Source organism: Dehalococcoidales bacterium, from assembly GCA_028716225.1.
Taxonomy (GTDB): Bacteria; Chloroflexota; Dehalococcoidia; order Dehalococcoidales; family UBA5760; genus UBA5760.
Genome location: JAQUQE010000004.1, coordinates 115,343 through 171,212 on the forward strand (window position 1 = coordinate 115,343; position 55,870 = coordinate 171,212).

60 protein-coding genes and 1 tRNA gene (1 of these 61 only partly in view) are annotated in these 55,870 nt (G+C 53.2%); 35 read left to right on the forward strand and 26 right to left on the reverse strand.

From position 1 onward, the window contains the following. Together raiA and PHI12_04170 are read left to right on the forward strand one after the other, a co-directional pair. Positions 1–252: the final stretch of a ribosome-associated translation inhibitor RaiA gene (gene raiA / locus PHI12_04165; protein ID MDD5509986.1), read on the forward strand. Its footprint begins 294 nt before the window's first position; only the last 252 of its 546 coding nucleotides appear in the window; its start codon lies off the left edge, out of view; the stop codon is at positions 250–252. Between the two features lie 32 nt (positions 253–284). Then, a complete protein-coding gene (locus PHI12_04170) occupies positions 285–809 on the forward strand; it encodes a methylated-DNA--[protein]-cysteine S-methyltransferase (GenBank protein MDD5509987.1) in 525 nt (174 codons plus the stop codon). On the opposite strand, the gene radC is transcribed toward PHI12_04170, so the two are convergent. Continuing rightward, complete coding sequence (gene radC, locus PHI12_04175) at positions 806–1,513, reverse strand: DNA repair protein RadC (protein MDD5509988.1); 708 nt, start codon at positions 1,511–1,513, stop codon at positions 806–808. The two genes, PHI12_04170 and radC, sit on opposite strands and share 4 nt — an antisense overlap. 72 nt (positions 1,514–1,585) lie before the next feature. Then, the gene (locus PHI12_04180; GenBank protein ID MDD5509989.1) at positions 1,586–1,798 is read right to left on the reverse strand and encodes a hypothetical protein; all 213 of its coding nucleotides are present in this window, start codon (positions 1,796–1,798) and stop codon (positions 1,586–1,588) included. Between the two features lie 218 nt (positions 1,799–2,016). Here PHI12_04180 and PHI12_04185 point away from each other — a divergent pair, with 218 nt between their 5' ends. Beyond that, on the forward strand, positions 2,017–2,613 hold the full coding sequence (locus PHI12_04185; GenBank protein MDD5509990.1) for an SHOCT domain-containing protein: 597 nt from the start codon (positions 2,017–2,019) through the stop codon (positions 2,611–2,613). Between the two features lie 18 nt (positions 2,614–2,631). On the opposite strand, the gene PHI12_04190 is transcribed toward PHI12_04185, so the two are convergent. After that, a complete protein-coding gene (locus PHI12_04190; GenBank protein ID MDD5509991.1) occupies positions 2,632–6,123 on the reverse strand; it encodes a DNA polymerase III subunit alpha in 3,492 nt (1,163 codons plus the stop codon). Positions 6,124–6,265: 142 nt separating this feature from the next. Between PHI12_04190 and PHI12_04195 the strand changes: the two genes are divergently transcribed. Further along, on the forward strand, positions 6,266–6,961 hold the full coding sequence (locus PHI12_04195) for a TIGR01906 family membrane protein (protein MDD5509992.1): 696 nt from the start codon (positions 6,266–6,268) through the stop codon (positions 6,959–6,961). 73 nt (positions 6,962–7,034) lie between these two features. On the opposite strand, the gene PHI12_04200 is transcribed toward PHI12_04195, so the two are convergent. Next, entirely contained in the window at positions 7,035–7,265 is a 231-nt protein-coding gene (locus PHI12_04200) for a zinc ribbon domain-containing protein (GenBank protein ID MDD5509993.1), read from the reverse strand. Positions 7,266–7,399: 134 nt separating this feature from the next. Here PHI12_04200 and trxA point away from each other — a divergent pair, with 134 nt between their 5' ends. Beyond that, a complete protein-coding gene (gene trxA / locus PHI12_04205; protein ID MDD5509994.1) occupies positions 7,400–7,717 on the forward strand; it encodes a thioredoxin in 318 nt (105 codons plus the stop codon). Here trxA and PHI12_04210 read toward each other — a convergent pair. Beyond that, positions 7,714–8,334, reverse strand: coding sequence for a histidine phosphatase family protein (locus PHI12_04210; protein ID MDD5509995.1), 621 nt, complete (start codon positions 8,332–8,334; stop codon positions 7,714–7,716). The genes trxA and PHI12_04210 overlap by 4 nt on opposite strands. A 191-nt stretch (positions 8,335–8,525) precedes the next feature. On the opposite strand from PHI12_04210, the gene PHI12_04215 reads away from it, so the two are divergent. From PHI12_04215 to PHI12_04235, 5 genes are all read left to right on the forward strand, one after another. Next, on the forward strand, positions 8,526–9,509 hold the full coding sequence (locus tag PHI12_04215; GenBank protein ID MDD5509996.1) for a DNA recombination protein RmuC: 984 nt from the start codon (positions 8,526–8,528) through the stop codon (positions 9,507–9,509). Next, complete coding sequence (locus PHI12_04220) at positions 9,506–9,631, forward strand: hypothetical protein (protein ID MDD5509997.1); 126 nt, start codon at positions 9,506–9,508, stop codon at positions 9,629–9,631. The genes PHI12_04215 and PHI12_04220 overlap by 4 nt, the downstream gene beginning before the upstream one ends. Before the next feature lie 300 nt (positions 9,632–9,931). Beyond that, positions 9,932–10,765: an NAD(+)/NADH kinase gene (locus PHI12_04225; GenBank protein MDD5509998.1), complete on the forward strand. Its 834-nt coding sequence runs from the start codon at positions 9,932–9,934 to the stop codon at positions 10,763–10,765. A gap of 8 nt (positions 10,766–10,773) precedes the next feature. Further along, positions 10,774–11,244, forward strand: a complete 471-nt coding sequence (locus PHI12_04230) for an N-acetyltransferase (GenBank protein ID MDD5509999.1) — start codon at positions 10,774–10,776, stop codon at positions 11,242–11,244. Then, positions 11,237–11,776, forward strand: a complete 540-nt coding sequence (locus tag PHI12_04235; GenBank protein MDD5510000.1) for an NUDIX hydrolase — start codon at positions 11,237–11,239, stop codon at positions 11,774–11,776. The genes PHI12_04230 and PHI12_04235 overlap by 8 nt, the downstream gene beginning before the upstream one ends. Here PHI12_04235 and PHI12_04240 read toward each other — a convergent pair. Together PHI12_04240 and PHI12_04245 are read right to left on the reverse strand one after the other, a co-directional pair. Then, a complete protein-coding gene (locus tag PHI12_04240) occupies positions 11,773–12,132 on the reverse strand; it encodes a histidine triad nucleotide-binding protein (protein ID MDD5510001.1) in 360 nt (119 codons plus the stop codon). The two genes, PHI12_04235 and PHI12_04240, sit on opposite strands and share 4 nt — an antisense overlap. A gap of 127 nt (positions 12,133–12,259) precedes the next feature. Continuing rightward, entirely contained in the window at positions 12,260–13,645 is a 1,386-nt protein-coding gene (locus tag PHI12_04245; protein MDD5510002.1) for a pyruvate carboxylase subunit B, read from the reverse strand. Between the two features lie 199 nt (positions 13,646–13,844). On the opposite strand from PHI12_04245, the gene folK reads away from it, so the two are divergent. Beyond that, positions 13,845–14,342 carry a 2-amino-4-hydroxy-6-hydroxymethyldihydropteridine diphosphokinase gene (folK, locus tag PHI12_04250; GenBank protein MDD5510003.1) on the forward strand — a complete coding sequence of 166 codons (498 nt, stop codon included), beginning with the start codon at positions 13,845–13,847 and terminating at the stop codon, positions 14,340–14,342. Between the two features lie 9 nt (positions 14,343–14,351). Beyond that, positions 14,352–14,723 (forward strand): 6-carboxytetrahydropterin synthase QueD, encoded by a 372-nt coding sequence (gene queD / locus PHI12_04255; protein MDD5510004.1) that lies wholly within the window; start codon positions 14,352–14,354, stop codon positions 14,721–14,723. Here the strand turns inward: queD and PHI12_04260 are convergent. Both PHI12_04260 and PHI12_04265 read right to left on the reverse strand, forming a co-directional pair. Further along, positions 14,720–14,902: a methytransferase partner Trm112 gene (locus PHI12_04260; GenBank protein MDD5510005.1), complete on the reverse strand. Its 183-nt coding sequence runs from the start codon at positions 14,900–14,902 to the stop codon at positions 14,720–14,722. The two genes, queD and PHI12_04260, sit on opposite strands and share 4 nt — an antisense overlap. A gap of 99 nt (positions 14,903–15,001) precedes the next feature. After that, the gene (locus PHI12_04265; protein MDD5510006.1) at positions 15,002–15,184 is read right to left on the reverse strand and encodes a zinc ribbon domain-containing protein; all 183 of its coding nucleotides are present in this window, start codon (positions 15,182–15,184) and stop codon (positions 15,002–15,004) included. Between the two features lie 95 nt (positions 15,185–15,279). On the opposite strand from PHI12_04265, the gene PHI12_04270 reads away from it, so the two are divergent. The 4 genes from PHI12_04270 to PHI12_04285 all read left to right on the forward strand — a co-directional run bounded on the left by PHI12_04270 (position 15,280) and on the right by PHI12_04285 (position 17,668). Next, positions 15,280–16,083 carry an alpha/beta hydrolase gene (locus tag PHI12_04270; protein ID MDD5510007.1) on the forward strand — a complete coding sequence of 268 codons (804 nt, stop codon included), beginning with the start codon at positions 15,280–15,282 and terminating at the stop codon, positions 16,081–16,083. Positions 16,084–16,105: 22 nt separating this feature from the next. Continuing rightward, positions 16,106–16,588 (forward strand): tryptophan-rich sensory protein, encoded by a 483-nt coding sequence (locus PHI12_04275; GenBank protein ID MDD5510008.1) that lies wholly within the window; start codon positions 16,106–16,108, stop codon positions 16,586–16,588. A 92-nt stretch (positions 16,589–16,680) separates the two neighbouring features. Next, the gene (locus tag PHI12_04280; GenBank protein MDD5510009.1) at positions 16,681–17,250 is read left to right on the forward strand and encodes a nucleotidyltransferase domain-containing protein; all 570 of its coding nucleotides are present in this window, start codon (positions 16,681–16,683) and stop codon (positions 17,248–17,250) included. After that, positions 17,240–17,668 carry a HEPN domain-containing protein gene (locus PHI12_04285; protein MDD5510010.1) on the forward strand — a complete coding sequence of 143 codons (429 nt, stop codon included), beginning with the start codon at positions 17,240–17,242 and terminating at the stop codon, positions 17,666–17,668. The genes PHI12_04280 and PHI12_04285 overlap by 11 nt, the downstream gene beginning before the upstream one ends. A gap of 53 nt (positions 17,669–17,721) precedes the next feature. Here the strand turns inward: PHI12_04285 and PHI12_04290 are convergent. The 7 genes from PHI12_04290 to PHI12_04320 all read right to left on the reverse strand — a co-directional run bounded on the left by PHI12_04290 (position 17,722) and on the right by PHI12_04320 (position 27,085). Then, a tRNA-Met gene (locus PHI12_04290) sits at positions 17,722–17,796 on the reverse strand. A gap of 67 nt (positions 17,797–17,863) precedes the next feature. After that, positions 17,864–19,129, reverse strand: coding sequence for a transcription termination factor Rho (gene rho / locus PHI12_04295; GenBank protein ID MDD5510011.1), 1,266 nt, complete (start codon positions 19,127–19,129; stop codon positions 17,864–17,866). A gap of 221 nt (positions 19,130–19,350) precedes the next feature. Then, positions 19,351–19,998: a fructose-6-phosphate aldolase gene (gene fsa, locus PHI12_04300; GenBank protein ID MDD5510012.1), complete on the reverse strand. Its 648-nt coding sequence runs from the start codon at positions 19,996–19,998 to the stop codon at positions 19,351–19,353. Positions 19,999–20,027: 29 nt separating this feature from the next. After that, on the reverse strand, positions 20,028–21,662 hold the full coding sequence (locus tag PHI12_04305) for a CTP synthase (GenBank protein MDD5510013.1): 1,635 nt from the start codon (positions 21,660–21,662) through the stop codon (positions 20,028–20,030). A 204-nt stretch (positions 21,663–21,866) separates the two neighbouring features. Continuing rightward, a complete protein-coding gene (locus tag PHI12_04310; GenBank protein MDD5510014.1) occupies positions 21,867–24,743 on the reverse strand; it encodes a response regulator in 2,877 nt (958 codons plus the stop codon). Further along, positions 24,740–26,338: a GH3 auxin-responsive promoter family protein gene (locus PHI12_04315; protein ID MDD5510015.1), complete on the reverse strand. Its 1,599-nt coding sequence runs from the start codon at positions 26,336–26,338 to the stop codon at positions 24,740–24,742. Before PHI12_04315 ends, PHI12_04310 begins: the two co-directional genes overlap by 4 nt. Continuing rightward, entirely contained in the window at positions 26,339–27,085 is a 747-nt protein-coding gene (locus PHI12_04320; protein MDD5510016.1) for a class I SAM-dependent methyltransferase, read from the reverse strand. Positions 27,086–27,291: 206 nt separating this feature from the next. Here PHI12_04320 and ybeY point away from each other — a divergent pair, with 206 nt between their 5' ends. Both ybeY and PHI12_04330 read left to right on the forward strand, forming a co-directional pair. Next, positions 27,292–27,882: an rRNA maturation RNase YbeY gene (ybeY, locus tag PHI12_04325; GenBank protein MDD5510017.1), complete on the forward strand. Its 591-nt coding sequence runs from the start codon at positions 27,292–27,294 to the stop codon at positions 27,880–27,882. Positions 27,883–27,884: 2 nt separating this feature from the next. Beyond that, positions 27,885–28,457, forward strand: a complete 573-nt coding sequence (locus PHI12_04330) for a flavodoxin family protein (GenBank protein ID MDD5510018.1) — start codon at positions 27,885–27,887, stop codon at positions 28,455–28,457. Positions 28,458–28,463: 6 nt separating this feature from the next. Here PHI12_04330 and PHI12_04335 read toward each other — a convergent pair whose 3' ends face one another. Beyond that, complete coding sequence (locus PHI12_04335; GenBank protein ID MDD5510019.1) at positions 28,464–29,930, reverse strand: hypothetical protein; 1,467 nt, start codon at positions 29,928–29,930, stop codon at positions 28,464–28,466. A 76-nt stretch (positions 29,931–30,006) separates the two neighbouring features. Next, positions 30,007–32,412, reverse strand: a complete 2,406-nt coding sequence (locus PHI12_04340; GenBank protein ID MDD5510020.1) for a CARDB domain-containing protein — start codon at positions 32,410–32,412, stop codon at positions 30,007–30,009. Positions 32,413–32,608: 196 nt separating this feature from the next. Here PHI12_04340 and hisA point away from each other — a divergent pair, with 196 nt between their 5' ends. From hisA to PHI12_04355, 3 genes are all read left to right on the forward strand, one after another. Then, positions 32,609–33,340: a 1-(5-phosphoribosyl)-5-[(5-phosphoribosylamino)methylideneamino]imidazole-4-carboxamide isomerase gene (hisA, locus tag PHI12_04345; GenBank protein ID MDD5510021.1), complete on the forward strand. Its 732-nt coding sequence runs from the start codon at positions 32,609–32,611 to the stop codon at positions 33,338–33,340. 75 nt (positions 33,341–33,415) lie between these two features. After that, complete coding sequence (locus PHI12_04350) at positions 33,416–34,585, forward strand: NAD(P)/FAD-dependent oxidoreductase (protein ID MDD5510022.1); 1,170 nt, start codon at positions 33,416–33,418, stop codon at positions 34,583–34,585. A gap of 204 nt (positions 34,586–34,789) precedes the next feature. Further along, positions 34,790–35,596, forward strand: a complete 807-nt coding sequence (locus PHI12_04355) for a transcription elongation factor GreA (protein MDD5510023.1) — start codon at positions 34,790–34,792, stop codon at positions 35,594–35,596. 56 nt (positions 35,597–35,652) lie between these two features. On the opposite strand, the gene PHI12_04360 is transcribed toward PHI12_04355, so the two are convergent. The 3 genes from PHI12_04360 to coaE all read right to left on the reverse strand — a co-directional run bounded on the left by PHI12_04360 (position 35,653) and on the right by coaE (position 37,447). Then, positions 35,653–36,390: a DUF169 domain-containing protein gene (locus PHI12_04360; GenBank protein MDD5510024.1), complete on the reverse strand. Its 738-nt coding sequence runs from the start codon at positions 36,388–36,390 to the stop codon at positions 35,653–35,655. Positions 36,391–36,562: 172 nt separating this feature from the next. Continuing rightward, positions 36,563–36,703 (reverse strand): DUF5679 domain-containing protein, encoded by a 141-nt coding sequence (locus tag PHI12_04365; protein ID MDD5510025.1) that lies wholly within the window; start codon positions 36,701–36,703, stop codon positions 36,563–36,565. A gap of 114 nt (positions 36,704–36,817) precedes the next feature. Beyond that, positions 36,818–37,447 (reverse strand): dephospho-CoA kinase, encoded by a 630-nt coding sequence (gene coaE, locus PHI12_04370; protein MDD5510026.1) that lies wholly within the window; start codon positions 37,445–37,447, stop codon positions 36,818–36,820. A 148-nt stretch (positions 37,448–37,595) separates the two neighbouring features. On the opposite strand from coaE, the gene PHI12_04375 reads away from it, so the two are divergent. From PHI12_04375 to PHI12_04400, 6 genes are all read left to right on the forward strand, one after another. Then, positions 37,596–38,066: a hypothetical protein gene (locus tag PHI12_04375; GenBank protein ID MDD5510027.1), complete on the forward strand. Its 471-nt coding sequence runs from the start codon at positions 37,596–37,598 to the stop codon at positions 38,064–38,066. A 198-nt stretch (positions 38,067–38,264) separates the two neighbouring features. Then, positions 38,265–38,954, forward strand: coding sequence for a response regulator transcription factor (locus PHI12_04380; protein MDD5510028.1), 690 nt, complete (start codon positions 38,265–38,267; stop codon positions 38,952–38,954). After that, entirely contained in the window at positions 38,951–40,288 is a 1,338-nt protein-coding gene (locus tag PHI12_04385) for an ATP-binding protein (GenBank protein MDD5510029.1), read from the forward strand. Before PHI12_04380 ends, PHI12_04385 begins: the two co-directional genes overlap by 4 nt. Positions 40,289–40,714: 426 nt before the next feature. Next, a complete protein-coding gene (locus tag PHI12_04390; protein ID MDD5510030.1) occupies positions 40,715–42,199 on the forward strand; it encodes an HlyD family efflux transporter periplasmic adaptor subunit in 1,485 nt (494 codons plus the stop codon). After that, positions 42,196–42,864, forward strand: coding sequence for an ABC transporter ATP-binding protein (locus PHI12_04395; GenBank protein MDD5510031.1), 669 nt, complete (start codon positions 42,196–42,198; stop codon positions 42,862–42,864). The genes PHI12_04390 and PHI12_04395 overlap by 4 nt, the downstream gene beginning before the upstream one ends. Continuing rightward, positions 42,861–44,105 carry an ABC transporter permease gene (locus tag PHI12_04400; protein MDD5510032.1) on the forward strand — a complete coding sequence of 415 codons (1,245 nt, stop codon included), beginning with the start codon at positions 42,861–42,863 and terminating at the stop codon, positions 44,103–44,105. Before PHI12_04395 ends, PHI12_04400 begins: the two co-directional genes overlap by 4 nt. 72 nt (positions 44,106–44,177) lie before the next feature. Here PHI12_04400 and mce read toward each other — a convergent pair whose 3' ends face one another. From mce to meaB, 4 genes are all read right to left on the reverse strand, one after another. Next, entirely contained in the window at positions 44,178–44,579 is a 402-nt protein-coding gene (gene mce, locus PHI12_04405) for a methylmalonyl-CoA epimerase (GenBank protein ID MDD5510033.1), read from the reverse strand. After that, complete coding sequence (locus PHI12_04410; protein ID MDD5510034.1) at positions 44,563–44,982, reverse strand: cobalamin B12-binding domain-containing protein; 420 nt, start codon at positions 44,980–44,982, stop codon at positions 44,563–44,565. Before PHI12_04410 ends, mce begins: the two co-directional genes overlap by 17 nt. A gap of 14 nt (positions 44,983–44,996) precedes the next feature. Further along, positions 44,997–46,619, reverse strand: coding sequence for a methylmalonyl-CoA mutase family protein (locus tag PHI12_04415; GenBank protein ID MDD5510035.1), 1,623 nt, complete (start codon positions 46,617–46,619; stop codon positions 44,997–44,999). A gap of 68 nt (positions 46,620–46,687) precedes the next feature. Beyond that, the gene (gene meaB / locus PHI12_04420; GenBank protein MDD5510036.1) at positions 46,688–47,434 is read right to left on the reverse strand and encodes a methylmalonyl Co-A mutase-associated GTPase MeaB; all 747 of its coding nucleotides are present in this window, start codon (positions 47,432–47,434) and stop codon (positions 46,688–46,690) included. A 209-nt stretch (positions 47,435–47,643) separates the two neighbouring features. Between meaB and PHI12_04425 the strand changes: the two genes are divergently transcribed. The 8 genes from PHI12_04425 (at position 47,644) to PHI12_04460 (ending at position 54,965) form a co-directional block, all read left to right on the forward strand. Continuing rightward, a complete protein-coding gene (locus PHI12_04425) occupies positions 47,644–47,910 on the forward strand; it encodes a 4Fe-4S binding protein (GenBank protein ID MDD5510037.1) in 267 nt (88 codons plus the stop codon). Next, a complete protein-coding gene (locus PHI12_04430) occupies positions 47,907–49,058 on the forward strand; it encodes a 2-oxoacid:acceptor oxidoreductase subunit alpha (GenBank protein ID MDD5510038.1) in 1,152 nt (383 codons plus the stop codon). The genes PHI12_04425 and PHI12_04430 overlap by 4 nt, the downstream gene beginning before the upstream one ends. Then, positions 49,055–49,837 carry a thiamine pyrophosphate-dependent enzyme gene (locus PHI12_04435; protein MDD5510039.1) on the forward strand — a complete coding sequence of 261 codons (783 nt, stop codon included), beginning with the start codon at positions 49,055–49,057 and terminating at the stop codon, positions 49,835–49,837. The genes PHI12_04430 and PHI12_04435 overlap by 4 nt, the downstream gene beginning before the upstream one ends. Positions 49,838–49,883: 46 nt before the next feature. Then, a complete protein-coding gene (locus PHI12_04440) occupies positions 49,884–50,435 on the forward strand; it encodes a 2-oxoacid:acceptor oxidoreductase family protein (protein ID MDD5510040.1) in 552 nt (183 codons plus the stop codon). A gap of 188 nt (positions 50,436–50,623) precedes the next feature. After that, positions 50,624–51,667, forward strand: a complete 1,044-nt coding sequence (amrS, locus tag PHI12_04445; protein ID MDD5510041.1) for an AmmeMemoRadiSam system radical SAM enzyme — start codon at positions 50,624–50,626, stop codon at positions 51,665–51,667. Beyond that, positions 51,660–52,967 (forward strand): AmmeMemoRadiSam system protein B, encoded by a 1,308-nt coding sequence (gene amrB / locus PHI12_04450; GenBank protein MDD5510042.1) that lies wholly within the window; start codon positions 51,660–51,662, stop codon positions 52,965–52,967. The genes amrS and amrB overlap by 8 nt, the downstream gene beginning before the upstream one ends. Before the next feature lie 130 nt (positions 52,968–53,097). Continuing rightward, the gene (locus tag PHI12_04455; GenBank protein ID MDD5510043.1) at positions 53,098–54,456 is read left to right on the forward strand and encodes a replication-associated recombination protein A; all 1,359 of its coding nucleotides are present in this window, start codon (positions 53,098–53,100) and stop codon (positions 54,454–54,456) included. A 218-nt stretch (positions 54,457–54,674) separates the two neighbouring features. Next, positions 54,675–54,965, forward strand: a complete 291-nt coding sequence (locus PHI12_04460; protein ID MDD5510044.1) for a hypothetical protein — start codon at positions 54,675–54,677, stop codon at positions 54,963–54,965. Here the strand turns inward: PHI12_04460 and PHI12_04465 are convergent. Then, positions 54,962–55,753, reverse strand: coding sequence for a type II CAAX endopeptidase family protein (locus PHI12_04465; protein MDD5510045.1), 792 nt, complete (start codon positions 55,751–55,753; stop codon positions 54,962–54,964). The genes PHI12_04460 and PHI12_04465 overlap by 4 nt on opposite strands. Positions 55,754–55,870 lie beyond the last annotated feature (117 nt).

Sequence of the window (55,870 nt, forward strand, 5' to 3'; positions counted from 1 at the left end):
GACCGGCGTAAGGGCAGCCTACCGGGCCGGAATAAACCGGATGTTGAGGGAGAGACAGCACAGCCCACGGCCGGGGTAGTCAAGGTCAAACGTTTTGCTGTGGAAACGATGCCGGTTGAGGAAGCCATCTACCAGATGGAGGCTCTGGGACATGATTTCTTCCTCTTCCTCAATGATGGTACGGGGAAGATCAATCTGCTATACCGCCGTAAGGACAATAACTACGGAATCATAGAGCCCGAGGGGGTATAACCAAAGGCCAGTCCAGTTGCCGGGGTAGGTAAATGGCAGAAGGGATAAAAGGTATCATATTTAGTACCAGGATGGGTTGGATGGGGATAATGGGTTCGGCGCAGGGGGTACTAAGTATAATCCTGCCCCGGTCCTCCCGGCAACAAGCCCGGGAGCTATTGGGCAACCGGATAAGATATACTCCGGCCCCACCCCACCTTTTCGATGACCTGGTGGAACGCCTGAAGGATTATATTGACGGTAGACGGGTGGACTTTCCCGACCGGCTCGACCTCTCCGGAGCCACACCCTTCCAACATGCGGTATGGGAGACGACCAAGCTTATCCCTTATGGTGAGACCAGGACTTACGCCTGGGTGTCCAGACAGATTAACAAGCCAAGGGCAGCCAGGGCGGTAGGACAGGCTCTGGGTAACAATCCGTTACCTATCATTATTCCCTGCCACCGTGTCATTAGAGGTGATGGTTCTCCCGGCGGCTTCAGTAACGGCATCGAGATAAAAAAGCGCCTTCTTTCCCTAGAGAACCCGGCTTTCACGTTCCCGCCTCGTTCTTAGTTTCGGAAGGCAGCCTCGTATTCCTCAATCAACCCTTCTCCGGCAAAGCTGAAGTAGGTATTATCGCCGATTATGATATGGTCCAGTACCTTAATCTGCATAACACCCGCCGCATAGACCAGGTCCCGGGTCACTTCCCGGTCACTCTGGCTAGGTACCGGGTCTCCCGAAGGGTGGTTATGAGCAAAGATCAGTGAGACCGCGTTATGCTTTATGGCGCCTTCGATAACCTGCCGGGGAGATACAGCACTACTGTTCACCGTGCCCTGAAAAAGATCGGCGGTTTCAATAATCTGATTTCGGCTGTTCAAGTAGATAACCTTGAATACCTCCTTCTTAAGATCTCTCATTGAGTGGTAGAGGTAGTCAAAGATTTCCCGGGATGACTGATAGACCGGCCTATCAATAAGCCTCTCCTTGAGAAATTTCCTGGCTGTTTCCTGCACCAGCTTGATGCCGAGGACATTATGAGGCCCGATGCCGGCTATCTCCTCCAGTTCCTCCATAGAAGCCTCCAGAACGCCTCTTAGGGTCTTGAACCTCTCGATAGCTCCCTTAGCCTGCTGCTTGCAGTCCTTACGCGGTGAGCCCAGGGTTAACAGTAGCTCCACAATCTCGTAGTCCTGGAAACCGGTCAGGCCCCCCTGAAGAAACCTCTCCCGCAACCTTTTTCTGTGCCCCTGCGATGTATCTTTTGCCGGCATTTTTACTGTTTCCTCGTGCTACCGTGTTATCAAAGGCTTCCGAATGAGTCGGTTCTATCCGACCGGAGATCTTCACCGTCCACCCGATCCGTAGCTTGGCGACGGGAAGTGTTTACGGTACATTCTACATCTTTCGTTGGCGCAGGACCAGGCTACTATCCTGGTAAAGAAAACCATCCTCTTGGCTTTGATCGGGTACACCTCGGGGTGACCGCAGAAAGGACATAACGGCGTGCCTCTCGGCCCCCTGCCGTGTATACGGTATTCGTCTTCTCTCTTCGGCACCTTAGCCTCCATCGTCCCGGCAAGACCACTGCGTTTTCCCGTTAATCATTAATCGATGCCGCAAGCAGATAGCCCCCCTTTTGTTAGTAGTATACACCACGCACCTTCGTGCTTGCCAGACTGCCTTCTCATCATCAGAGTCCGGCGATATGATATAATATTATGATTATGACATAAGCTCGTTTGTACAGGCATGGTCAGCCTGTTAAGATGGAGTGATGAAGCATACCCCGGAAGAAAAACAAAGGTACGTTGACCAGTTAAGGGCTTCGATCGAGGAAGGGGAGCGGTTGGTGAAGGGCAGGGGGCAGTCAATGAGCCCCATCCTGATGGACGCCAGGGGCATTGACGGCCACCTGGTACTTCTGGAGAACGGCATCCGTATCAAGCGTAGCGACCCGATGGTCTTTCTGACTCAAGGGATCAAGGGGGACAAGGAAATACCTTTCTCCCAGATAGCATCAATACAGATCAGAAAGGCAGGGACCTTTGCCAACGGCTATATCCGGTTCTCTCTCATCGAGGGAGTGGCAACAGAGAGGCAAACAAACGATACCAGTCGGGAGGAGAATACGGTAACGTTCAAGGCTGCCCAGCAGTCAGCCTTCGAAGGCATCAAGACAGTAATCGAGGCGAAGGTGGCTGCTGCCAGAACGGCTGTTCCCAGAACGACTGCTCCCCACCTACTCCACGGGGCGGCGCCACAGACGTTTTCTTATATCGACGAGCTGGAGAAGCTGGCATCGCTTAAGGACAGGTGTATAATTAGCGAGGAAGAGTTCGCTGCCAAGAAGCGGCAGATACTGGGGATATAGAAAATATACGGCTATATTTTATTTAATCACCCTGATACTATCCTCACCGACCAGTTCTGACAGACTCGTAAGAAGCTCAGGGCAACAGTCGACCTTCAGGTTTGGCAGTTTAAGGGTCTTCACATTTTCCTCATTGGTAACATTAAGCCGGACCTCATCATTACCGGGAAACCCGCTCAGTGTGTCAACCAGTTCTTTTAAACGAGCGAGGTCCCCCGCTTTATCATCGGTTTGGGTAATACTGATTATCAGACGGCCCGTTACCGGTGCCGCCTGGGATAACGACGGCGCTTCCTCAGCCTCAGGAACATCCGACAGATCAACAGGGGCCGTCTCCGGCTGATAGTAGCGAACTGAATCACAGTTCAGACGTATCTGATCATCTTTTTGCCTTACCTTGCCTTCAACCAGCAGCATATTCCCCTCCTGCCACAGGTCCCTGGTATCGGCATACACTCTGGGCCAGACCATAACCTCGATTCTACCGTCAAGGTCTTCCAAGACCGCGCTGGCAAAGGGCTTGCCGTCTCTGGTGAGCAGATAGCGCACCGAGCCAACCATACCCGCCGCTACCACGTTTTGCCCTACCATACCGACATCAATCTGCCCGCATAGTGTGGCGTTGAACAAGGCCCCCTTCCTGATCAGTGCACTGAAGGGATGCTCAGAGAGATATACTCCCATAAGCTCCTTTTCCCAGGACAGCTTCTCCCTGACCGGGATGTCGTCGCCCTCCAGATCAAGGCCGGGCTTGGGAACCGGCATCGCTTCGCCCCACAAATCAAACATGGTGGACTGCCCCGTCGACCGCAGGCGCTGTTCCCGCTGTGCCAGAGAAAGGATGCCGTTGATATTCCCGAGCAGGCTGCCGCGACTGCCCAGACGGTCCAGAGCGCCGCTTTTGATCAGGCTCTCCAGTATCCGTTTATTGATGCCGCTCAAGTCGACACGGTGACAGAGGTCATCAATAGACCTGAAATCACCGCCCCGATCACGCTCGGCAATAATCGGCTCAACCGGTCCGAGCCCCACATTTTTGATGTCACTCAAGCCGAAGCGGATGGCTGAAGTACCATCGCCAATCTTCTCTATGGAGAAGCCCGCCCGGCTACGGTTTATATCAGGAGGCAGCACGGCAATACCCAGACGGCGGCATTCAGAGACGGCACTGGCCACCTTCTCGGACTGCCCGCTGTTGGCGATAAGGAAGGCGGTGATATACTCAGCCGGGTAATTCGCTTTGAGGTAGGCGGTTTGATAGGCAATCAGGGCGTAGCTGGTACTATGTGCCTTGTTGAAGGCATAGCCGGCGAAGGGTTCAATCAGCTTGAAGACTGTCTCGGCCAGTTCAGCAGAGAATCCTTTCTGCTCGGCCCGGGTAATGAAGTTGTGTCTCTCTTTTTTCATAACCTCAGGAATCTTCTTACCCATTGCCTTACGAAAAATATCAGCCTCGCCCAGGCTGTAGCCGGCGAATTCCCGTACGATGAAGAGCACCTGGTCCTGATAAACAATCACCCCGTAGGTCTCTTCAAGGATACTGGTCAGGGCGGGATGGGGATAGCGGATGGGTTCTATACCGTGTTTGGCTTTGATGAAGGTGGGAATATGCTCCATGGGCCCGGGGCGGTACAGTGCCACCATAGCGGAAATATCGCTGAAAGTAGTCGGCTTAAGCTCCCTGATGTAGCGACGCATGCCGCTGCCCTCCAGCTGGAAAACGCCGGCGGTCTCCCCGGAGGCGAGTAACTCAAAAGTCTTAGCGTCATCCATCGGGATATTACCCAGGTCGATATTCACGCCGCAGTTCTTACCGATAATATCCTTGGCAATACCCAGAATGGTAAGGTTGGCCAAGCCCAGAAAGTCCATTTTAAGCAGTCCGATATGGGCGATATCTCCCATACTGAACTGGGTCATCACCAGTTCCTGACCGTTACCCTTGCTTACCCGCTGTAGCGGGACGTACTTGGTGAGGGAATCCCTGGCGATTACGACGCCGGCGGCGTGAGTACTGGCATGGCGGGCGATACCCTCCACCCTGCTGGCTGAGTCAATCAGATTACGGACTACGGCATCCGCTTTGTAGGCGCTGCTAAGCTCGGCATTTTCCGCCATGGCCCGCGCCAGAGTCATACCCGGAGCGGGCGGCACCAGTCTGGCGACCCGATCAACATCACCGTAGGACATGGCCAGCGCCCGACCCACATCCCGGATGGCTGCCCTGGCGCCCAGCGTGCCGAAGGTGATAATCTGGGCCACGTGGTCCGTTCCGTATTTCTGCGAAACATAAGCAATAACCTCGTCACGGCGCCCATCCTCGAAGTCCAGGTCTATATCCGGCATCTCCTTACGCTCTACGTTAAGAAAGCGCTCGAAGACCAGCTTGTTCTCAATGGGGTCAATCCCGGTGATGCCCAGGCAGTAAAGAACAATACTAGCCGCCGCACTGCCTCTAACCCCGAACAGAATGCTCTGTTCTTTGGCAAAGGTGATGATATCCCAGACAACCAGGAAGTAGCTGGCGAACCGGGTCTTTTCGATTACCTCCAGCTCGTAGTCAAGCTGCTGCTTTACCTCTGCAGTCGGCCTGGGATAGCGCTCGGTGAAACCCTGCCGGCAGATATCGGCCAGAAACTGGTCGGCGGTCTGTCCCGGCGGCAGCCCTACCTCAGGAAGGTGCAGCCGGTCAAACTCAAGCTCCAGGTTGCACATCAGGGCGATAAGCCCGGTGTTTTCCACCGCCTCGGGGATGTCACGATAAAGCTCCGCCATCTCATCGGGACTCCTTAAGTAAAAGAAGTCGCCCGCCATCTTCATTCTCTTTTCATCATAGATGGAGGTGTTCCTGCCGATGCACATCAGAAGGTCATGGGTCGGCGCATCCTCACGGTTGATGTAATGGGTATCATTGGTGGCTACCAGCGGGATATCCAGCTCACGGCCCATTGCAATAAGGGACTGATTCACCCTCTCCAGTTCGATAATCGGGTGTCTCTGTATCTCCAGGTAGAAGTCGCCAAAGGTCTGCTTATACCACCTGGCAGCCTCTTTAGCTTTCTCAAGACAGCCTTCACTGACCAGGCGGGGAATCTCACCGGCCAGGCAAGCGGAGAGGGCGATCAGTCCCTGGTGATGCTGCTCAAGGAGTTTCTTGTCTACTCTGGGCCTGTAATAGAATCCCTCAAGGTGTGCCTTGGTGACGAGCTGTATCAGGTTCTGGTATCCCGTCCCGTCCTTAGCCAGCAGGACAAGGTGATAATAATCCTTATCCTGTACGCTGCGAGCAGAGCGTTCGCCGGGGGTTAGATAGACCTCACAGCCGATGATGGGCTTTATGCCGGCCGCTCTGGCGGTACGGTAGAACTCAATGGCACCGTACATAACCCCGTGGTCGGTTATCGCCAGGCTTGCCATTCCCAGCTCTTTAGCCCGCTGGACCAGCTGGGGAATACGGCACATACCGTCAAGCAGGCTGTATTCGGTATGGACATGGAGATGAGTAAACATGAGCACCCTTCTAGCTGTGGTACCTGTTTTCTGATAGAGTTTACCTGTAATTATAGCACAGGGGCTGGCTACCGGAGTATTCTTTGCTTTTGATTCTTAACCGTGTAAAATCTAGGTACCTGCGATTGGAGACAAAGGAAATTTGAGAGTTCTCGGTAATATCGCTAAGTGGCTGTTTATCTTCAGCCTACCCGCCTTGCTGATATCGGCGGCGGTTAATTTTGAATTCAACAGTCTCTGGCTGTATAGAAACGGCTTTGAGAAGTATAACGTAAGCAGAGCTACCGGCCTGGACAAAGCGGAGCTTGAGAAGGTAGCCAGCGGGCTGATTGGCTATTTTAACTCCGGTGACGAATATATCAGCCTGACCGTGGTCAAGAATGGGGAGCCCTTAGAGCTGTTCAACCAGCAGGAGGTGGTCCACCTTAAGGATGTCAAGGCACTGGTACAGATGAACCGCCGTCTCCTACTGGGGATGGCGGTCTATGTCGGGCTCTACGCCGGCATCTCTCTTTTCCGGCGCGGGAAGCAGTACCGACGCCGGCTGGCGCGGTCGGTGTTTATCGGCTCAATCATCACCCTGGGGATAATAATCGTCCTGGGAGCAGGTTCAATGCTGCTCGACTTCGACGAGTTATTCACCCGGTTCCACCTCGTTGCCTTCACCAACGATCTGTGGATGCTCGACCCGGCTACAGACTACCTGATAATGCTCTTCCCGGAGGGTTTCTGGTATGACTCGGCCGTGCTCCTGGGCCAGATAACCGCCGCTGCAGCAGGTACGCTATGCGTAATAAGCAGGCTGTATTTGAAAAGGGCAAAAAAGCAGCCGGATTAAGAGTGTTGTCTCAACCGGGTTAGCTCACCACTATCCGTAGGAGTTCAACAGGAGATGCCCTACCCCTTCACGATTAGTGATTACAGCTCTGACAGCTACTGGCATCACAGCCCGAACAGGAACTACCGCCAATAGAGGTGGTAACACCACCGGCATCTTTGGAGAAGGAGGCAAAGGCAGAGGGCACCCGCCCGGCACTATTCTGACAGCGAGGGCAGCAGGCCGTCTCGTCAGAATCGCTTACCTTACGGAGCAGTTCAAACTTCAACTTACAACCGGGGCAGAGATATTCATATAGCGGCATACACTTACTCACCCAGGATTAGTCTAATCTTTTTCTCTTTTGTCGTCAATGACTTTATGATGCGGTTTACTTGACGCTTCGGGAAGCAAAGCATTACCATAGATTGAATAGTTCTATGATAAGGAGGCGGTATAATGGTAATAGATATCTCCGACAAGAACTTTGAGAGCGAGGTGTTAAAATCAACTCTGCCGGTGCTGGTAGATCTATGGGCGCCCTGGTGCGGTCCCTGCCGTATGGTTAGCCCTGTTATTGATAAGCTAGCGGAAAAGTATGAAGGTAAGGTCAAGTTCTGCAAGTTGAACGTAGACGAAAACCAGCAGACGGCTGCCAAGTACAGCGTTATGTCCATCCCCACCCTGCTGTTCTTTAAGAATGGGGAGAGAGCGGATACGGTTGTCGGTGCGGTATCGGAGCAGGCCTTAAAGCCAAAGATTGACGCCCTTCTTTAGGCTGGCGGCAAGTGATCCAGGTGCGAGATACTGTTGAAGAGGTTCAGTATTGCCCCTCCGGGGCAGGTCTCCACTATGCTGAGAGAAGCCAGGCCAGGAATAAACTGGAACACGTGCCTCAACTCTATTCCCAGCAGCCGGCAGATGAGAGTGCGCAGCACTCCGCTATGAGTCACAACCAGTATGGCATCCTCTGCCTTATGCCTCTCCAGCCTCTCTATGAACTTTCCTACTCGCTTACCCAACTCGGCAAGCCCCTCGCCATCGGGAAACCTTAAGTCTGTATTTCTATCTTTCAAGTACCGGGAGCACTCAGGGTAAAGCTGGTCGATCTCTTCAAAAGTCAACCCCTCGACCTTACCGTAGTTAAACTCACGCAGTTCAGCACAGCTGGTGATATCCAGTTGATGCCTGGAGGCAATGGCCCGGGCGGTTACCAGCGCCCTCTTGAGGTCGCTGGAGTAGACAAAGTCAATCTTCTCCGGCGCCAGGCGATCACGCAGTCTCTCCGCCTGCTCCAGTCCCAGGGCACTCAGTTCGACATCGGTATGCCCCCAGAGCCGCAGGGAGCTCTTTAGCGCAGTCTCTCCGTGCCGAACCAGAAATAACGTGGACATAACTCCCCTTCCCTCAAGCTAATCGGATCCCGAACATAAACATTATAGCAATACTGGCTCATCGGAGCAAAGGAATAACGATTAGCCTATCTCTCAATCGGGCCTACCCGGGTTGTTTATGTCTATCCGCTTGCTCTTGGTGTATAATGAACCTGAGTATCAGGTAATAGACCCAGTCAGGTAAATGCGGTATGGAAATCATAGTAATTATTATTCTTTCGGTTGCCATTGCGGTTCTACTCGGGGTCTTTCTCCGCGACCGGTCCCGGGGACGGCAGGCACTGGAGGCACAGGGTGAGGCCCTGTCCAGGGTAGTGGACGAGAAACTGGAGGGTAACGTCAGAATCTTTGGCGATCTGCGGGAAAAATTAGGCGAACTGACACAGAGGACGAGAGACATCCAGGAGATTGGCCGGAACATCTCCAATCTACAGGAACTGTTACGAGCGCCGAAGTTCAGGGGCTGCTTTGGTGAGCTGCTGCTGGAGAGGTTATTAGCCGATGTTCTGCCCCAGGGTGCTTACTCTATCCAGCATAGATTTCTCGACGGGAGGACGGTGGATGCCGTGGTCAGGATCGGGCGCAATCTGATCCCGGTCGATTCGAAATTCCCCCTGGAAGATTTTGAGCGTATGGTCAGGGTGGAGACCGATGAAGAGAGAAAGGCCTTACGCCAGCAGTTCATCTACACCATCAGGAAACACGTCGATAACGTGAGCAAATATATACTTCCCGACGAAGGCACCTTCGACTTTGCCCTGATGTATATACCAGCCGAGAATGTCTATTATGAAGCGGTAATTCGCGGAACACAATCTGCTAAATGGAGCGACATATATTCATACTCTCTCAAGAAACGGGTGGTACCGGTATCGCCGAATAGTTTCTATGCCTACCTGCAGGTTATCGTCCTCGGGCTAAAGGGACTCCGCTTTGAGACGGCAGCACATGATATTCTGGGGTATATCGGCCGTCTGCAGAGTGACCTCAAGGACTTCGAGCAGGACTACGAGGTGATCGGGGGACATATCCACCACGCCGCCAGCAAGTACGATGCCGCCAGCAGAAAGCTGAACAGGTTCGAGGATAAGCTACGTCTAGCTGTGGAAAATCCGGCCGAAGAATTGCCCGGAGCATCCGTAGACAGGAGCGTTGATGAGGCAGGAGGACAATGAATCGGACAAAGGGCTTTGTTAATCTCAACAAATTCAAGTCGGGCCGGGCCATCAAAAAGTCCGACAAGACGTTATATAGTAAGAAGATGGGAACAGCTAAACAGAGGGGAGTGAAGGATTAATATGGATAAGGGACGTCGCCGTAACCTATTTATCTTGCTGGGGATTGCCATCGCGGCACTTAGCATTGGACTGGTCTTTTTCTTTACCAAACCAGGTTAAAACTGCCGGTATTATTGGCCCTGTAATTCGGTACACTCTTATCCATCGCCGGTCAACCCGGCTATTTTGTATGGTATGGCTGCTTGTTGCGCAGGTCAATCACGGCAGAGTCCCCGGGACGGAACCCAGTCTCATCTGTTGACGCCTCTTCCTGCCGATGTTACACTTTACTTGCTCTAAGTGAGGAGTAAGTAAATCCCGTGAAAAGAATCGGTATTCTCTGCCACCCGCTGAACAAAGCCGCCCGTCCCATGGCTGACGAACTGGAGAGTTTTCTCGGCGCCAGGGGCGTTTCTACGTGGGTATGTTCCGCCTGGGAAAGCGACGAGGCGAGAGCACAACTGGAGGATACCGATCTAATACTGACTGTCGGCGGCGACGGAACGATTCTACGGGCGGCCCAGGTGGTGATCTCAAACCCGATTCCGATTACCGGGGTGAACCTGGGTAAGCTTGGTTTTATGACTGAGCTCAGCGCTGCCGAGGCAAAAGATAAACTGGCGGCACTACTGGCGGGAGAGGGTTGGATAGACGAGCGGGCTATGCTTGAGGCAAAGCTGAAAACTCCCGACAGTAAGGGGGTCCAGGTGCTCTACGCCCTGAATGATATGGTAATGGCACGCGGCGAAGTAGCCCGTATGGTCCATATCGAGGCCGCCATTGACGGGAAGGAGCTTACTACCTATCGTGCTGACGGAGTTATTCTGGCCACCGCCACCGGCAGCACCGGCTATTCACTGTCGGCCGGAGGGCCTATCCTACATCCTCAGGCCAGGGAGTTCCTCCTGTTACCGATACTACCTCACCTGAGTCTTGCCTATACCCTGGTATTACCGTCCTCAGTATCAGTCAGGCTGCGCATTAATGCCGCTCATACTACTACGTTAAGTGTTGACGGCCATATAAACCTGTCACTCGCCAGCGGCACTACTCTGGAAGTGAAGCAGAGTAAAAAGAAGACGCGATTCTTGAGGATCCATCCCGATACGTCCTTCTATGGGTCTCTGGAGCAAAGACTAAAAGGAAAAAAGTAGGTGGTAAAGTGGTCAAGCTAGAAAGAGCCACGATTAGAGATGTCAGCCAGATACACCGGTTGGTTAACTTCTTCGCCAGTAGAGGGAAGATGCTGGCCCGCTCTTTAAGCGAGATATACGAAAACATCAGGGACTATCAGGTGGTCAGAGATGGGGAGCAGGTGATTGCCTGCGTGGCCCTGCACGTTATGTGGTCGGACCTGGCTGAGATCAAGTCACTGGCGGTCGCTGAGAGCAGCCAGAAACAGGGGATTGGCGAACGGATGATCCGGAGTTGTCTTGCAGAAGCACAAGGACTCGGCATAAGTACCGTTTTCTGCCTTACCTATAAACCGGAGTTGTTTGAGCGAGTGGGCTTTTCTCGAATAGACAAAATGGAGCTTCCTAACAAGGTCTGGACGGAATGCTACCGCTGCCCCAAGTTTCCCAATTGCGACGAAGTAGCCCTTACCTATCACACGGGGGCCAAGCTTGATTGAGGAAAGAACTCTATCCAGTCATCTCGTCTACGAAGGGCAGGCGCTTAGGCTGCGCATCGATGAGGTGGAGACAGCGGGCGGCCGAGAGTCCAGGCGAGAGATTGTTGAGCACGACGATTGTGTCGCTATTATCGCGGTTTCCGGCGATAGCATACTGCTGGTAAGGCAGTTCCGAAAACCGGTGGAACAGGAACTCCTGGAGATACCGGCCGGTGGCATTAACCCCGGTGAGAGCCCAGAGGAGGCCGTTAGCCGTGAGCTACGCGAGGAAACAGGCTACCTGCCTCAAAAAATGGAGCGGCTGGGAGGCTTCTATTCTGTACCCGGTTACGGTACGGAATACCTCTACCTTTATCTGGCAACCGACCTTACTCCCGGCCGTCTGTTTGCCGAGGACACCGAGAGCATCAGTGTGGTACGGGTGCCAGTCAGTCAGATTCTTGAGCTTATCACCTCGGGCAGCATCTGCGACGCGAAGAGCATCGCCGGGCTGCTCACCTTCCTGGAGTATCTCAAGAGAAGTAACGGCTAGCCGAGTTTATCGGCTAGCTTCCTGCCACCGATGAGGTGCATATGGAGATGGGGCACCAGCTGCCCGCCCCATTCGCCGTAGTTTATCACCAGGCGATATCCTTTTCCCGAGAGACCTTCACTTTTAGCCAGACGATTAGCCGCGCCAACCATACGCCCGATAAGGGACGACTCACCTTCGGATAGATGCGCCAGGGAAGGGATATGCCTCCTGGGTATGATAAGCAGGTGAGCCGGAGCCTGGGGGTTAATGTCACGGAAGGCGATTACTTCCTCATCCTGATAGAGGATTTCGGTAGCCACTCTGCCGGCCGCAATTTGACAAAAGATACAGTCCGTTTCCACCTTCTTGCTCATTTTAGATTAGATATCCCTTATTCTCCAGAGTTCTTCTCAACAACCCGCTCCAACGTTATCTTACCCGCTTTTCCCCCGGCAATCAACTCAGGCTCGGAATTGATACCTCCGCCGCCTTCAGCCTTTATCAAGACGAGGTCTCCAGGCCGAACTTCCTTTTCAGGAAGCGCAGTCCGGTGATGGGATAGAGCGCGGCTATCAGTACGTCGCCGATATCCTCGGTGAAATCTCTTACCATCTCTCTGGCTTTGTCCAGTTCGGGCTCAAGCATATCGGCAGCGCGGCAGGTAACCGGAGTCTTGCCCCGTTTATAGTGCTTCAGGACTATCTCCTGTACTTCAGGGTCAATGGGAGCCGGCGGTTTACCATACAGCCCGAAAACGTAGTCCTGTACCTGGGTCGATACCAGCTTGTATCTGCCGACAAGAACATTCTGGACAGCCTGTACCCCGATAATCTGGCTGGTAGGGGTTACCAGCGGCGGGTAGCCCAGCTCCTTACGCACCCGTGGGACCTCTTTGTATACTTCATCCAGCCTGTGCAGGACATTACCCTCGCGTAGCTGGGAAACCAGATTGGATATCATGCCACCGGGAATCTGGTGCATCAGCACGCCGGTATCAATAACCGATGTTTTTGTATTCCCCATGAAGTCCTGGTACTTGGGGGCTATCGACTCGATGTACTCCCCCAGTTTGAAAAGGTGGGTCAAGTCAAGACCGGTATCCCGGGGAGTCCCCTGCAGAGCAACCAGGATAGGTTCAACAGCCGGGTGAGAAGAGCGCAGGGCAAACGGAGCCAGGGCGGTATCGATAATGTCCACCCCGGCTTCGATGGCCTTCAGACAGCTCATCGAGGCCATACCGCTGGTGTAGTGGGTGTGAAGCTGTACCGGTACCTTTAATACTTTCTTCAGGGCTTTAACCAGCCTATAGGCATCATCAGGGGCGATAAGACCCGCCATATCCTTGATGCAGATGCTGTCAGCACCCATATCCTGCATGATGAGCGCCTTATTGACATAATAATCGAGATTGTAAACCGCCCCACCCATCTTACGCTCGGTAAGCGAATAGCATATCGAGAGCTGGGCATGCTTACCGCTCTCCTTAATCGCTTTAAGGCAAGTCTCGAAGTTGCGCTCATCATTCAGGGCATCAAAGACCCTGAAGATATCGATGCCCACCCGGGCAGCGTGATGGACAAAGGCGGTAACCACATCATCGGCATAGTTGCGGTAACCGACCAGGTTCTGTCCCCTGAGCAGCATTTGCAGCGGCGTATCCGGCATCAGATCCTTGAGGAGACGAGGCCTCTGCCAGGGGTCCTCGTTGAGAAACCTGGTAGCAACATCAAAGGTGGCACCACCCCAGACCTCCATCGAGTGGAAGCCGACCTTATTCATCTCCGCGGCGATATTCACCATATCCTCGGTCCGCATCCGGGTGGCTAACAGCGATTGATGTCCGTCACGGAAGGTAATATCGGTAATTTTCAGGGGATTCTTCATCATCTTCAATTTGAGCGCTCCGTTTATAGAGTGTTCAGTTTTACGACACCTATTATTATACAGGTTAGACTATTCTATGGAAAGTGGCTAAAATAGTGATAGAATGGGAGCGGAAGCAGGAACCGTACGGTCTTAAGCCGGGCTGGCTGCGGCACAGGCAATGGTATGTTTCTGCTATTATATTTATTCGGGGCGGTGTTAAATGACAACCAATTTTGTAGAGGTATATCTCGGTCTGGGCTCAAATATGGGCAACCGACAGGAAAACCTGGAGAAGGCTCTTGATTTTCTCGCGCAGAGGCTGCGGGTAGCCAGGGTCTCCTCCATGTATGATACTGAGCCGGTGGGTAACACCGATCAGCCCCGCTTTCTCAATCTGGCCTGCCGGGTCAATACCGTACTGGAACCGGCGGCACTGCTTGCTCTGGCCAAGGGGATCGAGAGCAAGATGGGCAGGGCGTTCGGCAAAGCCAATGGCCCCCGCCCCATTGATATCGACATCCTTGTTTATGGCGACCGGATTATGGATACCCCGGACCTGGTTATTCCCCACCCCAGGATGACGGAGAGGGCCTTCGTCCTGGTGCCTCTGGCAGAGATTGCCCCCGATTTAAGACACCCGTCAAACGGTAAGACGATCAGAGAGCTGTTGGGCGGGATAACCGAGATGCAGGGCGTACTTAAGTGGGAGAGCAGCTAAGGAGAGAGAATGTATCAGCTATCTGTCGAGCAGCATTTTGACGCCGCTCATCTCCTGCGGGGATATCATGGCAAGTGTGAGGCACTGCACGGACATCGCTTCCGGGCCGTAGTTAAGATCGAGGCCGCCGGGCTTGATGGAATAGGAATAGCCTACGATTTTGCCGAGCTGAAAAGGCATCTCAGAGATATTCTATCCCGGTTTGACCATACCTGCCTGAATGACGTACCCCCGTTCGATAAAATAAACCCGTCTTCGGAGAATATCGCCCGCACCATCTATGATGAGCTTAAGCCGAAGCTGTCGGGAACACCGGTCGTACTTGCCGCCGTCGAGGTATGGGAATCACCCGAGAGCAGGGTAGCCTACATACCCGATTAGGGGTGCTTATCCGGCGGTAGCAGGCTGGGGATTGTCTCCCGGATGGGGTAAAGCGCTTCGCATCTCCGGCAATATAGCGAGCCGGTCACTATTTCCTGCCCGTTCTCTTCCTCTACCTTGAGCCCAAGCTCCCCTTTACAGACCGGGCAGACCAGGATATCCATCAGCTCTTTCTTCATAAACGGATTATACCACAACGATCTTTAGCGCATACGGCATGGTATCGAAACATTTCTTAAGGATGAGATATAAGGCAAACTGCCTCACCGCTTGGTGTTTCAGGTGAAGCTGTTTGGTGAGCAGGTACGGGAAGAAGAAGCCGTACCGAATGTAGAAAAGACCCTTCTCGGCCTCTCCTTACCGCATCGGGGACACTTCACCTCGCTATCGCTATCGGCTATACTCCGCCGAAGCTCGAACCGGGCACCGCATCCGGTACATTCATATTCATAAACAGGCACAGCACAACCTCCGCTGCTCTTTCATCGCTCCCTCTTTCATTGTAAATACGGTTCCGGTATAATGCAAGCAAAACCGGACGGAAAGGAGGAGCAGGATGCCCTACTTGAGCCTGAACGACACCCGTTTGTACTACGAGGAGAAGGGGGAAGGACAACCGATTATCTTTATACACGGGGTATGGATGAGCGGCCGCTTCTTCAAGAAGCAGATACCCTACTTCGCCCGGCGCTACCGGGTAATCGTACCCGACCTGCGGTCACACGGACGCTCGGCACACGTCCATTTCGGTCATACCCTGCCCGGCTACGCCCGGGATATCCATGCCCTGATAGGTGAACTCGGCTTAAAGAACGTCGTGCTGATAGGCTGGTCGATGGGCGCCCTGGTTACCTGGGACTATTTCAAGCAGTTCGGCAGCGAGAATGTTACCGCTACCGTTATCATCGATCAGTCTGCCTGTGATTTAACAGCGCCCGATTGGACTATGGGGCTTTTTGACCTCGCGGAGCTCCGCCGGACGATGGCTGCCGTCCAGACAGACCGGGAAACGGTTGTACGCGATTTCATCCCTTCGATGTTCAAGGATAAGCCGGCCGAGGAAGAAGCCGGCTGGATATTCGATGAAATCACCCGGCTGCCCGAGTCTGTTGCCGGTGCTATCCTCTTCGATCAGACCTTACAGGACTACCGGCCGGTACTCTCGAGCGTAAACGTCCCGACGCTGCTTTGCTTCGGCAGGGACGAAAAGCTTTACCCGGTCGCCGCCGGGGAGTACCTTTGCCGGAACCTGCCCGATGCCCGGCTCGTAGTCTTCGAGGAGAGCGGCCACTGCCCGTTTCTTGAAGAACCGGAGCGTTTCAACCGGGAGGTGGACCGGTTCATCCGATCACTGCGCTGAACAACCGGAGGAAGGAGGAAACATGTCCGATAAATCCGTTATAGGTAAGCTGGTAGGAAGTATCGCGGCCTGCTATGGCGCCGGGGCAATCGGGTCGGCCTTCACGACGTCCCAGATTCCCACCTGGTACGCAACCCTGGCGAAGCCGTCTTTCACCCCTCCCGATGCCGTATTCATGCCGGTCTGGCTGACCCTTTACGCCCTGATGGGAATAGCAGTATTCCTGATATGGCGCAAAGGGCTGCAGACCGATGGAGTGAAGCCGGCATTCATACTATTCTGGGTGCAGTTGGTCCTTAATGCTCTATGGTCGGTAGTATTCTTCGGCTATGAATCCCCTACCGGCGGCTTCGCCATAATACTGGCACTAGGAGTCATACTTCTGATTACTACCATCAAGTTTTTCAAGATATCGAAGGCTGCGGGTGGCCTTCTCGTACCTTACCTGTCCTGGATAGGTATTGCCACTTCGTTAAACGGCGGGATCATGATGCTCAATCCCTAGAATTCCTATGCACTCATTTAAAGACTATCCCTTGACAAAATGAACATTTAAGATGTACGATAGCACATAAATAATGTTCATGGTATCAGAGAATGCTTGAATACATAATTACCTCTAAAGCCAAGAGGAACCTGTTAAAGTTATTTCTTACCAATCCGGACACTGAGTTCTACGTCAGGGACATCTCAAGACGTACAGGCGAGCCGTTGAACGCTGTGCGACGGGAACTAGGATATCTGGAGAAAGCCGGCCTTGTTCGTTCAAGGAATGCGGGTAATCTCAGATACTACGCAGTGGTTAAGGAGTTTCCTCTCTACCAGGAATTGAAGAAAATAATCTATGCTACTGTTGGGCTTGGGGATTTCTTAACAGATAAATTACGCCAGACCAATCGAATAGAATTAGCTTTCATTTACGGTTCGATAGCCCGGGACGAAGAGACGGCCAAAAGCGACGTCGATCTTTTTGTTGTTGGCGAAATAGAAGAGGAGGAACTTCATTCGCTCGTTTATGAAGCACAAAAAGAAGTTAGACGAGAGATTAACTACACCCTCATGAGTAAAGACGAGTTTATTAAAAGACTGAAAAAAGGGGACTCGTTCGTTAAACGTGTTATGGATGAAAGAAAATTAGTGTTGAAGGGGAATCCAGATGTCTATTGAGCATATGGTACAAGAAGGGTGTATCCATCCATTCAAGGCGACCAGAGCAGAGATAACAAAGGTCATGGACCTTGCCAGACGTGATCTTGCTGAAGCCGAGAAAATCAAAGGCATCAGCCTGGATTGGACCTACTCTATCGCATACAATGCCGTACTCCAGGCTTGTAGAGCTTTAATGTTTCATATGGGATATCGCCCTGCAAGTTTTGAAGCCCACAAGTCTACTTTCGAGTTTATGCAACTGGTTGTCGAAGAACAATTAAAACCCACGATAGATTATTTTGACCGAGCCCGTCAGAAACGGCACCGGGTTACCTACGAAGCTGTTGGGCTTGTATCTGAAAAAGAGACCGAGCAGATGTTAAAGAAGGCAAAGGAATTTCTTGAATATATTGAGAGTAAACTAAAGAGGAAATAACAGTTAATACCTCTCGTGCCAAGAAGCTCGGCAGGGATGTGTATCAAAAAAATTGGTAGCGGGGGTCGGATTCGAACCGACGACCTTCGGGTTATGAGCCCGACGAGCTTCCACTGCTCCACCCCGCGTTATACTTCAAGTATAGACTCCGGCGGGGCGGAGTGTCAAACCCTAGCCTCCTCTTAATCCCGTATGCTATGCCGTTTCCTTGTTCAGGTTAGCCAGGAACTCGGCATTGGTCTTCGTCTTGCGCAGGCGGTCGAGGACCCGCTCCGTAGTCTCGGTAAAGTTGATCGAATCGGTGGCAACCATAGACATCATACGCCGCAGCAGCCAGATCTGCTTCAAGTCGCTCTCATTGAGAAGCAGCTCCTCCCGCCTGGTACCGCTGCGCTGGATATCGATCGCCGGAAAGATCCGGCGCTCCGCCAGCCGGCGGTCGAGGTGGAGCTCCATATTACCGGTCCCCTTAAACTCCTCATAGATGAGGTCGTCCATACGGCTGCCGGTGTCAACGAGGCAGGTGGCGATAATGGTCAGACTACCGCCCTCATCCATATTGCGGGCGGCACCGAAGAATCGCTTAGCCGGGTGCAGGGCCGCCGGATCGATACCGCCGGACAGGGTGCGGCCGCTGGAAGGCATCACCAGGTTATACGACCGGGTGAGACGGGTGATGCCGTCAAGGAGGATGAATACATCCTTACCGCTTTCCACCAACCGTTTGGCTCTCTCCAGCGCCAGCTCGGCGACGCGGGTGTGGTTTTCTACCGGCTCGTCGAAGGTGGCACTGATCACGTCGCCCCTGACCGAGCGTTTGATATCGGTGACCTCTTCCGGCCGCTCCCCGATAAGGCAGACCATAAGGTGAATATCGTGGTAGTTGGTGGTGGCGGCGTTGGCAATGGACTTTAGCAGCAGCGTCTTACCCGCTTTGGGCGGTGACACAATCAAGCCCCGCTGTCCCCGGCCGATCGGGGCAATGAGGTTGATCAAGCGGCTGGACAGGTTATCGGACGTCGTTTCCAGATTGATTATTTTATCGGGAAAGGTAGGAGTAAGCGCTTTGAAATGGGGGCGATTTTTCAAAAGCTCAGGATTGATATCGTTAATTGCCTCTACCCGGAGCAGGCTTCGGTACTTCTCACTGCTCTTGGGTGTCCTGACCTGACCGGTGACCATATCGCCGGTGCGTAAACGGAAGCGGCGTATTTGCGACTGGGATACGTAGATATCATCCGAGCTGGGCAGCAGTGAGCTCTGTCTTAAGAAACCGTAGCCATCGTTCATAATCTCCAGGATACCGCCGCAGAAGATGTTACCCTGCTGTTCGGTATGCTCCTGCAGGATGCGCATGATGATGTCCTGCTTCTTCAAGTTGGTGCAGCTGGAAAGCCCCATCTCCTTAGCCAGCTCGACCAGCTCATCCTTGCTCTTGTCTTCTAAATCGGCAATGTTCATATTTTAACCTTCCCCCTTGGTTCTTATTTGGTACTCCCTCTCTTGATATTACCTTGGCGAGAGGTACAATTCCGGAGGGGAGACTTTGTTCTGGTTAATGCTCTCGGGTTATCCCGTTACCAGTTCTTTCTTATTAAGACTATTCTCACAGGGTGCCCGGGCAGACTGCTAAACATCCCCGCTTTGTAGTTGCACACCCAGGCCCTGTCATCCCGTCTTGCTTACTGTGATACACGCCGCCAGTCGGCAAGAAAGCGGGCAACCCCTATGTCGGTAAGCGGGTGGCGTATCATCTGCATCAGCACGCTGTAGGGCACAGTAGCAATATCAGCCCCCGCCTCGGCTGCTGCCAGACAGTGTTGGGGATGGCGTATGCTGGCCGCGATTACCCTGGTAGTGAAATTATATTTTCTAAACACACCGACGATGTCTTTGACCAGTTGCATACCGTCATGACCGGCGTCGTCGATCCTGCCGACGAACGGGCTGACATAGGCAGCGCCGGCCAGTGCTCCGAGCAGAGCCTGGTTCAATGAAAAGCACAGGGTCATGTTTACCGCTATATTTTCCTTGCTCAGGGCAGATATCGCCTGAAGGCCGTCGGCGGTAGCCGGTATCTTAATGGTCACGTTCGGCGCCCAGGAGGCCTTGACCCGGGCCTCTTTGACCATCGACTCGCTGTCCTCGGCCAGCACCTCAACGGAAACCGAGCCGGGTATTATCGAGCAGATGGTCCTGGTTACCGTTTCATAGTCCGAGGTCTTTTCATTGGACACCAGGGTGGGGTTGGTGGTAACACCACTAATAACGCCAAGCTTAGCAGCCTGCCGTATCTGGTCAATATTAGCGGTGTCCAAAAATATCTGCATATATTATCCTGCTTTAAACTATCTAAATACTAGGAGGAGAGGGGTAGCGATGGTTGCGCCCCCTCCCGCAGTGTTTCTCTGGCAGCCCCGATGAAACCGAGGAAGAGGGGATGGGGACGGCCGGGGCGGGACTTGAACTCGGGATGGAACTGGCAGCCTACCATCCAGGGATGGTCGGACAGCTCACAGATTTCTACCAGTCTGCCGTCGGGGGAGAGACCGGAGTAGACCATACCCGCCTCTTCGAGACGGTCGCGGAATTGATTATTGAATTCGTAGCGGTGCCGGTGACGCTCGTTAACCAGACTCTCTTTATAGACACCGGCGGCCAGGCTGCCATCGACCAGCTGGCAGGGATAGTCCCCCAGGCGCATGGTGCCCCCCTTATTCTCTATCGTTTTTTGCTCGGGGAGCAGATCAATAACCGGGTAAGCGGTAGAGGCGCAGAATTCAGTAGAGTTGGGTTCGTTTAACCCCAGTACATGGCAGGCAAACTCGATCACCATAACCTGCATCCCCAAACACAACCCCAGGTAGGGAATTCCATTCTGCCGGGCGTAGCCGGCTGCTTTTACCATGCCTTCTATTCCTCTAATGCCGAAACCACCGGGGACGATAATACCCTGGGCCGACTGGAGTACGGCATCGCTGCCGCCGCCTTCCAGATCCTCCGAGCGGACCCAGATCAGGTTGATACACCTGTCATGGTGGAGGGCAGCATGGCAGAGCGCTTCACGAACCGAGAAATAAGCATCCTGCAACTCCACATATTTGCCCACCAGAGCAATATTGACCGGCTCAAGAGGCTCCTTAATCCGGCCTACCAGCTCCCGCCATTGCTTTAAATCTGTCTTGCTGGTCTTCAGGCCAAGCTTATCAATAACCAGTCGCCCCATACCTTCCTCTTCAAGGACCATCGGAACTTCGTAGATGGTGTCTACTGTAGGCAGAGGAATGACCGCCTGCCGTTCCACATCGCAGAACAGGGATATTTTGTCCCTTATCGCTTCAGAGATAGGGTAATCGCTGCGGCATACGATAATGTCAGGCTGGATGCCGATGCGGCGCAGCTCGTTAACGCTGTGCTGGGTTGGTTTCGTCTTTAACTCCTTGGTGGAGGTAAGGTAGGGCAGAAAAGTAACGTGAATATAGAGCACATTATCCCGCCCGACATCATTCCTCATTTGCCTGATGGCTTCCAGAAAGGGCTGCCCTTCAATATCACCTACCGTACCGCCGACCTCAATAATAAGCACCTCGGCCTGGGATTTTGCGGCCAGTCTCCGGAACCGTTCCTTAATCTCGCCGGTAACGTGAGGGACTACCTGGATGGTGCCGCCCAGGAAATCACCACGCCTCTCCTTATCGATGACCGAGCTGTAGATCTGACCCGAGGTCACATTGGATTCGGCGGTAAGATTAACATCAATGAAGCGCTCGTAGTTACCCAGGTCAAGGTCAGTCTCGGCGCCGTCTTGGGTAACGAACACTTCACCATGCTGATAGGGAGACATAGTTCCCGGGTCGACGTTGAGATACGGGTCCAGCTTCTGCACCGACACACTGATCTGATGGCTCTTTAGAATGGTGCCGATGGAAGCGACGGTGATACCCTTGCCGACCGAACTAACTACTCCACCGGTAACAAAGATGTATTTTGGCATATGGGAGAACCAAACTATAAAAACTAAAGAAAGTCAAATATTTCTGCGGGAACTGGTCAGGATTTCAACCGGTAACTTCACGACGGGGGTTATTCAGTGGAAGCTTAGAAGCTCGATATAACAACCCCTTTGCTTATAACTATAAGCTGAGAGGTGCCGCTTGTCAAGTATATTCTGCCGCCGCCTTCCGGTAAACAGCTCCTCTTAATCCTTTCGGGCATGCCGGCCCCCGCTCAGTATGCGATTCAGCTCTTGCTTCAGCAGTTTGATATCAAAAGGCTTGGTGATATAAGGGATCTTATTCTCCTTAAGAAACTTGCTGGTGCCCGCCCCGGCAACATCTCCGGTGATAATGACGACCCTCCTGGTTAAAGAGGGGGCAATCTCCTTGATGCGCTGATATAACTCGATACCACCCATATCAGGCAGCTTGACATCCAGCAGGATAATACTGTACCTCCGGCCCTTGATCATCTCAAGAGCATCGCTGCTATTATCGACGGTTTCTACCTGGTGTCCTTCGGATGCCAGAAGCCGGCTGAGGAACTCGAGAATGGTCGGCTCATCGTCCACTATCAGTATTCTGGCCCCGGCTACCTTAACAGGTTCCCCGGTCGGCGTATCCGCCTCCTCTCTCTCTTCGACGACGACGGGCAGTTCTACGACAAAGGTAGCCCCTTTCACCGGCTCGCTTTCAGCATATATCCTGCCCTGGTGCTCGGCAATAATACCATGGCAGAGGCTCAAGCCAAGGCCGGTCCCCTCACCGACCGGCTTGGTGGTAAAGAAGGGGTCGAATATCTTATCCATGTTCTCCCTGGCTATGCCGGGCCCGTCATCCCGGAAGGATATCCGTATTATGTCAGCTATCCGCTCTGTTTTGACGGTGAAGTTGCCCTTACCATGGGCCTTCTTCATCTCGGCTTCACCGTTGACGATGATATTCATAAAGACCTGCTGGAGCTGACCGGCGTCAGCCATCGTCCGGGGCAGGTCGGGATCAAGTACGGCGTCGACCATGATATTGCTCGTCTCCAGTGCGTAGGACCTCAAAGCCAGAGTATCCGCTACGATCTGGTTGATATCGGTATACGTCCGCTCCGGCTTGCGCTGGCGGGCAAAGGTGAGCAATCCCTTGACAATACCGGCCACCCGCTTCGAACCGTCATGGATAACCTCCAGGTCTTTCCTGATGTCCCCGGGAATATCCTTGGTCATCATCAGCTCGGAAAACCCGATAACGCCGGTCAAGGGGTTGTTTATCTCGTGGGCAATGCCGGAAGCCATCTCGCCGATGGAAGCCAGACGGTCGGACAACTGTGCCTTCCGCTCCAGCTCCTTTTTCTCCAGTTCAGCCCGCCTACGCTCGGTAACATCCCGAAACACGCCGATGGTCGATACGGTGCCATCGTTATTGGACAAGGGAGCAGCGACAACGTCAAACTCCCTGTCCCCGACATTGATTGCGTAGCGTGATACAGATTCATCGGCATAATTATCCGGCCGGGTGACAGAATTCGATGGTTCCGCCCCTTTTCCAATAACAGCAGGGAACGATTCGATAATACCGGCACCCAGGTTCTTCACCGCAGCCATATTGGCAAACTCTACTATATTGTCCATGCTCTTGATGATGACACAGTCATCCATGCCGTTCAGCCATGTCTCCAGATTCTTCCTGGCAATCAAGGCATCCCGGTATAGCCTTGAGTTCTCCAGGCCTACTGAAACCTGGCGGGATACGGTGGAGAGTAGAAGATTATCATCAAGGAAATAGGGCTGCTGGCTCAGCTTTTCTCCCAGAACAAGCAGGCCGGTCAATTCACCCCTGCGACCCTTGATCGGGACGTATAGCTCGGGCTTCAATCTGGCCAGATTATGTTTTTCTGCTCGGGCAATACTCTGTAGCTCCGGTACAACATCGAAATCTCTCGCGCTGATAGTCTCGTCGTGCGACTGGAACCACCTGACAAGGATACTCCTCCCCCTTACTATTGTCCCGGATTGAGGATTGTCCAACCCCACGCTGGATGCTATGACCAGTCCGCCGCCGTCCTCTGCGGCCAGCAGCAGGCTGGTATTCCTGAGATGCAACGCGCCGTTAATCAGCTTTACGAATGTGCCGCTCAACTCCCTGAAGTTGGTAATGTCCTGACACTTCCTGCTGAACTGCTCCAGCTCCTTAAGGTAATCATACCTGCCCCGGTAGAATACCCTATCCGCCCACTGTTGCCCACGGACGTATAGTGGGTGAAGGGCAACCGCCATGGGGATTATGATCAGAACGTACTGCCACCAATGCTCAAAACGGGTGTGCAATACCTGGGTCAAGACGAAGACCACAGTAACATAAGGTACGGCCACCATAAAACTAACCAGCAGGTAATATACCCCCTTTCTGATGACAAGACGGATATCCAGCAGGTGGTATTTGACAATAGCTACCGTGCAGATTATGCAGAAGGTGAGCCCAGACCAGATTGCTACGGGGGGTAACGGAGAGAAACCATCGATTAGTGCACCCACGATCAGGATTATGGTCGCTATTATTAGATATAATGAACGATTTCTTTCCTCAGCGGATAGGAATGCTTTATGGTATTTTGCCAAGTTTATGATTCCCTGAACCGAAAGGAAAACAATAATGATAGCCAACACTAATGCCACAGGCCCTGATACCGGCGCGTAGCCATAATACTCCAAGGTCATTCGCTCTACGATCAGGTTGCTCGGTCCGAGAATGGCTGCCAGTACCAGCATTGCATAGGCAAAGTAAAGGATACCTCTGTTACCCTTGTTGTTGGTGTAGCTAAGGGTGAAGTGATAGAAGAAGGCGAAGATAGCGTAGGTGGTACCGAAGCTTGCTCTGTCCCAAGGAAGTGCCTGATATACATTAGCGCTGGAACGCATACCAAAGATCAGAAAGCCGCCCATGGATACACTGGCCAGGAGCAAGCAAAAAATCGTTCTTGCAAAGCTCTTCTTAGCCTTGTTAAGTATCACCCCCAGCAGAACAAGCGCGGTGATAAAGACAATCAGTGGAGGTAGTAGATAAGAAGGGTTTACTAGCGGATTCATCATTTGTCGGCCTTGCTTAATTGAAGTAGCTGTTCCACATCCGGCTTGGGCGGGTTAATGTGTCGCGGCTTCAGATGAGCCAAATCGAGCCCCTCCTTCCTTTTTTCAATCGTATATCTTTCGAAAGTACCGGGAGAGAGCATGGTTACTCTTATCGGCTGCAGGCCCAGGTATGACTCAATATCCCGGTAGTCCGGGTCGCCTGCTTTCAACCGCTCATGGATTATACCGGCAACCTCATTTGCCTCCCTTGCTTCTTTAAGTTCGATATAGATACGAACGAAGGTCTTGCTGCCATCATACTCCTTACAGGCTGACCAGTCGGTATATTTGATTCCGGTGCTGGAGATAGCCTGCCAGATTGTCTTTTCATCCAATTCAGATAGGCTAGCGAGGTTAATGGTCTCACCAACTCTGCGTTGAAAGGCCATCTGAGGGAGGTTGACTCCGGTTTCATCATCCTTAAGGGCAGTGATTTTGATCAGGTCGTTCGTCCTGTATCTGAGAAGGGGCATACCATATAGCTGGGTAATAACCACCTCATATAATTTTCCCTCGACGACCTCATTTAGCAGCACTGTATCGGGCTGGCAGTTATTCTCTTTCTCACAACCTGCTTGCTCGGATTGCGGAATAAATTCCAGAAATACGCTATCCGGTATAAACGTCATCGTCTTCCTGTTCCATGCCTGCATGGCAATGAAACCGGCATCGCTGGATGAGTAGAATTGATACGGTTGATGCCCCCAGTAGTAGGCTATCTCGTCTTTATAGATTTCGCTGTCCATTCCGCTGGAGATAATACCTTCCACCGGCCACAGGTCTTTTGGTAAAATGGGTCTTTGTCCCTTTTTGGCACGCAGGCTGGCTCTCAATAGACGGAAGATTATTCTCGGATTCAACATATAAGGGGACAGTTTAACTCCTCTGGCCTCTTTGGTGAATAACTCCCCCATTTTTACCAGAATACTGCTTGTAGCAGCAGCAACATCTGCACCTTCTCGGAGTGCTATTTGCATTGCCCTCTGTACCCTCTCCTCAAAATCCAGTTTTTCCCCTTCTTCTATAGAGGGAATAATCTGACAGGAAATACGTTCTGCTAAAGAGTAGAGTAGCCAGCCCGAGGCGTATGGTCGTGGCGGTATTATGGAAAGAACGCGGAAACCCGGCTGGATATTTACTTGACCCTTGTCATCAGTTACGGAAAGAATAAAGCATCCTATCAAATTTTTGACAACCTTCTCCATGAATTCCGTACTATGAGGTATCCACTTGAAGTAACCTCCTCGACCTGAAGAGTGACACCACAAACATGGTTTTTCAGCGAGGGCATCCTCCTGCTTTTCACCCAGGTAAGATCTATAGTCTTCATAGCTGGTCAACGGTACGGTGCGGCGGAATTCCTGCACGCTGCCAGGTTTCCGGTCGCCCATAATCTTCCTACCCAGAGTGCTATCGGCTATTCGCTCGATCTCATCCATAATAAGCTCTCTCTGGATATTCATGAACTCATCCACCGATAGATCGAGGAAACCGCAGTACCTCTGCCACAACTTATCTTCGGTCATGTTCTTGAAATAATAGTCCTCAGGAAGCATTCAATTTTCTCCTTCATTCGCTCTCTTTCCGAAAGCTATCAGATCCTGATAGCTGGAGTATTCCTCTATCTGAAAATCTCCTCCTGCCAGCCTGCCTATCATTGCCCGCAGTTCGTGACCCGAATAGAAGCTCCTTCCGGGGCGGGCAAGAAGGGGCAGGTAGACCAGTCCGGTGAACATCTGGGCAACCAGACCCCAGAAGGCTCTGAAGGGATGCTTGCCCGAATCGAGGTTATCGCGGATAATGTCTCGCAACATGCTGCGCCCCAATTTTTCCTCCCTGTCCGACGGATAGGTTATCACGAATTTCCCGCCGTTCTTCAGTACCCGTATGATTTCCCGGGTCGCCTTTTCCTGGTCCCGATTATCGCCTACGAAGTCCATAACGTGAATACATAGTACCTTGTCGAAACTTTCCGGAGCAAAATCCAGATTCCGTGCATCCATCAATCGCACATCAATATTCTTGCTCAGCTTCTCCGCTTTCCGGACTGCCCTTTTCAGCGCGGTTTTCGAGTAGTCTATACCGGTCAGTTCGACACTCATATTTGCTCCCAGGATACGGGGGATCTCGTTTCCGGTGCCAAGACCGACACAGAGTACCCGGTCGCCTTCTGCCAACTCGAGCTCAGCTACACACCTGGTCTGCAGCTTCCGGAAACGGCTCAGCCGTGCCGTGGTGAAATCGTAAACCACATTGTAGGCACAATCAAAATAGGCTTGAACCAGTCTCTCGGCAAATCTCACTTTAGTTCCGCCATGGTATCAAATTCCCTTAATGGCACTGGCTAACACTTTAATAAACCGGTCCGCCACCATGCTCTCTCGTAACCGGTTGTACCCCCTGTCAACCGTCCGGGCCGGATGCGTCTATAATTTATACCATATTCTCTGGCAAATAGGCAGGCATTTTTCTAAATATTTTCTAAACGCTACGGCTAGGAAGCAAAGGGATGCATCCATTCCCCTGCCCACACACCGGTATTAGATTAAAGCTGATCCGGTTAATATCTATCATTGCCCTATTTGCTCCGGCCCCGGCCTGTGCTATGATTACCGATATGGAGATTGATATCCTGGTTGATGAGGGACTTGCCGGATGCCCGGATGCACTCTGGCTCAAGGAGGTAGCCGGTCGGGTCCTTACTGCCCAGGGTATCGACTCTCAAGCCGAGCTCGGGCTGTTTATTACCAGCCAGGAAAGGATACGGGAGCTAAACCGGAGCTATCTGGGCAAGGACAGGCCTACCGATGTGATAGCCTTCCATATGCTGTCCGGCGGAGAGGAGAGTAACTTCGTTCTGCCGCCTGACGGAGTGTTACACCTCGGTGAGGTCGTCATTTCCTACCCCCAGGCGGTAATACAGGCCGAGCAGCAGGGCCATTCCATAATGAAAGAGGTGGCTATTCTTATTATTCACGGTATACTCCATCTCCTGGGCTATCAGGATGAAGAGCCGGAGCTTAAGCTCCGGATGGCAGGCAGAGAGGCGGAGATACTAGGTCTGATCGAGGACATACTGAAACAAGCGGAGGCACCGTAAAGGTGAAGGTCCTTGGTATCAGCGGCAGCCCGCGGCGGGGTGGTAACACCGACCTTCTTCTTGGAGAGGTTATGAAGGGTGCTGCCAGCCGGGGTGCCGAGGTCAAAACCATTATCCTTAATGAACTCGATATTAACCCCTGCCAGCACTGTGATGCCTGCTACAGGGCAGGTAGATGCACCATAAACGACGACATGCAGACGGTCTATCGCGAGCTCGAAGAGGCAGACCGGGTAGTCCTGGCCTCACCCGTCCACTTCCTGGGCCCGACAGTCCAGATGAAGGCGATGATCGACCGCTGTCAGGCACTCTGGGCAAGGAAGTACATACTTAAGATACCACCGCTAGGCGACCGGCGAGAGAGAAAGGGACTGTTCGTTTCCGCCGGCGCCCTGAAAATGGCTAACCTCTTCGAGCCGTCTCTGGCGATAGTAAAGGCCTTGTTTACCGTCCTGGACATCACCTATGCCGGCGAGTTGGTGTTTCGCGGTATAGATGAGAAGGGCATTATCACCAAGCACCCTGATGCCCTGCGCCGGGCTTTCCTCGCCGGGCAAGAACTGGCCGACAATTGACCGGCTTCAGCGACCTGCCCGACGCCGTCTGAGCACCAGCGGTACAACTATACCAACGGCTACAGCAGCGATAATCCCGCCGACCAGTGTCGGGCTGGTCTTCCCCTGTGACAGCGAAGGCTCGGCAGGGGGAGCCTCCGGCGGCTCCGCCGGTGGTGCTGCCGGGGCAGTGCCCCGAACCTCAAAAGTACCCGTTAGCCCGTTGACATCTACAATATAGGTCCCGGGAGTATCCTGACTGGTAGTGAAGGTTACCGGCAGGCTGTTGCCGGCAGCCAGAGGTATGTATCCGGTGGCTTCCGCAGCGCCGTTTATCTTCAACACCAAGATGTAGGTATCTTCAATTTCACCGTTATTGGTTACCAGGACGCTGATGGTTATCTCCTCGCCGGTATCTGCTTCCCGGGGCGTTATCACCAGGTCGGTTACGGCTAAGACCTCCGGACCGGGGGATGGCGCCGGGGCCGGAGAAGCGGGAACCAGGACAGCAAAAGCACTGAAGTGACTCAGGGATGCAGAAATAGTATTGGTAACGGAGTCAACGGTACTGTCTTCGAGTATTACCCACTCGCCTCCTGGCTCATAACGTTCAGCAATCACCAGGTCATCTTCGCCAACACCTCCGGGCAGTAAAGAGTCATCATAGCCCAGGATAATGTTTATCGCCGGATGGAAGGTAGCACCATCAGGGCCCAGGTCATAAACAAGACCGATGATACTGTAGTCTTCCGGAGGAGCAGGCTGCTCTTCCGGAGCAATCATGGTAAGTTCGCGGAGCGGTTCACCATACTTATCAAGGCACAGTGTGTCTTGCTCGATGCTAAGCCGGCACCGGCCATCTTCGGATTGAAAGACAAAATCACCGATGCAAATACCATCCGAATCGGTGTAATCGGACAAGTCAATAGAGGGATCGACTATTATCTCTTCTTCCTCCGGCACATAGCTCACCGAGTCCATTTCCTGCGACGAGGGTAGATACTTGCTCACCGGGATGGAAAAAGTCATCGAGGATGTTGTGACAACAGCCCTGGACTCGATAAGCTCGCCGATTATATCATAGGTACCGGGCTGGCACCCCGCAGGGAACTGGAGGGGAACCACCATGCTCTCCCGGGCGATTCCGCCCACCTGGTTGGGAAACGGTTCGATATTTAACTTAACGCTTGACTCGAGTGTTACCCGGTCACCGCTACTCCGGTGTTCCGCGACAATACGGGACTTAATGTACCCGCTGCTTACCGACAGGGGTAGGTCCCGCTTACAGGTCGCCGTACCGATAAGCGTGGCGTAGAAGGTATCGCTACCTTCAATTACATAATCGCTGAATAGGGTATCATAGTCGATGGTGAAATAATCATAAACACTCAAGGCAAGAGCCGGCCTGGCGCCGGCGAAAACCGGAAACAGGGCCAGAATAACTATCACCAGCAAGCGCCAGATGGCTGTCCTTCCGTACTGCAGTGGTCTCATCTTCCCGATTATCTCTATTCCTATACTGTCGGCCCCGGGGATAAATCCGGGATGGATGTAGCAGCTAATCTACCCGTCAGTCCCTTCTTGACCGCCATCTGAGTGTCAGCGGAATAGCTACCGCCGCTGCCACGGCACCTATGATCACAAAAATGGGCCACTGTCTGGTCTTACCCTCTGGCTCCGGTTCTACCGGCTCCGAAGGTGGCGGAGCCGGGGTTTCTTCCTCTACCACGGTGAACGAGCCGGTAATACCGTTGACATCCACCAGGTATGAGCCGGCCTCGTCCCTGGCCGCGGTAAAGGTAACCGTTTCACTGGAACCTGCGGAAAGGGTTATTTCTTGAGCTGTTTCAAACTGTCCGTTTATCTCGAGGGTCACGGTATAGCTGCCCGCCGTCTCACCGATATTGTTCACCCGGATACTGATGTTTACCGTTTCACCGGCACCTACCTCCGGCGGCGAGACAATCAGCGAGCCGATGGTAAAAACCGCCGGTAGGGGTAGTGGTGGAGGCGGAGCAGCGAAAGCAATAATGGCAAAGGTGGCCAAGTGGCCGATATAGGCAGTAATGATATTTGCCCGCGGGTCAATCACCGCCGGTATTACCACCCATTCAGCGGCATCTTCATCGTAGTAGGCAATACGCAGGTCCTCTTCATCCACCCCATCGGGGATATCCGAGGGATCATAGCCCCAGTTTACCGTAATCAGCGGGTTAAAGGTCGTCCCGTCGGGCGTAAAGTTGTAGGGCAGTCCCACAATCTCAGCGTCCGCGGGTAGGAATGGCGGCGTCTTATCAACGGTGAATTTTAGGGTGGACGGAGGCTCTTCGTCTCCATCCAGAATAACGGTCCCCTTCTGGATAACGATATTAAGCAAACCGTCCTCTGAGGTAACATCTACCGGCTCTTTCAGTCTGCCTTCCACACCGATAAAGTAGTAGCTTTCCTCACCTTCCATGTTAACGGTCAGTATCAGGTCGCCGCCACCGCCGCCACCACCACCACCACCACCTCCACCACCGCCACCGGGAGTATAGTAGGCATACCCGATGGGAAGAACTTCACCAATCAGGAGATCGAGGAGATCATCAACGGTAAGATCGGGGATACCATTGGTATACCACATCTTGTAGTTGCTGCCTTCCTTGATGACGCAGGGAGCCCCTACGCTGCTCCACAGACTGCTGGTGACGCCCACCAGTGATTCGGTATCCTCTACCGTCCAGTTCTCGCCATCACTGGAGGTAGCATAACCGATGACAGCAGCAGTATTGCTCAAGAGCTCCTTCAGCCTGCTTTTATCCAGTGTCGCCAGCTCATTAAGGAACTCGGTAAGGTCGGCGGGGTCGATACTCCTGATGAAATCAGCCAGGTGAAGCTCCCCTATCTCATGCTTGATATCCTCAAGGTCGGCATCGGTGAAGTCGGTCTGGATGCGGGTAAACCACATTTCATAGCTGCTGCCGGACTTGACCACGCTGGGGGTACCGACGCTGTCGCGGGCAGCGGTATCGCCGGGGAGGACCTCAGCATCTATTACCGTCCAGCTTACGCCGTCGGGTGAGGTGGCATAGCCGATGACAAAGGCGCTGACATCCAGGATATCCGTCAGGTCGTCCATATCGAAGCTGCCGATACCATTCAGGTAGTTTTCCAGGTCAGCTTCGGTGAGGTCGGTCTTACCATGGCTGTACCACATCTCGAAGAAAGGCGCGGCATCATTCTGAATAACGCAGGCTGCCCCGACGCTGCTGAGCGCGGTCCCGCCATCCGACAGTACCTCAGGATTGACTACCGGCCAAGTTACGCCGTCGGTTGAGGTGGCATAGCCGATGACAGTACCAACGCTATCCAGTAGGTTAAGGATAGCGGCCTTTCTCGCCGCTACATCCCCGTCAAGATCACCCAGTATTGCCTTAAAGGCGGTACTGTCGATGTCGGACTTGGTACGAGTGTACCACATCCGGTAGGTATCACCATCCTTAATCACGCAGGGAGCGCCGACGCCATTCCATAACTGGTCTTCTCCGGCGAGGGCCTCATCTTCTACGATTGTCCAGGATACCCCGTTAGAGGAGGTAGCATAGCCGATGACGATACGAGTAGCATTCAGGAAATCGAGCAGATCATCGACATCATCGGAACTCAGTAATGCCAGGTGATCGAGCAGGGAGTCAAGGTCCTGGTTGGCTATATCATCGAGAATATCCTCAAAGTAGCTTTTCTGGACCTCATCGACCATTTCGGTAACGCTTAGGTCGGTTACGGCATGGGTATACCACATCCGGTAGGTGGTACCATCTTTAATAACCCAGGAGTTAATGACATACTCTTCGTATTCCAGGGTGACGTTTCCGGAGTACTTCGTCCAGGGCGGACCGGCTGCCCGGACCGGCGATGCCTGGACCAGCGGCAACATAGCCAGAGACAGACTGGCTATCACCGTAACAGCTAATACCTTGCTAAACCTGCTCACTGGCATGCTCTCCGGGAGCTACTGACACTTCCCCTTTTAATTAAGGATATAAGGCTAACTGTAGTTATAGCACATTTTATATCCGAAAAGTAGGCATTTTTCTAAACATTTTCTAAACGTTTATGGAAAGCCCCTGAAATCTCTTGAAAGACTCTGTTATCTTGCCTATTATTAGTATGTAAGGGGGCGCAATCACTTGGAGATAATACCGGCAATAGACATCAGAAGGGGTAAATGCGTCCGGCTGTATCAGGGTAATTTTGAGCAGGAGACCGTGTTCCACAATGACCCGGTAGAAATAGCCGTGAAGTGGCAATCAATGGGAGCGCCGAGAGTACATATTATCGATCTCGACGGCGCCGTTGCCGGTAAACCCTGTAACCTGGACATTATTACCGAGATAGCCGATACCCTGATGATACCCATTCAGGTAGGTGGCGGCGTACGTTGCCTGGAAACAATAGAACAACTGCTTGAAGCCGGGGTAGACCGTGTTATACTGGGCACATCTGCCGTAGAAGACCCGGTACTAATCAGAGAAGCTTGCCGCAGTTCCAGCGAATCTATTATTGTTTGTGTCGACACCAAGAGAGAATATGTCGCAATAAATGCCTGGCAGCAGGACACCGAGCTAAGGGCGATAGAGCTTGCCAAATCAATGGTCGAACTGGGGGTGAAGCGCTTCATCCATACCGATATCACCTGCGATGGCACCCTCACCGAACCAAACTTCAGCAGCATTACACGGATGGTCGATGCTATTAAGCTGCCTATCATTGCCGCCGGCGGTACCTCATCGCTAGACCAGCTCAAACTGCTCGGTCGACTCGGCGTGGAGGGCACTATCGTCGGCAAGGCACTATACACCGGTGACATCGATCTGAAACAGGCGCTGGATACAATCAGCCTGCCGGTCAAAATCTGCTAGGCAGGCCCGGTTCCTAATGGTTTGTCATAGACTGGCCCAAGATGCTTTCTGACGGAGGAACTCGAATTGTACGACGTGGCAGTTATCGGCGGGGGACCGACCGGGAGCCATACCGCGTATAAACTGGCCAAGAGAGGCTACCGGGTGCTGGTGCTGGAGCAGAAGACCAGGCCTGGAGAAGGGGTCTGCTGTACCGGTGTTATTGGTAGCGAATGTATCCGCTCCTTTGCCGTCGATGGCAGTGTCATTCTAGGCCGGGTGAACAGCGCCCGGGTATTCTCTCCTTCCGGTAAATCACTCAGCCTGTGGCTTCCAGAGACTCAGGCTTTTATCATAGACAGAGCCGCCTTCGATGCTGCCTTAGCCAACCGGGCTCATCAGGAGGGTGCCGAATATCTCCTCAATAGCAGGGCCGTTAATATTGAGATTAAAGATGACGCGGTTAATATCGAGGTGATCAGGCATGGGGAAGCGTTCACCCTTGAAACACAGGCAGTAGTTATCGCTTCAGGGTTTGCTTCTCGATTAGCCGAAGGGATGGGGATGGGGAGAATCAAACATTTCGTACTGGGTGCTCAAGCCGAGGTGACAACGGCCGGGATAGCCGGGGTAGAAGTCTACTTCGGTAGCGAAGTAGCTCCCGGATTTTTTGCCTGGCTGGTACCCATCTCGCCGGTTAAAGCCCGGCTGGGGCTGCTCTCAAACCGCAGCCCGGGATTTTATCTGAAGAGACTCGTGTCAACCCTGCTGGTTCAGGGGAAGATAGCCTCGGATGACGTCGAGCCAAACTATGGCGGGGTTTCGCTGAAGCCACTAGCCAGGACTTACGGCGAGCGGCTGCTGGTGGTAGGAACAGCAGCGGGGCAGGTAAAACCGACCACCGGGGGCGGTATCTACTATGGCCTGTTGTGTGCTGATATTGCGGCGGACAACCTGCACCGGGCGATATCGAGCAACGACCTGTCAGCCGGCAGGCTGGCTAGCTATCAGCAGGAGTGGAAAAAGAAACTGGGACGGGAAATAAGTACGGGTTACCGGGTGCGTAAATTGTATCAACACCTGAGCGACGGGCAGGTTGACAGAATGTTTAATACGATGGCAGACAACGGCATGGTCGACCTACTGCTGAAAGCCGACGACGTTTCTTTTGACTGGCACAGCAGCGGCTTATTAAGGATGCTGGGGCAGGTAGCAATATCCAAGGCTGTTGAACTAGCCAGGGCACCTTTTCGTCAGGGTGTTTGAGTTATGGATACCCGAAACGTTTCGGGTGCCCCGCTTCGGTAACGGGATACCTCCCTTATCATTTTCCATTACTATGACAGGGTAACCAGGTAATGCATCGCCAATCACAGGAAGAGTACAGCAGGTTGACTGGCATCTCACCGGCGTTTACAATAGATCAAGTCCCAAACAGCTATTTATATTTTTCGAGGGGGTATCCTGTAGGTGAGCGCTGGTAACCAGAGAATGACACTGAGGGAAGCAGCTACTTCCTTTTTGGTCAGTTTAGCACCGGACGAGAGGGAGGCGAGTCAGCAGGAGGTCTATAAGTTCATTCGCTTCTACGGTAGTGAACGCACTTTTATCGAGCTCTCTGCCCCCGATATAGGTAACTACGCCGAACGGTTATCGCTATCTGACACTGACTACTCTAGAAAGCTGGAGCTGGTACGGGCCTTCCTGATTTATGCCAGGAAGGCCGGCTGGAGCAAGATTAATCTGGCTATTCATCTTAAGGCCAGAAAGGGTAAGGCACCGGGCCAGTCTGTTTCCTCCCGGCGTCTGCCACAGACGGTTGCTCTAACTGAAGAAGGATATGCTGAAATGGAAAGAGCGCTGGCTACCTTCAAGAGCAGGCGAATCGAAGCTATCGATGAAATACGCCGGGCTGCCGCGGATAAGGACTTTCGTGAGAATGCGCCTTTGGATGCGGCTAAAGAACAGCGCAGTTATCTGGAGGGCCAGATCAGGGAGCTGGAAGAGACACTGAAGTCAGCAGTCATTATCGATAAGAAGCAGGAGACTTCTCTTAAAATAGGTATTGGCAACAGTATTGTTCTGTGCGACCTGGCTTCCGGCGCAGAGCTGTGCTATGTGCTGGTTGCTACCAAGGAGGTAGACCCGAGCCGGGGGAAGATCTCTACCGCTTCACCAATCGGTAAAGCGGTCATGGGACGGGGTCAGGGAGAGATAGTGGAGGTAGTAGCACCAGCCGGTAAGATACGCTACGAGATTAAACGAATCGAGCACTAAACGCTCGGGTGACTATCATTAATCAGGGGAGAGCTGTTGATCACCAACCGGATGGTTTACTCCTTGCCGGAGGCCGGGATTCTGGCCAGGAGCCTGCGCAGAAAATCCGGCCTGGCATTACCGGAGCTGCTTAGCGCAATACTATTCACAATCCGCATCAGCCTCGAATAGGGGACACCGACCGCCATTTCCTCGGCCCGGTATCGCCCGAATGCCCGGCAGGTCATATCCAGAAGGCTTATTCCTATTTTCCCGGTTGTGATTGGTGCGGCGATAACCCCGGAGCAGAGAGGTTCTCCATGTACCGTATCCATCTCACCAGTTTCAAAAGCGTCGAGATGTAGAATACGGCTCATCTGGAATGGCGTCCCCACGAATATAACGACCTGCGGTCTGAAGTTAGCCCGCTCCAGAGGAGCAAAGGCAATATACCCGCCCTGATCGGGAGTCACCCGCTTGACCTGGGCAATTCTTCTAAGGGCAGCATCCTGCGAGGCAACCAGCTTTTCAGCATCAACCAGAGAGCCTTCGATATCCTGACCGTGGGACCTGCCTATACCCAGATGTTCCCCACCCCCACAGATAACATCGGCCCCCGAGCAACAGAAAGCAGCACCCATTCGGGCACTTTGAATCATAATACATAGTGTTGCTTTGCGCCGCCACTTCTTGAGGTCCCGGGGCGGTTCCGGCATAATCGCCGCTGCAACCGGGCTCCCGTCAAGCTCCAGAACCTCTTTCAAACTGGCGGAACAGAACGCCTTCCCCTGCTGTTCATCCACCTGTTCAGGCATAGCATACCCTATGAATTAGCGGAACTCGCTCCTGTTTTGCCATTCCAGCCCGGGCAGATAAACAACCACATGCCGCACGACTTACATCGGCAGCAGGCCAGCTCCGAATACTGATCCAGTTAAAAAATTGAGGAGAGCCGGTCAACCAACTCTCCTCAAAAACCAGTTGAGACTAAGCTTTACCAATACGGAAGACCTTGGTTCCACATGCCGGGCACACACCCTGAGTAGCAGGGCGGCCGTTCTTCATTGTAATAGCCCTTGCGCCTTTGATATCAACCTTCTTCCTGCACTTAACACAATACGCCTGCATTTTGGACCTCCTTAATTAATAAGAGCTAGGGAAGAGATTACCACATAGTCAGTCATTAGTCAATAGTCTATTTTACAATTACCGGTTAAGTTCTTAAAAATTCTTCCTCCCGACTTATCCGACCCCTAACCTTTTGTCAGTCAAACCGTGCTTGGCAATCCTCTGCCATAATTCCCCTACCTTTGTCTTTAGCTCTGTCAGGCTGCAATCAGTATCTATGGTAACATCGGCACACCTTATCCGCTCCCGCGCCGGTACCTGGGAGTGGATTCTAGCCAGGGACTCCGCCCTGGATAGCCCGCTCCTTTCCTGCAGGCGTCTTAACACAGCGGCTTCGGAAGCAGTAGTAACCCATATCTCATCTATCAACGAGGACCAACCCGCCTTCGGTAAAAGAGGGGCTTCCAGTATGACCACATTGACTCCCCTCTTCCGGCATTCCTCGAGTCGTACCTTTGTCATTTGATAAATACGGGGATGCGTTATCTGATTAAGCTTTAGCAGTAACTCGGGGTTACCGAATACCAGCTCCCCCAATCTCCTGCGGTCGATGCTGCCATCGGGGGTGAGCACCTGCCTGCCAAAGGTATCGACCACTTTGTGCCATACTCCGGTATCAGATTCAAGAAGTTCATGTCCTATCTTATCGGCATCTATGACAACCGCACCCAGTTCCTCCAGAAACCGGGCCACAGTGCTCTTGCCGCTGCAGATACCGCCGGTAAGCCCAATAGTCTTCATCATGAACCAACTCTAGTCAGTCTACCTGTCAAGTACCAGGATAGTCAAGGGACTCTCTTGCCACCCTTTCCGGAACCGCCAATTTCTTAACGGAAAATTAATATTCAACTGCTAGAATGATGTTGATATCAGCAGAAAGGGGGTGAATGAAATGCAACCGACGCAAATAATAGGAAAAGGAGGCAAAAAAGAAATCTGGAGGAAAAAGAAATTTGTTATCCCGTTAGTAACTGCCGTGGCGCTGACCGGTATTCTGGCCGGGTCGGTCTTTGCTCAAGAGGAGGAGGAGGTCAATCCCCAGCCGGGAGGAACACTAATTGAGCGACTCGCGGAGAAGCTGGGCATCGAACAGTCGGAGCTTGAGGCGGCCTTTGCCGAGGTCCGAAGCGAGATGATGGATGACGCACTGAATAACCGCCTGGAGAAACTGATAGAGCAGGGTAGGCTGACCCAGCAAGAAGCCGACCAGTTCAAGGAGTGGTGGCAGGCTAGACCGGAGATGGATCTGGGTGGCTTTGGCATTCACCTCGGTGACTCGGGTGGCGGTCAACCTGGAGCTGCCTTCGGCCCCCATTGCCCCGGTGATCGGAGTAACCCTTGGGAAGCTAACCCCACATCATAGCCCCAAAGCTTTCGCGGAAGAAGCTTCGCCGGGGTTGGGCTATGTGAGCGGGAGAGGGGAGTATTCTCCTCTCCCCGTTTAATTTATTTGATAATAAAGAGTACCCGCCATCAAAATTAACAATTTCTTAACATTTGTGTTATAAGGTAAGATAGAAAGATTATATAAACATAATTGAATTACTAATAGAGTTCAGAGATGGCAGGAAAAAGGGTTCTGGTCGTTGACGATGATGCCAAAACGGTGGAGCTGGTCGGGCTTTATCTTAAGCGGGACGGTTATCGGGTCTTTACCGCTTATGATGGCGTAGAGGCCCTGCGTCTGGCCCGGGAGAGCTGCCCGGACCTGATCGTCCTGGACCTGATGCTGCCCGGTATTGACGGCCTCCAGATCTGCCGTACCCTGAGGGCTGAATCAGATGTACCGATTATAATGCTTACTGCCCGGACTACCGACCGGGACAAGCTAACCGGCTTGAACCTGGGTGCAGACGATTATGTGACCAAGCCTTTCAGTCCCAGAGAGTTGTCCGCCAGGGTACGGGCAGTGCTCAGGCGCCTCCCGGGAGAGCGCGGCCCCAACGAGATTAAGCAGGGCGAGCTTATCCTTGACTTCAATAGACACGAGGCATTCCTGTCAAGCAAGGCACTCAGCCTTACCCCGGTCGAATTCAAGCTCCTCAGCGTTCTCGCCAAGGAGCCGGACAGGGTTTTCAGCCGGGGACAGCTTATCGAGAAGGCCATGGGCTACGATTTTGATGGCTTCGACCGCACCGTTGACGTTCATATCCTCAATCTGCGCCGCAAGCTTAAAATAAAGGACAATCAATCCGTACGGATAAAGACAGTGTACGGGGCTGGCTACAAGCTTTCTATAGGAGAGAAGTGATACACAGTCTGAGATTCCGTCTCATAATTGCCTTCATCTCGGTAATACTGGTAACTATTGGCTCAACATCCATCTTCATCTACCAGAGAACTCTGATGGAAATTGGTCGCCTTGAGGAGCATACGAATCAGGTTCTTGCCGGTAGGATGGTATTTGAGCTGTCCCGTTATTACTATCAGTGGGGAGGATGGGAAGGTATTCAGCCCTTTGTGGAACAGGGGAGTAACCTCTACGGCCGGCGGATTATACTGACCGACACTGGCGGAACAGTGGTCGCCGATTCGGAAGGGAAACTTCTGGGAGAGCAGTACCATCCCGACTTCCCGGGTAGAGTGATATCTGAACCATGGGCAGAAGACACCTTGGGTGTGTTATACATCAGTCCCGGTTCGGCGGCGGATCCTATCTCTCTGATGCGGCTCTCGGCGCCGATAATTCAATATACCATCTGGGGGGGCTTAATCGCCGCTGGCATTGCCCTGGCGATTACCTTTTTCCTATCGCGACGAATTTCAGAACCGGTTAAGATACTCACCCTAGCCGCCCGGCAGCTGGGCGAGGGTAACCTTTCTCAACGGGTAAGCGTTAAAGACAGAGGTGAGATTGGCGAACTGGCCCGGGCTTTCAATTCCATGGCCGGTGACCTGGAACGTGACATACAACTGCGACAGAATATCGTGGCCGACGTTGCCCACGAACTGAGGACTCCTCTTTCCAATCTAAGGGGTTACCTGGAAGCAGTTCGTGACGGGGTGATAGAGCCGGATTCGGACACAATTCGTTCCCTCAATGAAGAGGCCGCCCTGTTGTCACGACTGGTCGATGACCTTCAAGAGCTAAGCCTTGCTGAAGCGGGCGAGCTGAAGCTGACACGCCAGGCCGAAAATGTGGCGGAATTAATTAAAAAGACGGCGGCCGGGATCCGGGCCAAGGCAGCAGAAAAGGGGATATCACTATCCACCAGCCTGCCTGATGAACTGCCGCAGGTCGATATCGACTCGCACCGGATCAGCCAGGTCTTGTCCAACCTGCTGGAGAACGCAGTAGCCCACACTAATAAAGGGGGCAGTATCACGATTAGTGCCAGCCAGTATAATGACCGGGTAGAGGTTGCCGTAGCTGATACCGGCGAAGGCATCCCGGCCAGCGACCTGCCCAATATCTTTGAGCGTTTCTACCGGGTGGACAAGTCCCGCACCAGGGCTACCGGCGGCAGCGGCCTGGGGCTTACCATCGCCAAACGACTGGTTGAAGCCCACGGCGGTAAGATTGAGGTCCGGAGCGAACCGGGCCGGGGCAGCCGCTTTGCCTTTACCCTGCCCGTCGCCGGGTAGTCTGTTTTCTTTAGTTCCCTATCTTTTCTTGTTATGTATTTCTCGAGTGCTCCCGAAGTTAATAATTTCTTAATAATCACCTGCTATCCTGATTCAGGTAGAAACGGTAAGGAGTTAACACCGATATGAAGCCATCACGCCGGTACAAGCTGTACATCTTACTGGGAATAGCAATCGCAGCGCTTTCTGTCGGCATAGCCTTACTACTCGGACACTACGGTTAGAACCGGATGAGAGATAGCCCGATGCATAGGATCGATGAAGTTCCTGGCATTGAACGACAGGAACTTGAGGATTTTTATTCGGCCCTGAATCAATAGTTGTCAAGAACCATCAGTTTTGAGGAGGCAAAGGTTATATAGACATGGCAAGCACTGACATATTTACGATCAGGGAAGAGTCAACTGTTTCAGGAAGGTGGTACAGATGAGGAAGAAGTGGAACAAGTATAAGACGCGCTGGATAATATTGATTGCAGCGGTCTCCTGCGCTGTTGCCATTCCCCTCGCGGTAAACAATTCCGGCTCCGAAGCGGAATCGATAGTGGAGGAGCAGGTATTCAGCGTACAGCGCGGGGATATTACCAACGATATCTCCAGTGCGGGCAACTTATCATTCTTAATCGAGGAAGACCTTGCCTTCGATATAGCCGGTACGGTGGAAGAGGTCCTGGTGGAAGTGGGTGATTCCGTGGCAGAGGGACAGGTGCTGGCAAGACTGGACAGCTCGGAATGGGAAGAAGAACTAAGGGAAAAGGAGAATAACCTGCTTCAGGCGGAGATAAACTATAAGAATGCCGAGATAGCATTGGATGAGGCCATCAACCCGTACACCGAGGAAGAGATAGAGGAAGCCGAGGATGAATTGGAGCAAGCCGAATCACAGCTAAGGTATGACCTGAAGCACGGTTCCGAAAACGAGATTCTGCAGTCTCAGGAGAAGGTATACCAGGCGCAGAAGACACTGGATGAGATGGAAGAGGGAGGCGATGAGGACGATATCGAAATAAAGGAAATGCAGATGAGACTGGCCGAAGCCCAGCTGGAAAATGCGCTGGATGAGGTGGAAGACGCTCTCAATGCCAGCCTGGAAGTTATCGCTCCCTTCGGTGGATTCATCACCCAGGTTAATGTCTCCGGCGGTGATGAGATACTGAAGGGTACCGTGGCGGTAGAGATTGCCGACCCGACCAGATTCGAAGCCGAGCTTCTGGTCAGTGAGACTGACATATATGATATTAAACTGGGGGGAGAGGCTTCGGTACAGGTCGATGCTATGACGTTACCGGACCTGCCGGCCGAGGTAACCTATATCTCACCGACGGCCACCATTTCATCGGGGGTAGTCAACTACGAAGTAACGGTTGAAGTAGAGGCGCTGGAGACCATCCGCCAGCAGCAACAGGAGTCAATGCAGTCACGCCAGGAAGAAATGCAACAGGCGCTTTCTTCCGGTGAACTTCCCGAGCAGCTTCAAGAGGCTGTAGAACAGGGGCAGATGACCCGGGAGCAGGCCGAAGAAATAGTAAAGCAAATGCAGCAGATGGAGGAGGCAGGGTTGGAGCAAATGCCGACGCTGATACCGGAAGGCCTTGAGCTCAAGGAGGGTCTCAACGTCACCGTCAGTATCCTGATTGAAGGGGCAAGCGATGTGCTGCTGGTACCCAACGGAGCGATTACCTATAACCGTGGAGAAGCCTACGTTCAGGTAGTATCGTCAGAGGGTATTACTGAAGAGCGCTCAATACAGACCGGCATCAGCGACTGGCAGTATACCGAGGTAACCGATGGCTTGAGTGAGGGCGAGCAGGTGGTCGTACTCCAGACGGCGGGGGAGAATACCTCGACAACCTCACAACAAGGGTTCCAAGGCGGGATGATGATGATGGGAGATGGAGGACCGCCAAGATGATTCAGCTACGGGATATCGCCAAGGTATATCCGATGGGAAACAGGGAGTTGGAGGTGCTTCGAGGGGTGAATCTGCACATCAAGCAGGGCGAGATGGTGGCGATTATGGGCCCCTCCGGCTCAGGCAAGACCACCATGCTCAACCTGATCGGCTGCCTGGATGTGCCGACCCGCGGTAGTTATTACCTGGAGAACAGAGAGGTCAGCTGCCTCAGCAGAGGGGAACTGGCGCAGGTCAGAGCCAACAAGATTGGCTTTATCTTCCAGTCCTATAACCTGCTGCCGCAACTTTCGGCGCTGGCCAACGTGGAACTGGGTATGAAGTATGCCGGCGGCATTGATTCCGAAAAGGCCATGGCGGCACTGGCCAGGGTGGGGCTTTCCGACCGTGCTAACCACAAACCCAGCGAGCTCTCCGGCGGCGAGCAGCAGAGGGTTTCCATTGCCCGTGCTCTGGTGAAAAACCCCCCTCTCATTCTCGCCGATGAGCCCACCGGCAATCTGGACAGCCACACCAGCGAAGAAATAATGGCCATCCTGACTGCACTGCACAATGAGCAGAACAACACCCTGGTTATGATTACCCATGAAGCTGACATCGCACATTACTGCCAGCATATCATTCATTTTAAAGACGGCCGGATAGAGTGGGAGGAGGCGGTATGAAAAAATGGCTCGAGCCTCTGGCTAATGCCTGGGAAGGAGCCAGGACGCATAAGCTCCGCAGTTCTCTCACTATCCTGGGCATCGTTATCGGTGTGGCTGCCGTAATTGCCCTGATGTCTATCGGCAGAGGAGTGCAGGCAGGGATCCTATCCAATATCGAATCTCTGGGTTCAAATCTGATTACCGTTTCACCCGCGATGAGCTACGAACGGGGAGGGGTCATGGGTGCCAGTAGCGTGGCTACCCTTACCTTGGAAGATGCGGCGGCCATATCGGAGCAAGTTTCCCGTGTTAGCGCTGTGGCACCCTATTCTTCATCGAACCAGCAGCTTGTCTACGGGAGTGAGAACGTGAATACCCAGGTCATCGGAGTAACCCCCGAATACCAGGCAGCATATAATCTGGAGACGGCAGAAGGGGCTTTCATCTCCGAGTACAATTACGAGAGCGGGGCTAAAGTAGCTGTTATCGGGGCCAGTGTAGCCGAGGAACTGTTCAGCGGGGTTGATCCCGTAGGGCAGAAGGTGAGGATGGGAACCAGTATCATCACCGTCATGGGTGTCCTGGAAAGCCAGGGCAGCTCGATGATGGGCTCAACCGATGATGCTGTCTTAATTCCGCTGAGTACTCTACAGCAGACCTTCAGCCAGCAGCGTACCAGCACCGGAGAGCATATCGTCGGTACCATAGCGATAACGGTCAGCGAGCAGGGGCAGGCGGACTATGTAGTTGGCGAAGTAACCGATTTACTTCGTTCCCGGCACCGGCTGGCTTCCGGAGAGGACGATGATTTCAGTATACGCTCGATGGAGGAACTGGTCAGTACCGTCACAGAGATATCCGGGACGCTGACCCTTTTTCTAGGTGCTATCGCCGCCATCTCACTGCTGGTAGGGGGTATCGGCGTGATGAACATCATGCTGGTCTCCGTAGTCGAGAGGACCCGGGAGATAGGTATCCGCAAAGCGCTGGGAGCCAGAGAGCGTGATATCTGGAGTCAATTCCTTACCGAGTCCGCATTCCTATCTTTTACCGGCGGTCTTATCGGGGTTGCTGTGGGGTGGGGGGCCTCAAAGCTTATCTCCAGTGTGGGAATAATGGGGGAGATGACAACGGTGGTATCTGCCGATATAGTTATCCTGGCCCTTGCCGTATCAGTCGGCATCGGTCTACTCTTCGGATTCTTACCGGCACGGCGTGCCGCTCAGCTTAATCCGATAGAGGCACTGAGATACGAATAGCAGCCAGGACTACGGCACTACCACAATCGGTATGCCTGACCCTCATTGGTTTTTAAGATGATGGCCATCCTGTCATTTCTTCGGCTCGACCAGTTCGATTAGTACCCCGGCCGCTTTAGGATGCAGGAAGGCTATCCTGGTCTCCTCGACACCGTTTCTGGGTTTCTCATCGATGAGCGGGACCTGCTTACCCCGGAGGTTACTCAACGCCTGCTCGATATCACTAACTGCAAGCGCCAGGTGGTGCAAACCCTCACCCCTTTTTTCAATGTACCTGGCGATTACCCCCTCCGGGTCAGTCGACTCAAGCAGCTCGATTTTGCTCTCGCCGACCGGGATAATAGCGGTTCTTACCTTCTGCGACTCCACTACTTCGATATCTTTGACTTCCAGACCCAGGGCGCCGGCATATAGCTTCAAAGCATCATCAATACTCTTTACGGCAATCCCGATGTGGTCAATCCTGGTTATCAACCCCCCGCCTCCTCACTCTTTCTTTAATAAACCCGGTAATCTCCCCGATGGGTGTGCCCGGCCCGAAGACCATGGTGATACCAGCGGCTTCAAGACCGGGAATATCTTTCCCGGGTATAATGCCACCGCCGATGAAGAGGATATCCCCACCACCCTTCTCCCGAATAAGGCCCACCGTCTTAGGGAACAGAACCATATGAGCACCGGACAGGCAGCTTAAGCCGACGACATCAACGTCCTCTTCCAGCGCCGCCTCGGCGATTTGCTCGGGAGTCAGGCGTAATCCGAGGTAGATCACCTCCATGCCGGCATCCCTTAGTCCCCTGGCCAATACCTTGAGACCCCGGTCGTGACCATCCAACCCCGGCTTGGCAAGCAATACGCGCACCTTTTTGTCTCTCATTACCTTACCCCTGTTTACAGTATGCCTGTCTCCCGGTATTCTCCGAATACAACCCTTAAGGCATCGCTTATCTCTCCGACCGTGGCATAGGCCTTGACCGCATCGATCAACGCCGGCATAATGTTCCCATCTCCCCGGGCTGCGACACGCACTCTATTCAGCACTTCACCCACCTTCTGATTATCTCTCTCCCGCTTCAATCTGCTTAACCTCGATATCTGCCTTTGTTCCACCTCAGGTCCGACCTCGAGAAGCTTCGGCGCAGGCTCGCCGCCCGTGGTAAACCGGTTCACCCCCACGATAAGCTGTTCACCCGAATCGACCTCCCTCTGGTAGTTGTAGGCCGATGCCGCAATCTCCCTCTGTATGTAGCCCTTCTCGATCGCCTTCAGTGCGCCGCCCATCTTATCGATTTCATTGATATATCTCATCGCTCCGTCTTCTATCCGGTCGGTCAACCACTCGACGTAGTACGAGCCGCCCAACGGATCGACAGTATCGGTAACGCCGCTCTCATGGGCAATAATCTGCTGCGTCCGGAGAGCGACCTGGACCGCCTCCTCACTGGGCAGGGCAAGCGCCTCATCAAACGAATTGGTGTGCAGCGACTGACAACCCCCCATTACAGCAGCCAGCGCCTGCAGGGTCACTCTCACGATATTATTGAGAGGCTGCTGCCCGGTCAAGGTAAACCCGTCGGTCTGCACATGGTACCTAAGCATCATCGATTTCGGGTCCTTTGCTCCAAACCTCTCCTTCATAATCCTGGCCCAGATACGCCTCAGCGCCCTGAACTTAGCCACCTCTTCAAGCAGGTTGGTATAGGCGGCGAAGAAAAAGGAAAAGCGTGGGGCGAAGGAGTCAACGGACATCCCCCTATCTATCATTGCCTGAACGTAGGCAATACCATTGGCGATGGTGAAGCCGGCTTCCTGGGCAGCAGTAGCTCCGGCCTCCCGCATATGGTAGCCGCTAATGCTAATCGAGTTCCATTGGGGCATATACTGAGCACAATAGACACAGAGATCGGTGACCAGCCTCATCGAAGGGGCCGGCCCGAAGATATAGGTATTTCTGGCGATGTACTCCTTCAGGATATCGTTCTGGACGGTACCCCTCAGGCAACTGATATCAGCCCCCTGCTTCTGGGCAGCGGCGGCATACATCGCCAGCAGGATTGGAGCGGTAGCGTTGATCGTCATCGAGGTGCTCACCTCGGCCAGCGGAATGCCCTCCCAGAGCCTCTCCATATCCTCAAGCGAGTCTATGGCAACGCCGCACCGGCCAACCTCTCCGGCGGAAAGCGGATGGTCCGAGTCGTATCCCTCCTGGGTAGGCAGGTGAAAGGCGACGCTGAAGCCAGTCTGTCCCTGCGCGTAGAGGTACTTGTAGCGATTGTTCGTCTCTTCTACGGTGGCAAATCCGGCATACTGGCGCATCGTCCAGAGCCGGGTCCGGTAGCCGCCGGGCATAATATGCCTGGTATAGGGGTATTCCCCGGGAAGAGCGATGTCCCCCTGTCTGTCCTTCCCCAAATCGTCCGCGGTGTATACCCTGTTGACCACGGCACCGTCAACCGTGGTCTTGAACTCTTTTTTTCTCTCCGGCAGCTCCCGGTTTGCTTTCTTTTCCCCCATTCTTCTTTCCTGTTCGTCAGTTGGGGCTGACCTTTAGACTATTCTTTCCCCGCGCCGGGCACCTTTTATCAGCGACCTTTGCGCCGCTTTTCTATCGCCCGGTACAGTGCCTCGATCCCGATGTCGTTGATGGCCTGAGCGGTGATAACCTGCGGCACGGCCTTCGTTCGTCCGGGTGCCACCGCCGCTTTAAGCTGCTCGGCCAGCCTTTCCGCACCCTCGCGGTCGGCCTTGTTAACGACAATAATATCGGCGATTTCAACTATGCCGGCTTTCATTGCCTGTATATCATCACCCGACTCCGGCACCAGAAGAAGCACAACGACATCGGCTATGCTGCTAATACCCAGCTCGGTCTGCCCTACTCCCACCGTTTCGATAATGATAATATCCCTGCCGGAGGCAGCCAGCAGCCTCACCGCCGCCTGTACCCCGCCGGATAAGCCGCCCTGGCTGCCCCTGGTCGCCATGCTACGGATAAAGACACCCTCATCCAGATAGTGCCTCTGCATTCTTACCCGGTCCCCAAGTACGGCACCACCGCTTACCGGACTGCTCGGGTCGACTAATATAATCCCCACCGATAGCCCACTGCTCCTGATCACAGCAACCAGCCTGTCGATAAGGGTGCTCTTACCCGCACCGGGCGGCCCGGTGATCCCGACGCAATATGACTTACCCAGCCGAGGGCGGAGCATCTCCATTACTTCGGGGAAGTGAGGACTGTCATCTTCGGCTAAAGAAATCAGCCGTGCCAGCGACGGCTTATCGCCGGCGAGCATACCCCCAACCAGTCTGGCGATTTCAGGAGTCATCAATCAGAACACGCCCCCTTGATACATAGAAAATCCTACTGCTGCCAGAAGAGTATACTATAATTCAATAATACCAATAAAGATTGCGTGCCGGTCCATATCATTAAGCGGTTTATTGCTTCTCCCCGTATAATATGCTCACTGGCATTAAGGCATGATATTCCGCTATACTGGAATCCGGGTACTACTCAAATCTCTGGGAGGGGAGCTTGAAGAAGGCCGAGGTAAGACCGGATAACCGGCAGGTTGTTATCATTGCGGAACGGTGTAAGGAGTGCGGCTTCTGCATCGAGTTCTGCCCCAAGCACATTATCGTCAAGTCTACCGAGATTAACAGCAAGGGGTATCATCCGGTCCGCCTAAATGATGAAGCGCTGTGCACCAGGTGCGATATCTGCGGGATGATTTGCCCCGACTTCGCTATCTGTGTTGCAGACATCGAGAACCAGCAGGAAGAAATCAGAGGTCAGTCATGACGGAGAGAAAATACATCGCCGGCGAGTTCTTTATGAGCGGAGATGATGCCTGTGCCGAGGGGGCCATCAGTGCCGGCTGCCGCTTTTTTGCCGGCTATCCTATCACGCCAGCCAGTGAGATTGCGGAAAGGATGTCGGAGCGGCTACCCGAGGTGGCCGGCACCTATATCCAGATGGAAGATGAACTGGCGTCACTGGCAGCGGTACTGGGGGCATCGTGGGGCGGCGTCAAGGCAATGACGGCTACCTCTGGACCCGGTTTTAGTCTGATGATGGAAAACATTGGCCTGGGGATTATGACGGAGACCCCCTGCGTCATCGTGGACGTACAGCGCGGCAGCCCATCAACCGGCCTGCCGACATTGACCGGTCAGGGTGATATGATGCAGGCGCGCTGGGGCAGCCACGGCTCCTATAGTATTATCGCCCTATCACCTGATTCCCCGCAAGAGCTCTACGACCTGACGATAAGAGCGTTCAACCTGTCCGAAAAATACCGCCTGCCGGTCCTGGTTATGACCGAAGCCGCTACCGGACATATGTACGAAAAGGTGGTCATCCCTCCGATGAATGAGATAGAAGTGGTACACCGGCGCAAGCCCGCCGTCTCCGCCGGGGAATACCTGCCTTTTAAACCGGATGCCGACCTGGTTCCCCCGATGGCAAACGCCGGGGAAGGTTACCGGGTGCATATTACGGGATTGACCCACGATGAGCGGGGGTACCCGGCGATGACCGCCGAGGCTCAGGACAGGCTGGTGAGGCGCCTGGTAGACAAGATCGAACGGAATAGAGATGATATCATTGACCTGGAGGAGGATAGGATAGACGGTGCTGAGGTAGTGGTCTGCTCCTACGGCATATCGGCACGGGTTTCACGCATTGCTGTCGAGCAGGCTCGGTCCGAAGGCATCCGGGTCGGCATGCTGAGGTTAATTACCGTCTGGCCTTTCCCTGAAGACAGGATCAGGGATATTTCAGAACAGGTCAGAGCTTTTGTAGTGCCCGAGATCAACTACGGGCAGATATCCCTGGAGGTGGAGCGCTGCGCCTGCGGTAGGACAAAGACGGTGCTGGTGCCGCATATGGGTGGCGGGGTACACTCTCCGGGGACAATCTTAGAAGCTATCAAGCAGGTGGCGAGATGAACAAGGCTACCACAAATGGAGCAGGTCACCCACTGGACCCTTATCTGAGGGCAGAGCGGATGCCTCATATCTGGTGCTCCGGCTGCGGCCTGGGCCTGGTGGTAAACTGCTTCTTAAGGGGGCTGATTCAATCCAGGCTCGCGTTGGATAAGGTCGTCGTAGTTTCGGGAATAGGTTGCGCCGGCAGGGCAGCCGGCTATATCAATCTGGACTCATTCCACACCACTCACGGCCGAGCCATACCATTTGCTACCGGGTTAAAGCTGTCCAACCCGGAGTTAAAGGTCGTGGTGATAAGCGGTGACGGCGACCTGACCGCTATCGGGGGGAACCACCTTATTCATGCCGCCCGCCGCAACGTTGATATCACAGTACTTTGCATCAATAACTTTATCTACGGGATGACCGGAGGGCAGGTCGGACCGACGACGCCACTGACGGCACGGACAACTACCTCGGTGGGAGGAAACATAGATCAGCCGTTTAATATCCCTTATCTGGCAGCGGCCAGCGGAGCTGCCTATGTAGCTCGGTGGACAACGGCGCAGGTCATCAGACTACAAAAGAGTATTACCGAAGCATTGCTCAAGAACGGGTTCAGCCTCATCGAGATAATTACTCCCTGCCCGACCTATTACGGGCGGATGAACAAGCAGAGGACCGGGCTGGAGCAAATGAAATACTACCGCGACAACAGTATCGTCAAGTCCGGAATCGACCCCAAGCACGCCGGCATTGAGTTTAACGGGCCGATAATTGTGGGGAGGTTTGTTGACTAGACCCAGATACTGACTGTTTCCTGTTATTCTGGGCCCGGGGGATAATATGATGGCGAAGCGGGAGGAAATAAGGTTATGCGGATATGGCGGCCAGGGTATTATACTGGCTGGTCATATCATCGGGCAGGCAGCATCCATATTTGAGCATAAATATGCCACCTACATCCGAGACTATGGCCCAGAGGCAAGAGGCGGTACCTGCCGGGCCGACCTGGTTATCTCTGATGAAGAGGTGGTTTATCCCTATATCAGTGCCCCTTCCGTTCTGGTGGCGATGTCCCAGCAGGCCTATGATAAATACCATATTGAAAACAACGAGGATGCCCTGGTAATCATCGATGATGGCCTGGTCAAACCGGTACCGAACAAACACAGGGTTCTGGCAATACCGGCCAGGCGAATCGCCGAGGAATTGGGCAGGGTGATGGTAGCTAACATCGTAATGCTAGGATTCCTCACCGCCGTAACCGATATTGCTACTGCCGATTCAATGAAGAAGTCCCTCATGGCTACTGTTCCCAAGGGAACGGAAGATCTGAATATGGAGGCATTTGAGAGAGGCTACGCTTACGGCCTGAAGAAAGCAGGCAGAGACTGACACTTGCCCAGTGGTGAATCAGGATAGATACTTTAGCTTGGCTAATTGGCCTCCTCATTTTCTTTCCCGTATTTTTTCTCTTTCTCTATTTAATATTCAGCTTGAGCCCAAAAAACCCGACAAAACATGTAATTGGGGGGCAGACGGGTGGTATAATTAGCCTAAAGGGCAAAAGCAGGGTGACAGCCGTGCACGAGGCAATGCTCTACGACAAGCTGGGGGAGCAGAGGGTAAGGTGCAATACCTGTCAGTGGCGCTGTATCATTAACCCGGGCATGTTCGGCGTCTGCCGTATTTACCGGAACCAGGACGGCACACTCTATAACCTTAATTATGCCAGCGTCTCTTCATTGGCCGCTGACCCCATTGAAAAGAAACCGCTGTTCCACTTCTTTCCGGGAAGCTTGGCCCTGTCTCTAGGCAGCTGGGGATGTAACTTTCACTGTCTGGACTGCCAGAACTGGAAAATTTCCTGCCCGGAGCCCCCCCAGTATTGTCATACTCAACGCCAGGTTCTGCCGGAGGAGGCAGTGGCAATGGCAAAAAGCCACCACTGCGCTGGTATTGCCTGGACATACAATGAACCGAGCATATGGTTCGAGTATACCCTTGACTCAGCCCGGCTGGCTAAGAAGAACAACCTGTATACCGTCTATGTCACCAACGGCTATCTCACCCCTGAGGCGCTGGATACCATCGGTCCCTATCTGGATGTCTGGCGTGTCGACATTAAGGGTTTCTCCGATTCCCTGTACCGTAGCCTGGCTAGGATCAAAAACTGGCGGGGTATTCTCAAAGTCGCCCGACGGGCAAAGGACAGGTGGCGGATGCACGTTGAGGTAGTCACCAACATTATTCCCACCATGAATGACGACGATAAACAGCTCCGGGGAATCGCCAGCTGGATACGAGAGGAACTGGGTGAGCTAACGCCCTGGCACGTGACCCGTTTCTACCCCAACTATAATCTAACTCACCTTCCACCAACACCACTTACCACCTTGGAGCATGCCTGTGACATCGGCAGAGAAACCGGCCTCAAGTTTGTTTATGTTGGTAATGTGCCAGGACACCGCAGCGAAAGTACCTTCTGCTACTCATGTGATAAACCGGTTGTGGAGAGGGTAGGCTATCAGGCAAAGGTAGTCGGGCTGGCAGATTCAAGGTGCCGGTCCTGCGGGGCAGAGCTTAACTTCAGGACATCCGGGGGAAAGGAGGAATATCGTGGTTAGGCATCCCGTTGTCGCCGGGCAATTCTACCCGGCTCAAGCCTCCCGGCTTAGCCGGATTATTTCCGGGATGGTTGATGATCAAGCGGAGAAAGAAGATGTAATCGGCGTGGTCTCACCCCATGCCGGCTATCCGTACTCAGGACCGGTCGCCGCCGCCGCTATTTCCCGAATCAAATTTAAGGACACCTTTGTTATCTTAGGACCCAATCATACCGGTATGGGAAAGGCTCTCAGCATCATGACCGTGGGTAGCTGGGAAACGCCTCTGGGTAGTATCGAGATTGATACTGAACTGGCCGGGCAGATATTGACTGATTCCAGATATCTGGAAGAGGATGATAAATCGCACCAGTACGAGCACTCCATTGAGGTACAGATACCATTCTTACAGTATTTTAGCAAGGACTTCAGGATAGTGCCTGTCGCATTCTCTTATCACAGCCCTGCCGCCTATAAGGATGTCGGTAGGGCAATCGCCCGGGCGGTTAAAGACACGGAGAAAGGGGTGGTAATCATAGCCTCGAGTGATATGACTCACTACGAGCCGCAAGAGTCGGCCAGGCAGAAGGACAATAAGGCTATTGAAGCGATACTGGATCTGGACGAGGATGAACTCCTGAGGCGGGTTGATGAGTTCGGTATCTCGATGTGCGGCTACGCTCCGACGGTGGCTCTCATTACTGCTGCCAAGGCACTGGGGGCAACCAGGGCTGAGCTGGTCAGATACCAGACCAGCGGCGATGTCACCGGGGACTACTCCTCCGTAGTCGGCTACGCAGCCATAACAATCAAGGGTATGTCCCCGCTGGCTAAACTGGCTAAGATGGCTGTGGAGACCTATGTCAGAGATGGAGAGACTCTAAAGCCCGAAGAACTTACCGCCGAGATGAAGGAGAGAGCAGGGGTGTTTGTCTCCATCCATAAGCTCGGGAATTTGAGGGGATGTATCGGCACCTTTGAACCCGATACCGAGAATGTGGCCGAGGAGACCATCGTCAATGCGGTAAGCTCTGCAACCAGGGACCCCCGTTTCTCACCAATTAGCCCCGGTGAGCTAAAAGACCTTGACTATAATGTGGATGTTCTTACTACTCCGGAGCCGGTGGAGGGTAAAGACCAGCTTAACCCTAAGGAATATGGAGTTATCGTTGAGTCCGGCCTCAGGAGGGGGCTGCTTTTGCCTGACCTGGAGGGGGTTGACAGTGTGGACTACCAGATTAGTATCTGCCGCCAGAAGGCCGGGATACTGCCTGACGAGCCGGTAAAACTTTACCGCTTCCGGGTAAAACGGTATAAATAACCACTAATAACCAGGGAGAGGGGACTTATCCCTAAAGACTGAATTACTACCCATCTTTCTGAGATGATGATGAGCGGTCCGGCATGATATTATCGGCCGGTTATCGCCGTTTAGGCGACAGGAGGGTGCTATGGATATGTTTGAGCAGAAATCTAATGAAAAAAAGGACATGGAGGCACCGCTGGCCACCCGGATGAGGCCAACAACCTTCAGCGACTTCGTTGGTCAGGAGCACCTTATCGGCAGCGGCCGTGTCTTGCGTAAGGCTATCGAGACAGGTAAGATACCCTCGATTATCCTGTGGGGGCCACCGGGCAGCGGCAAGACTACATTAGCCTACATTATCGCCGATTCCACCGAGTCACACTTCAGCCCGATCAGCGCCGTCAATGCCGGCGTAGCTGACCTGCGACGCATCATAGAAGAGGCCAAGGAACGCCACAAGATTCTCCAGAAGCAGACGATACTCTTCATCGATGAGATTCACCGTTTCAATAAGGCCCAGCAGGACGCCATACTGCCCTATGTTGAGGACGGTACGGTTGTCCTCATCGGCGCTACCACGGAAAATCCGTCCTTTGAGGTCATCTCCGCCCTCATATCACGGTGTCAGGTTCTTACCCTTAATCCACTTACCGAAGACGAGATTCAACTGATAATCCTAAGAGCGCTCAAGGACACGATACGTGGTTTGGGTGCGCTAAACATCGAGATAGACAAGGATGCTCTGCACCATCTTATCGCTGCCTCCAATAACGATGCCCGGGTGGCTCTTAATAGCCTGGAGATGGCGGCCATGGCAACACCGCCTGACGCCGACGGTAAGCACCACATTTCTCTGGCAACCATCGAGGATGCCATCCAACACCGGGCACTACGCTACGACAAGGATGGCGAAGTCCACTATAACACCATATCCGCCCTGCACAAGTCGATGCGCGGCTCGGACCCGGATGCCACATTGTACTGGCTGGCACGTATGCTGGAAGCGGGAGAAGACCCCCTCTATATTGCCCGCCGCCTAATCCGCTTCGCCTCGGAAGATGTCGGGATGGCCGACCCCCAGGCGCTGGTGGTCGCTATAGCAGCCCAGCAGGCGGTTCATTTCCTCGGTATGCCTGAGGGCAACCTTGCCCTGGCCGAGGCTGCTGTCTACCTGGCTACCTCTGCCAAGAGCAACTCCTTATATCAGGCATATTCCAGAGTCCAGGAAGAGGTCAGACAGAGCTCTAATGAGCCGGTGCCACTACACCTGCGCAATCCGGTGACGCCTCTAATGAAAGATGAGGGCTACGGCAAGGGGTATAAATATGCCCATGACTACCCCGGCCACTTCGTCATGCAACAGAACCTGCCCGATTCCCTGCAGGGCAAACACTACTACATTCCGAGCGACCAGGGTTACGAAAAGAAGATTATCGACCGTCTCAAATCCTGGTGGCGTGACTTCGGAAAGCCGTCCGAGACTAAGGAAACCGGAGATTACTGAGCCTGACTAACGCCGCCTTGATGATTACTTTTACACATCAAAAGGGCTTCAGGCGCTGTTCCATGGGACAGTTTTATCTAAATTGTTTAGGAAATATTTAGAAAGCGGGGGAAATATTTAGTTTTTGTTTAGATCTTTTGCGGTACTATAGCAGATAACAAAGCGCCGGGGAGCGTGAGCCTCTAGTAGTTCAAGTAAGGGTTTAGAGAAGGGTAAGAGTGATTACCACTGTTGTTACGGCAGCAACTATAACGACTATTACTACAGTTACTACCACTACGGTTACTACTGTCGCTACGGTACTTGCTATGGGGCTCGGGGCCGCGGTAGGCATAGTAGCGATCGTTGGTTTTGGTATTCTCTTGGGTACCAAAGAACTAGCCGGTGCGGTACGGACTCGCTCCGGTGCTTCGCTGCGAATGACCAGGTTCCTCAGTGTTGGTATCTGGCCGCTGGCAATAGCCTTCGGTGTTTTTGTCGCCACCAGAGTTATTGAGATAGTAGCTTAAAGGAAGGGAATAACCAGAAACAGCATTACATTAGTGAGACCATGAGCCAGGGTCACTCCGAGGAGCGACCCTGTTCTTTTTACTAACCAGGCGAAGAACATCGCTACGGCAAAGACGAAGATTACATCAATCCAGGATTGAAAACCCATGTGCATGACACCGAATAGTACGCTGACGTAGATTATTCCCCACCAGCCACCGATTGACTCCGCAGCAGTACGCTGTAGTACCCCGCGAAAGATGAATTCTTCGACAAAGCCGGTAGTTGCCGCGAGCACCAGGGCAATCGGCAGCACTACGGCCCAACCGAGTTGGCTAACCATCGGCTCGGGCTTCAGGATAAGATACTCCAGCCAGCCGAGAAGAAACCCGCTCGATGCTATCCCCAGCTGCAGGGGAATCGACCTGAGCGGCCTGATGGTAAGGCCAACCTCGTTCCTTTTGTAACCCATGAGGCGCATTACCATGAACCCACCGACCAGCGGCGGAGCATAGATAATAGGAAATCGCAGAAGCGGGGTAACCTGAATCAGGGATAGAATCAAGCTTAAGTCTATTATCCGTAGCAGAGGCAACACCGTCAACGACAGGGCAAGCTGCTGGCGATGCCGGTCGCTGCTCCTCGCGGCGAGCACGATTAACATCGCCATTATTACCGTATGCCCCACCACCCCCCACAGGGGATGAAGGAACATGGTAACTATCTCGGCGCCAGTAATCGCCGCCAGATAGACTACCGCTTCCTTCACTATGCTCTTCGGTTGCTCAGCTACAGCTTCCGCATTCATTGAGACGTTACCGGTTAGCGCAGTCTTTCTATGGCAAGCTCAGCAGCCCGCTTTCCGGAGAGAAGCATACCGCCGAAGATAGGACCCATTCTGGGAGTGCCGCAGACAGCATTAGCC

Coding starts and splice junctions, on each gene's coding strand:
- PHI12_04410 (MDD5510034.1), bottom strand. CDS start 44,982: ATGAGAGACAAAAAGGTGCGCGTATTGCTTGCCAAGCCGGGGTTGGAT.
- PHI12_04430 (MDD5510038.1), top strand. CDS start 47,907: ATGACGGAGAGAAAATACATCGCCGGCGAGTTCTTTATGAGCGGAGAT.
- coaE (MDD5510026.1), bottom strand. CDS start 37,447: ATGATGAAGACTATTGGGCTTACCGGCGGTATCTGCAGCGGCAAGAGC.
- queD (MDD5510004.1), top strand. CDS start 14,352: ATGTATCAGCTATCTGTCGAGCAGCATTTTGACGCCGCTCATCTCCTG.
- meaB (MDD5510036.1), bottom strand. CDS start 47,434: ATGACTCCTGAAATCGCCAGACTGGTTGGGGGTATGCTCGCCGGCGAT.
- PHI12_04285 (MDD5510010.1), top strand. CDS start 17,240: ATGTCTATTGAGCATATGGTACAAGAAGGGTGTATCCATCCATTCAAG.
- PHI12_04390 (MDD5510030.1), top strand. CDS start 40,715: ATGAGGAAGAAGTGGAACAAGTATAAGACGCGCTGGATAATATTGATT.
- PHI12_04190 (MDD5509991.1), bottom strand. CDS start 6,123: ATGTTTACTCATCTCCATGTCCATACCGAATACAGCCTGCTTGACGGT.
- PHI12_04380 (MDD5510028.1), top strand. CDS start 38,265: ATGGCAGGAAAAAGGGTTCTGGTCGTTGACGATGATGCCAAAACGGTG.
- PHI12_04170 (MDD5509987.1), top strand. CDS start 285: ATGGCAGAAGGGATAAAAGGTATCATATTTAGTACCAGGATGGGTTGG.
- PHI12_04400 (MDD5510032.1), top strand. CDS start 42,861: ATGAAAAAATGGCTCGAGCCTCTGGCTAATGCCTGGGAAGGAGCCAGG.
- PHI12_04365 (MDD5510025.1), bottom strand. CDS start 36,703: ATGCAGGCGTATTGTGTTAAGTGCAGGAAGAAGGTTGATATCAAAGGC.
- PHI12_04275 (MDD5510008.1), top strand. CDS start 16,106: ATGTCCGATAAATCCGTTATAGGTAAGCTGGTAGGAAGTATCGCGGCC.
- PHI12_04315 (MDD5510015.1), bottom strand. CDS start 26,338: ATGCTTCCTGAGGACTATTATTTCAAGAACATGACCGAAGATAAGTTG.
- PHI12_04210 (MDD5509995.1), bottom strand. CDS start 8,334: ATGTCCACGTTATTTCTGGTTCGGCACGGAGAGACTGCGCTAAAGAGC.
- folK (MDD5510003.1), top strand. CDS start 13,845: ATGACAACCAATTTTGTAGAGGTATATCTCGGTCTGGGCTCAAATATG.
- PHI12_04215 (MDD5509996.1), top strand. CDS start 8,526: ATGGAAATCATAGTAATTATTATTCTTTCGGTTGCCATTGCGGTTCTA.
- PHI12_04415 (MDD5510035.1), bottom strand. CDS start 46,619: ATGGGGGAAAAGAAAGCAAACCGGGAGCTGCCGGAGAGAAAAAAAGAG.
- PHI12_04280 (MDD5510009.1), top strand. CDS start 16,681: ATGCTTGAATACATAATTACCTCTAAAGCCAAGAGGAACCTGTTAAAG.
- PHI12_04305 (MDD5510013.1), bottom strand. CDS start 21,662: ATGCCAAAATACATCTTTGTTACCGGTGGAGTAGTTAGTTCGGTCGGC.
- PHI12_04435 (MDD5510039.1), top strand. CDS start 49,055: ATGAACAAGGCTACCACAAATGGAGCAGGTCACCCACTGGACCCTTAT.
- PHI12_04375 (MDD5510027.1), top strand. CDS start 37,596: ATGCAACCGACGCAAATAATAGGAAAAGGAGGCAAAAAAGAAATCTGG.
- PHI12_04185 (MDD5509990.1), top strand. CDS start 2,017: ATGAAGCATACCCCGGAAGAAAAACAAAGGTACGTTGACCAGTTAAGG.
- ybeY (MDD5510017.1), top strand. CDS start 27,292: ATGCATCCATTCCCCTGCCCACACACCGGTATTAGATTAAAGCTGATC.
- PHI12_04270 (MDD5510007.1), top strand. CDS start 15,280: ATGCCCTACTTGAGCCTGAACGACACCCGTTTGTACTACGAGGAGAAG.
- PHI12_04440 (MDD5510040.1), top strand. CDS start 49,884: ATGATGGCGAAGCGGGAGGAAATAAGGTTATGCGGATATGGCGGCCAG.
- PHI12_04395 (MDD5510031.1), top strand. CDS start 42,196: ATGATTCAGCTACGGGATATCGCCAAGGTATATCCGATGGGAAACAGG.
- PHI12_04245 (MDD5510002.1), bottom strand. CDS start 13,645: ATGATGAAGAATCCCCTGAAAATTACCGATATTACCTTCCGTGACGGA.
- PHI12_04240 (MDD5510001.1), bottom strand. CDS start 12,132: ATGAGCAAGAAGGTGGAAACGGACTGTATCTTTTGTCAAATTGCGGCC.
- PHI12_04220 (MDD5509997.1), top strand. CDS start 9,506: ATGAATCGGACAAAGGGCTTTGTTAATCTCAACAAATTCAAGTCGGGC.
- PHI12_04310 (MDD5510014.1), bottom strand. CDS start 24,743: ATGATGAATCCGCTAGTAAACCCTTCTTATCTACTACCTCCACTGATT.
- radC (MDD5509988.1), bottom strand. CDS start 1,513: ATGCCGGCAAAAGATACATCGCAGGGGCACAGAAAAAGGTTGCGGGAG.
- PHI12_04465 (MDD5510045.1), bottom strand. CDS start 55,753: ATGAATGCGGAAGCTGTAGCTGAGCAACCGAAGAGCATAGTGAAGGAA.
- PHI12_04200 (MDD5509993.1), bottom strand. CDS start 7,265: ATGCCGCTATATGAATATCTCTGCCCCGGTTGTAAGTTGAAGTTTGAA.
- PHI12_04335 (MDD5510019.1), bottom strand. CDS start 29,930: ATGAGACCACTGCAGTACGGAAGGACAGCCATCTGGCGCTTGCTGGTG.
- fsa (MDD5510012.1), bottom strand. CDS start 19,998: ATGCAGATATTTTTGGACACCGCTAATATTGACCAGATACGGCAGGCT.
- rho (MDD5510011.1), bottom strand. CDS start 19,129: ATGAACATTGCCGATTTAGAAGACAAGAGCAAGGATGAGCTGGTCGAG.
- PHI12_04455 (MDD5510043.1), top strand. CDS start 53,098: ATGGATATGTTTGAGCAGAAATCTAATGAAAAAAAGGACATGGAGGCA.
- PHI12_04260 (MDD5510005.1), bottom strand. CDS start 14,902: ATGAAGAAAGAGCTGATGGATATCCTGGTCTGCCCGGTCTGTAAAGGG.
- PHI12_04360 (MDD5510024.1), bottom strand. CDS start 36,390: ATGCCTGAACAGGTGGATGAACAGCAGGGGAAGGCGTTCTGTTCCGCC.
- trxA (MDD5509994.1), top strand. CDS start 7,400: ATGGTAATAGATATCTCCGACAAGAACTTTGAGAGCGAGGTGTTAAAA.